This is a genomic window from Arthrobacter sp. TJ-58, assembly GCF_058269295.1.
On the sequence record NZ_JBZCNM010000001.1, the window covers coordinates 1,253,563 to 1,311,233 of the forward strand.

Annotated in this window: 42 protein-coding genes (2 of these 42 only partly in view); 15 read left to right on the forward strand and 27 right to left on the reverse strand. The window is 64.4% G+C overall.

The window, feature by feature from the left end; all coding sequences use genetic code 11:
• A protein-coding gene (locus AC4D2W_RS05840) for a hypothetical protein (RefSeq protein WP_490925931.1) crosses the window boundary here: on the forward strand, positions 1 to 760 show its final stretch. Its footprint begins 965 nt before the window's first position; the window shows 760 of its 1,725 coding nt (coding positions 966-1,725); its start codon lies beyond the left edge, outside the window; its stop codon occupies positions 758 to 760.
• A 117-nt stretch (positions 761 to 877) separates the two neighbouring features.
• Here the strand turns inward: AC4D2W_RS05840 and ftsY are convergent, their stop codons facing one another.
• The gene (gene ftsY / locus AC4D2W_RS05845; protein ID WP_490925932.1) at positions 878 to 2,077 is read right to left on the reverse strand and encodes a signal recognition particle-docking protein FtsY; all 1,200 of its coding nucleotides are present in this window, start codon (positions 2,075 to 2,077) and stop codon (positions 878 to 880) included.
• A 143-nt stretch (positions 2,078 to 2,220) separates the two neighbouring features.
• Here ftsY and AC4D2W_RS05850 point away from each other — a divergent pair, with 143 nt between their 5' ends.
• Both AC4D2W_RS05850 and AC4D2W_RS05855 read left to right on the forward strand, forming a co-directional pair.
• Positions 2,221 to 3,480, forward strand: coding sequence for an MFS transporter (locus AC4D2W_RS05850; RefSeq protein ID WP_490925933.1), 1,260 nt, complete (start codon positions 2,221 to 2,223; stop codon positions 3,478 to 3,480).
• Positions 3,477 to 4,208 carry a glutamine amidotransferase gene (locus tag AC4D2W_RS05855; RefSeq protein WP_490925934.1) on the forward strand — a complete coding sequence of 244 codons (732 nt, stop codon included), beginning with the start codon at positions 3,477 to 3,479 and terminating at the stop codon, positions 4,206 to 4,208. The genes AC4D2W_RS05850 and AC4D2W_RS05855 overlap by 4 nt, the downstream gene beginning before the upstream one ends.
• A gap of 41 nt (positions 4,209 to 4,249) precedes the next feature.
• Here AC4D2W_RS05855 and smc read toward each other — a convergent pair whose 3' ends face one another.
• The gene (gene smc / locus AC4D2W_RS05860) at positions 4,250 to 7,915 is read right to left on the reverse strand and encodes a chromosome segregation protein SMC (protein WP_490925935.1); all 3,666 of its coding nucleotides are present in this window, start codon (positions 7,913 to 7,915) and stop codon (positions 4,250 to 4,252) included.
• Positions 7,916 to 8,131: 216 nt separating this feature from the next.
• Between smc and AC4D2W_RS05865 the strand changes: the two genes are divergently transcribed.
• The 4 genes from AC4D2W_RS05865 to AC4D2W_RS05880 are packed head-to-tail and all read left to right on the forward strand — an operon-like array spanning position 8,132 to position 13,728.
• Positions 8,132 to 9,160 carry a 3-oxoacyl-ACP synthase III gene (locus tag AC4D2W_RS05865; RefSeq protein WP_490926034.1) on the forward strand — a complete coding sequence of 343 codons (1,029 nt, stop codon included), beginning with the start codon at positions 8,132 to 8,134 and terminating at the stop codon, positions 9,158 to 9,160.
• Positions 9,154 to 11,793, forward strand: coding sequence for an alpha/beta fold hydrolase (locus AC4D2W_RS05870; protein ID WP_490925936.1), 2,640 nt, complete (start codon positions 9,154 to 9,156; stop codon positions 11,791 to 11,793). The genes AC4D2W_RS05865 and AC4D2W_RS05870 overlap by 7 nt, the downstream gene beginning before the upstream one ends.
• Entirely contained in the window at positions 11,790 to 12,872 is a 1,083-nt protein-coding gene (locus tag AC4D2W_RS05875) for an NAD-dependent epimerase/dehydratase family protein (protein WP_490925937.1), read from the forward strand. The genes AC4D2W_RS05870 and AC4D2W_RS05875 overlap by 4 nt, the downstream gene beginning before the upstream one ends.
• Before the next feature lie 37 nt (positions 12,873 to 12,909).
• Positions 12,910 to 13,728, forward strand: a complete 819-nt coding sequence (locus tag AC4D2W_RS05880; RefSeq protein ID WP_490925938.1) for a serine hydrolase domain-containing protein — start codon at positions 12,910 to 12,912, stop codon at positions 13,726 to 13,728.
• Positions 13,729 to 14,426: 698 nt separating this feature from the next.
• Here the strand turns inward: AC4D2W_RS05880 and mutM are convergent.
• The 4 genes from mutM to AC4D2W_RS05900 all read right to left on the reverse strand — a co-directional run bounded on the left by mutM (position 14,427) and on the right by AC4D2W_RS05900 (position 16,976).
• Positions 14,427 to 15,425 carry a bifunctional DNA-formamidopyrimidine glycosylase/DNA-(apurinic or apyrimidinic site) lyase gene (gene mutM, locus AC4D2W_RS05885; RefSeq protein WP_490925939.1) on the reverse strand — a complete coding sequence of 333 codons (999 nt, stop codon included), beginning with the start codon at positions 15,423 to 15,425 and terminating at the stop codon, positions 14,427 to 14,429.
• Between the two features lie 4 nt (positions 15,426 to 15,429).
• Complete coding sequence (rnc, locus tag AC4D2W_RS05890; protein WP_490925940.1) at positions 15,430 to 16,131, reverse strand: ribonuclease III; 702 nt, start codon at positions 16,129 to 16,131, stop codon at positions 15,430 to 15,432.
• Between the two features lie 72 nt (positions 16,132 to 16,203).
• Positions 16,204 to 16,407 carry a 50S ribosomal protein L32 gene (rpmF, locus tag AC4D2W_RS05895; RefSeq protein ID WP_055240805.1) on the reverse strand — a complete coding sequence of 68 codons (204 nt, stop codon included), beginning with the start codon at positions 16,405 to 16,407 and terminating at the stop codon, positions 16,204 to 16,206.
• Between the two features lie 2 nt (positions 16,408 to 16,409).
• Positions 16,410 to 16,976: a YceD family protein gene (locus AC4D2W_RS05900; protein ID WP_400927882.1), complete on the reverse strand. Its 567-nt coding sequence runs from the start codon at positions 16,974 to 16,976 to the stop codon at positions 16,410 to 16,412.
• Positions 16,977 to 17,188: 212 nt separating this feature from the next.
• Here AC4D2W_RS05900 and AC4D2W_RS05905 point away from each other — a divergent pair, with 212 nt between their 5' ends.
• Complete coding sequence (locus tag AC4D2W_RS05905; RefSeq protein ID WP_490925942.1) at positions 17,189 to 17,842, forward strand: YdcF family protein; 654 nt, start codon at positions 17,189 to 17,191, stop codon at positions 17,840 to 17,842.
• A gap of 63 nt (positions 17,843 to 17,905) precedes the next feature.
• On the opposite strand, the gene AC4D2W_RS05910 is transcribed toward AC4D2W_RS05905, so the two are convergent.
• Together AC4D2W_RS05910 and coaD are read right to left on the reverse strand one after the other, a co-directional pair.
• On the reverse strand, positions 17,906 to 19,162 hold the full coding sequence (locus tag AC4D2W_RS05910) for a polysaccharide pyruvyl transferase family protein (RefSeq protein ID WP_490925943.1): 1,257 nt from the start codon (positions 19,160 to 19,162) through the stop codon (positions 17,906 to 17,908).
• Between the two features lie 70 nt (positions 19,163 to 19,232).
• Entirely contained in the window at positions 19,233 to 19,712 is a 480-nt protein-coding gene (gene coaD, locus AC4D2W_RS05915) for a pantetheine-phosphate adenylyltransferase (RefSeq protein WP_490925944.1), read from the reverse strand.
• A gap of 40 nt (positions 19,713 to 19,752) precedes the next feature.
• Between coaD and AC4D2W_RS05920 the strand changes: the two genes are divergently transcribed.
• Positions 19,753 to 20,997, forward strand: a complete 1,245-nt coding sequence (locus tag AC4D2W_RS05920) for an aminotransferase class I/II-fold pyridoxal phosphate-dependent enzyme (protein WP_490925945.1) — start codon at positions 19,753 to 19,755, stop codon at positions 20,995 to 20,997.
• The gene (locus tag AC4D2W_RS05925; protein ID WP_490925946.1) at positions 20,997 to 21,800 is read left to right on the forward strand and encodes a spermidine synthase; all 804 of its coding nucleotides are present in this window, start codon (positions 20,997 to 20,999) and stop codon (positions 21,798 to 21,800) included. Before AC4D2W_RS05920 ends, AC4D2W_RS05925 begins: the two co-directional genes overlap by 1 nt.
• On the opposite strand, the gene rsmD is transcribed toward AC4D2W_RS05925, so the two are convergent.
• From rsmD to AC4D2W_RS05940, 3 genes are read right to left on the reverse strand one after another with little or no spacing between them, the layout of a single operon-like run.
• Entirely contained in the window at positions 21,797 to 22,414 is a 618-nt protein-coding gene (gene rsmD / locus AC4D2W_RS05930) for a 16S rRNA (guanine(966)-N(2))-methyltransferase RsmD (RefSeq protein ID WP_490925947.1), read from the reverse strand. The genes AC4D2W_RS05925 and rsmD overlap by 4 nt on opposite strands.
• A gap of 40 nt (positions 22,415 to 22,454) precedes the next feature.
• Positions 22,455 to 24,674, reverse strand: coding sequence for an ATP-dependent DNA helicase RecG (locus AC4D2W_RS05935; protein ID WP_490925948.1), 2,220 nt, complete (start codon positions 24,672 to 24,674; stop codon positions 22,455 to 22,457).
• A complete protein-coding gene (locus AC4D2W_RS05940) occupies positions 24,664 to 25,629 on the reverse strand; it encodes a DAK2 domain-containing protein (RefSeq protein ID WP_490925950.1) in 966 nt (321 codons plus the stop codon). The genes AC4D2W_RS05935 and AC4D2W_RS05940 overlap by 11 nt, the downstream gene beginning before the upstream one ends.
• A 186-nt stretch (positions 25,630 to 25,815) precedes the next feature.
• On the opposite strand from AC4D2W_RS05940, the gene AC4D2W_RS05945 reads away from it, so the two are divergent.
• The 3 genes from AC4D2W_RS05945 to AC4D2W_RS05955 all read left to right on the forward strand — a co-directional run bounded on the left by AC4D2W_RS05945 (position 25,816) and on the right by AC4D2W_RS05955 (position 31,230).
• On the forward strand, positions 25,816 to 26,064 hold the full coding sequence (locus AC4D2W_RS05945) for a hypothetical protein (RefSeq protein WP_490925951.1): 249 nt from the start codon (positions 25,816 to 25,818) through the stop codon (positions 26,062 to 26,064).
• Between the two features lie 122 nt (positions 26,065 to 26,186).
• Positions 26,187 to 27,299 carry a non-hydrolyzing UDP-N-acetylglucosamine 2-epimerase gene (gene wecB / locus AC4D2W_RS05950; RefSeq protein WP_490925952.1) on the forward strand — a complete coding sequence of 371 codons (1,113 nt, stop codon included), beginning with the start codon at positions 26,187 to 26,189 and terminating at the stop codon, positions 27,297 to 27,299.
• 37 nt (positions 27,300 to 27,336) lie between these two features.
• On the forward strand, positions 27,337 to 31,230 hold the full coding sequence (locus tag AC4D2W_RS05955) for a CDP-glycerol glycerophosphotransferase family protein (protein WP_490925953.1): 3,894 nt from the start codon (positions 27,337 to 27,339) through the stop codon (positions 31,228 to 31,230).
• Between the two features lie 159 nt (positions 31,231 to 31,389).
• Here AC4D2W_RS05955 and AC4D2W_RS05960 read toward each other — a convergent pair whose 3' ends face one another.
• Entirely contained in the window at positions 31,390 to 32,364 is a 975-nt protein-coding gene (locus AC4D2W_RS05960; RefSeq protein WP_490925954.1) for a glycosyltransferase family 2 protein, read from the reverse strand.
• 698 nt (positions 32,365 to 33,062) lie between these two features.
• On the opposite strand from AC4D2W_RS05960, the gene AC4D2W_RS05965 reads away from it, so the two are divergent.
• The gene (locus tag AC4D2W_RS05965) at positions 33,063 to 33,773 is read left to right on the forward strand and encodes a phosphocholine cytidylyltransferase family protein (protein ID WP_490925955.1); all 711 of its coding nucleotides are present in this window, start codon (positions 33,063 to 33,065) and stop codon (positions 33,771 to 33,773) included.
• A gap of 941 nt (positions 33,774 to 34,714) precedes the next feature.
• Here AC4D2W_RS05965 and AC4D2W_RS05970 read toward each other — a convergent pair.
• From AC4D2W_RS05970 to AC4D2W_RS06020, 11 genes are all read right to left on the reverse strand, one after another.
• Positions 34,715 to 37,657, reverse strand: coding sequence for a CDP-glycerol glycerophosphotransferase family protein (locus tag AC4D2W_RS05970; RefSeq protein ID WP_490925956.1), 2,943 nt, complete (start codon positions 37,655 to 37,657; stop codon positions 34,715 to 34,717).
• Positions 37,658 to 37,740: 83 nt separating this feature from the next.
• Positions 37,741 to 40,488, reverse strand: coding sequence for a bifunctional glycosyltransferase/CDP-glycerol:glycerophosphate glycerophosphotransferase (locus AC4D2W_RS05975; protein ID WP_490925957.1), 2,748 nt, complete (start codon positions 40,486 to 40,488; stop codon positions 37,741 to 37,743).
• Positions 40,481 to 43,609, reverse strand: a complete 3,129-nt coding sequence (locus AC4D2W_RS05980; RefSeq protein ID WP_490925958.1) for a bifunctional glycosyltransferase/CDP-glycerol:glycerophosphate glycerophosphotransferase — start codon at positions 43,607 to 43,609, stop codon at positions 40,481 to 40,483. The genes AC4D2W_RS05975 and AC4D2W_RS05980 overlap by 8 nt, the downstream gene beginning before the upstream one ends.
• On the reverse strand, positions 43,606 to 44,898 hold the full coding sequence (gene wecC / locus AC4D2W_RS05985; RefSeq protein WP_490925959.1) for a UDP-N-acetyl-D-mannosamine dehydrogenase: 1,293 nt from the start codon (positions 44,896 to 44,898) through the stop codon (positions 43,606 to 43,608). The genes AC4D2W_RS05980 and wecC overlap by 4 nt, the downstream gene beginning before the upstream one ends.
• The gene (locus AC4D2W_RS05990; RefSeq protein WP_490925960.1) at positions 44,879 to 46,786 is read right to left on the reverse strand and encodes a glycosyltransferase family protein; all 1,908 of its coding nucleotides are present in this window, start codon (positions 46,784 to 46,786) and stop codon (positions 44,879 to 44,881) included. Before AC4D2W_RS05990 ends, wecC begins: the two co-directional genes overlap by 20 nt.
• A complete protein-coding gene (locus tag AC4D2W_RS05995) occupies positions 46,787 to 47,686 on the reverse strand; it encodes an ABC transporter ATP-binding protein (protein WP_490925961.1) in 900 nt (299 codons plus the stop codon).
• The gene (locus AC4D2W_RS06000; RefSeq protein WP_490925962.1) at positions 47,673 to 48,560 is read right to left on the reverse strand and encodes an ABC transporter permease; all 888 of its coding nucleotides are present in this window, start codon (positions 48,558 to 48,560) and stop codon (positions 47,673 to 47,675) included. The genes AC4D2W_RS05995 and AC4D2W_RS06000 overlap by 14 nt, the downstream gene beginning before the upstream one ends.
• Complete coding sequence (locus AC4D2W_RS06005; RefSeq protein ID WP_490925963.1) at positions 48,560 to 50,302, reverse strand: glycosyltransferase family 4 protein; 1,743 nt, start codon at positions 50,300 to 50,302, stop codon at positions 48,560 to 48,562. The genes AC4D2W_RS06000 and AC4D2W_RS06005 overlap by 1 nt, the downstream gene beginning before the upstream one ends.
• Entirely contained in the window at positions 50,299 to 51,507 is a 1,209-nt protein-coding gene (locus tag AC4D2W_RS06010; RefSeq protein WP_490925964.1) for a glycosyltransferase family 4 protein, read from the reverse strand. Before AC4D2W_RS06010 ends, AC4D2W_RS06005 begins: the two co-directional genes overlap by 4 nt.
• A gap of 51 nt (positions 51,508 to 51,558) precedes the next feature.
• Positions 51,559 to 52,011, reverse strand: coding sequence for a hypothetical protein (locus tag AC4D2W_RS06015; protein ID WP_490925965.1), 453 nt, complete (start codon positions 52,009 to 52,011; stop codon positions 51,559 to 51,561).
• Positions 52,012 to 52,333: 322 nt separating this feature from the next.
• Entirely contained in the window at positions 52,334 to 53,338 is a 1,005-nt protein-coding gene (locus tag AC4D2W_RS06020) for an LCP family protein (RefSeq protein WP_490925966.1), read from the reverse strand.
• Between the two features lie 96 nt (positions 53,339 to 53,434).
• On the opposite strand from AC4D2W_RS06020, the gene AC4D2W_RS06025 reads away from it, so the two are divergent.
• Positions 53,435 to 53,911 (forward strand): DUF3515 domain-containing protein, encoded by a 477-nt coding sequence (locus AC4D2W_RS06025; RefSeq protein WP_490925967.1) that lies wholly within the window; start codon positions 53,435 to 53,437, stop codon positions 53,909 to 53,911.
• A gap of 15 nt (positions 53,912 to 53,926) precedes the next feature.
• Here AC4D2W_RS06025 and AC4D2W_RS06030 read toward each other — a convergent pair whose 3' ends face one another.
• The 4 genes in view from AC4D2W_RS06030 to murA are tightly spaced (at most 8 nt apart) and all read right to left on the reverse strand, a layout consistent with a single transcriptional unit that may run on beyond the window.
• Positions 53,927 to 55,072 carry a D-alanine--D-alanine ligase family protein gene (locus AC4D2W_RS06030; protein WP_490925968.1) on the reverse strand — a complete coding sequence of 382 codons (1,146 nt, stop codon included), beginning with the start codon at positions 55,070 to 55,072 and terminating at the stop codon, positions 53,927 to 53,929.
• On the reverse strand, positions 55,069 to 56,130 hold the full coding sequence (locus tag AC4D2W_RS06035; RefSeq protein WP_490925969.1) for an NAD(P)H-dependent glycerol-3-phosphate dehydrogenase: 1,062 nt from the start codon (positions 56,128 to 56,130) through the stop codon (positions 55,069 to 55,071). The genes AC4D2W_RS06030 and AC4D2W_RS06035 overlap by 4 nt, the downstream gene beginning before the upstream one ends.
• Positions 56,117 to 56,884: a lysophospholipid acyltransferase family protein gene (locus AC4D2W_RS06040; RefSeq protein WP_490925970.1), complete on the reverse strand. Its 768-nt coding sequence runs from the start codon at positions 56,882 to 56,884 to the stop codon at positions 56,117 to 56,119. The genes AC4D2W_RS06035 and AC4D2W_RS06040 overlap by 14 nt, the downstream gene beginning before the upstream one ends.
• A gap of 8 nt (positions 56,885 to 56,892) precedes the next feature.
• A protein-coding gene (gene murA, locus AC4D2W_RS06045) for a UDP-N-acetylglucosamine 1-carboxyvinyltransferase (RefSeq protein ID WP_490925971.1) crosses the window boundary here: on the reverse strand, positions 56,893 to 57,671 show its 3' portion. Its footprint extends 559 nt past the window's final position; the window shows 779 of its 1,338 coding nt (coding positions 560-1,338); its start codon lies beyond the right edge, outside the window; it ends in the stop codon at positions 56,893 to 56,895.

Here is a 57,671-nt window from a genome sequence, read left to right on the forward strand (position 1 = left end):
CCACTACCCCCTGTCATCCTGCGAGGGGGCAGATCCGCTGGGAAAGCCGGTCCTGGCCAACCTAACCAGCCGGCAATTGCATGACCACTCCAACAACTTCCGGGCCGCCGCCATGAAACCGGCCCTGCAGTCGGGCCTGGAAACATGGATTCCGGAAACCGGTGTCTCTGCCTGCCCGGGGTCAAACGAAACCACCAAGACCTACGCTTCGGCGCTGTGGAGCGCCGACTATGCGCTGAGCGCCGCGCAGATGGGCATTTCCCGGGTTTCCTTCCACAGCTCCCTGATCACGTGCAAGGGCGGCCCGCCCATGTCTGCCATCTGCACCGGCGGCGCGTACCTGCAGCCGGACGGCGCAGTGGATGAGCGCGCCAACTATTACGGCATGTCCATGGTGGCCGAGATGCCGCCGGGTGAGTTCCTCAAACTGGACACCGCCGGCGGCGGGCTCGCCTATCCGTACGCGGTGCGCCACGCGGACGGAAGCGTCAGCGTGGTGGTGGTCAACAACAACAACCCCGAAAAGGATGCTCCGGCCGCGGTAACCCTGGAACTGCCGGGCAAGGCGCTGACCGGGACCATGTCCCAGATGACCGGCACCTCCTACACCGCCGAAGACGGCACGCTGATCGACGGCGCCGCCGCCGAGGGCACCCCGGCCGCCGAACGGCTGACCGTTCCGGGGTTCACGTACGGGTCCAGCACGCAGACGTTCCCCCTGACCGCGGGCACCGTCACGGTCCTGAACTTCACCTTCTAGCCCGGGCCGGGACCCCCGCTTCGCGGACCCCGGTCCCGGTCCCGGCGGGCAAAAAGATCAACAAAAAGGCTCCGCACTTCCTCTCGGAAGTGCGGAGCCTTTTGTGCTGCGGACTGCCTAGCTCAGCAGCGCATCCACAAAGCCCTCGGCTTCGAACGGTGCCAGGTCATCGGCACCCTCGCCCAGGCCGATCAGCTTCACGGGCACGCCCAGCGTGCGCTGGATCGCGACGACGATGCCGCCCTTGGCGGTGCCGTCCAGCTTGGTCAGCACAATGCCGGTGATGTTGACGACCTCGGAGAACACCTTGGCCTGCATCAGGCCGTTCTGGCCCGTGGTGGCGTCCAGGACCAGCAGGACCTCGTCCACCTCGGCCTGCTTTTCGATGACGCGCTTGACCTTGCCGAGTTCGTCCATCAGGCCAACCTTGTTCTGCAGCCGCCCGGCGGTGTCGATCAGGACCACGTCCACCTCGCCGTCGATTCCGGCCTTCACGGCCTCGAAGGCCACGGAGGCGGGGTCGGCGCCGTCGATGTCGGACTTTACGGTGGGCACGCCCACGCGCTGTCCCCAGGTGGCCAGCTGCTCGGCGGCGGCGGCGCGGAAGGTATCGGCAGCACCCAGGAGCACGTCCTTGTCTTCGGCCACCAGGACACGGGCCAGCTTGCCCACCGTGGTGGTCTTGCCGACGCCGTTCACGCCCACCACCATCACGACGGCAGGCTTGTCAGCATGCCGGGCAGTGGCCAGCGAGCGGTCCATGGTCGGATCCACGAGCTTGATGAGCTCCTCGCGGAGCATCTGGTGCACTTCCTCGGGGTTCCGGCTGCCGGAAATCTTGACCCGCTCGCGCAGGGCGTCCACCAGTTCCATGGTCGGTTCGGTCCCGAGGTCCGCCAGGAGCAGCGTTTCCTCAATCTCGTCCCAGACATCTTCATCAATCTTGTCGCTGGCCAGCAGTGCCAGCAGCGCCTTGCCCAGCGCATTGTTGGACTTGGCCAGGCGCGCCCGGAGGCGGGCCAGGCGGCCCTGCACCGGGTCGGGGGTTTCCAGCGCCGGAGCCTCGGGGGCCGGCGCTGTCGCGTCCAGATCCCGGAGGTCGTCGGGCACGACGACGTCGGTCTGCGCCGGGGGCGCGTCCAGGACATCCGTCCCGGCGGCGTGCGCGCCTGATCCGGTTACCGGATCATTGGCGTCTCGGGTGGTGGGATACATGCCCTTGGGGGTTCGTCGGGTCCGGACCAGCAGAGCTGCCACGGAACCGACTACAGCAAGGGCGATGACCACATAGATCACAATCGCAAGAGTCTCATTCACGCTCTTTAGCATGTCACACCGGTGTGTTTCCGGGCACCCGCACAGCCGCCGCCGCATGGCCTGAACGGCCCTCCCGCCGGCCATTTTCGGGCGGCGGCGAGCCGGTCCCGGGAGCGGCCGAGGTCTGAGAGAATCAGAGCATCATGGTTCGAGCACCCCGTCTCGCGATTCCGCGGGAAATCAAAGTCCTTATTGCCGCGGCGTTTGTCATTGCCCTGGGTTTCGGTCTGGTGGCCCCGGTGCTGCCGCAGTTTGCCCAGAGCTTCAACGTGGGCATTGCCGCGTCCTCGGTGATCGTCAGCGCCTTTGCCTTCACCCGGCTGATTTTCGCACCGGCCGGCGGGGCCCTGCTGGAGAAGTTCGGCGAGCGCCCGGTCTACATTGCCGGGCTGCTGATCGTCGCCGCCTCCACCGGAGCGTGTGCCTTCGCGGAAAGTTACTGGCAGCTGCTGGTCTTCCGCGGGCTGGGCGGCATCGGCTCCACCATGTTCACCATCTCGGCCATGGCCCTGATCATCCGGCTGACCAAACCTGCCGTGCGCGGCCGGGTGTCCAGCGCCTACGCCTCCTCATTCCTGCTGGGCAACATTGCCGGGCCCCTCGCGGGCGGACTCATGGCCGGGTTCGGGCTGCGCGTTCCGTTCCTGGTCTACGCGGGCGCGCTGGTGGTGGCCGCCGCCGTCGTCGCCCTCCAGCTCAAGGACGCCCGGCTGGCCAGCGGCGAGCCCAAGCCCGCCGCCCGTCCGGTGCTCACCGTCCGTGAAGCACTGGGCGACTCCGCCTACCGGGCCGCACTGGCCTCAAGCTTCGCCAACGGCTGGTCCTCCTTTGGCGTGCGGAACTCGCTGCTGCCGCTCTTCGCCGCCGCCGCTCTGACCGCCGGACCGGAAATCGCCGGCATCTCGCTGACCGCCTTCGCCCTCGGCACCGCCGTGGTCCTGACATTCTCCGGCCGGCTTGCCGACAGCTGGGGCCGGCGGCCGATGGTGATCACCGGGCTGGCGGTGAACGCCGCCGCCACAGCCGCCATCGGCTTCAGCACCAACGTGCCCATGTTCCTGGTGGTCTCCGCAGTTGCCGGCATGGGAACCGGGCTGCTGAACCCGGCACAGCAGGCCGCCGTCGGAGATGTGGTGGGCAATGACCGCAGCGGCGGGAAGGTGCTCGCCACCTTCCAGATGGCCAGTGACAGCGGTGCCATTGTGGGACCCATCCTGGCCGGGCTGCTCGCGGACTCGCTGGGCTTCAACTGGGCCTTCGGCGTGACCGGAGCCATTGCGGTCATGGCGTGCTTTGCCTGGATCGGTGCCCGCGAAACCTTGCAGCCCCAGGAAAGCGCGGCGCCCCCGGCCGTGACGCCTGACACGCAGGCGGGTCCCAACCGCACTACGATCGAGGAATGAAGCCTTTCCTCCTGCTGGCCTCCCGGGCCGAAGACGATGCCGCCGACGAAGAATATGAGGCGTTCCTCCGCTTTGGAAACCTGGAGCCGGATCAGCTGCACCGTGTCCGGCTGGAGGCCGGTCCCCTGCCCCGCATTGATCTGACGGACTACAGCGGCATTATTGTCAGCGGCAGTCCCTTCAACGCCAGCGATCCGGACAGTTCCAAGTCGGATCTGCAGCTGCGGGTGGAAAGTGAGCTGGGCACGCTGCTGGACGACGTCGTCGAGCAGGACTTCCCGTTCCTGGGCGCCTGCTACGGCGTGGGCACCCTGGGCCGGCACCAGGGCGGAACCGTGGACCGGCAGTTCGGTGAGGCCATCGGCGCCGTGGAGATCAAGCTCACCGGTGAGGGGCGGCAGGATCCGCTGCTCGAGGACGTTCCGGATTCCTTCACCGCGTTTGTGGGCCACCGCGAGGCCGTCTCCGGGCTGCCGCCCAACGCGGTGAGCCTTGCCGGTTCCTCCTCCTGCCCGGTGCAGATGTTCCGGATCAAGGAGAACCTTTATGCCACGCAGTTCCATCCCGAGCTGGACGTTCCGGGCCTGCTGACCCGCATCACGGTGTACCGGCACGCCGGCTACTTCCCGCCGGAGGAAGCCGACGCCGTCAAGGCCTCCGTGCGCGGTGCCGACGTCAGTGTGCCGCCGCTGATCCTGCGCAACTTTGTGCACCGCTACGCCCGGTAGGAGCACCGACAGCCGGACTCATGCCGTTCCCGGCGGCTGAATCAGCCCGCCGCCTCGACCGCCCCGGCCTCTGACTTGTCCAGGCGCTGGCTGATCACGGTGGACACCCCGTCGCCCTGCATCGTCACGCCGTACAGCGCGTCGGCCACTTCCATGGTGCGCTTCTGGTGCGTGATGACGATCAGCTGGCTGGATTCCTTGAGCTCTTCGAAAATGGTGATTAGCCGGCCGAGGTTGGTGTCATCCAGCGCAGCTTCCACCTCGTCCATCACGTAGAACGGCGAGGGGCGGGCCTTGAAGATCGCCACCAGCAGGGCCACCGCGGTCAGCGAGCGCTCACCGCCGGACAGCAGGGACAGCCGCTTGATCCGCTTGCCGGCCGGCCGGGCCTGGATCTCGATGCCGGTGCTGAGCATATCCTCGGGATCGGTCAGGACCAGCCGGCCTTCGCCGCCCGGGAAGAGGGTGGCGAACACGCGCTCGAACTGTTCGGCGGTGTCCCGGTAGGCCGCGGTGAAGACTTCCTCCACCTTCCGGTCCACGTCCTTGATGATGTCCAGCAGATCGCGGCGGGTGGCCTTGAGGTCCTCCAGCTGGGTGCTCAGGAAGGTGTGCCGCTCCTCAAGGGCAGCGAATTCTTCCAGGGCCAGCGGATTGACCCGGCCCAGCGCAGCAAGGTCCCGCTCGGCCTGCTTCAGCCGCTTCTCCTGGACGGCCCGGTCATAGGGAACCCCGGTGGTGAGCGGGTTTCCCTCCTCATCCACCGGAGCGTGCAGGGCCGCCCACTTATCCCCGGAGCTTCCCGCGGCAGGGCCGACGGGCACCGGAACCGGCTGGTCCGGGCCGAACTCAGCCACCAGATGTTCCGGCGTCAGGCCCAGTTCCTCGATCACGCGTGCTTCCAGGGCCTCCACGCGCAGCTGCTGCTGGGCACGGATCAGTTCGTCGCGGTGCACGGAATCGGTCAGCCGGGCGACCTCCGCCGAAGCATCTGCTGCTGCGGTGCGGACGACGGCCAGTTCCTCGTCCCAGGCGGTGCGCACGGCCTCCGCGTGGTCCCGCTCAGCCGCTGCCTCTGCCAGCGAAACATCCAGGAACCCCAGCACGGTTCGGGCGGCTTCCGCCACGGCCGTGGCTTTGGCCGCCTGCAGGGCGCGGCGCCGGGCGCGCACCTCAGCTGCGGCCCGCGCCCGGCGTTCGCTGTCCGCGGCCCGTTCCAGCCCGGCTGCCCTGCCGGCCACGGCTTTGTGCTGTTCCTCGGCGGACCGCAGGGCCAGCCGCGCGTCCGTTTCCGCCCGGCGGGCAGCCGCGGCGGCAAGTGCAAGTGCCTCACGCTGTTCGGTGGACGGTTCCGCTTCCGCCGGGGTGTTGTCCGCCGCGGCGAGCCGTGCTGCGGCAGCGGCCAGGGCTTCCTGTTCCGCGGCGAGGTTGGCTTCGGCCGCGGACACCAGCTGCTTCAGCCGTTCCGACTCGCCAACGGCCGAACGCAGGGCGGACCCCAGGGACCCGAGCCGTCCGGCGACGGCGGCCAGCCGGGCATCAGAGTCATGCAGCGCGGCCAGGGCAGCGTCGGCGCGCTTTTGCGCTGCGTCCCGGCGGTTCGCTGCGCCGGACAGGGCAAACCCCGCCTGCTCGGAGCGGGCGGCAGCGGCCCGGATCCGCGTCTCGGTTTCCTCCACCGCAGCCTGCAGTTCAAGCAGTCCGGGAGCCGACGAGGACCCGCCGCGGCCGGCGAAGACCGAGAGGACTTCACCGCCGGAAGTTACGGCGGTCAGGCCGGGGTGTTCGCGCAGCAGGGACGCCGCCTCGGTCAGGGAAGGCACAATGGCCGCGCCGTCCAGCAGCCGGTCCAGGGTCTGCCGCAGTTCCGCCGGCGCGTGAGCCGCGTCTGCCGCCCAGGTTGCCCCGGCGGGAAGCTCGGGGCGCCCGGACTCCGGGCGTTCGGAAGCGGTGCCTGCGGAAACGGTGCCTGCGGAAACCGCGGAAGTATCCCCGCCCGATGCCAGCACCAGGTCCACCTGCCCGCCGTCGGCCTCTTTGAGGTGCGTCAGGGCGCCAACCGCAGCGGAGAGATCGGCAACCGCCACGGCGGACGCGGCCGATCCCAGGGCCGCCGTAACTGCACGTTCGCAGCCGGGCCGGACGGTAAGCAGTGCCGCCAACGGTGCCAGTACGCCCTCCACCCCGGCAGCCAGCAGCACGGCCGACCCGTCGCGCTGGTCCAGTCCCACCCGCAGGGCATCCCGGCGGGCGGTCAGGGTTTCACGTTCGCGTTCGGCGTCCTGCTTCGTGCGGCGCAGCTCCTCCAGCGCGGAAACAGCGCCGTTCAGCTCGGCCACCGCGTCCTCGTACTCGGCGTCGAGGCCTTCCTCGCCTTCCTCGGCGCCCGCCGCGGAGTTCTCCAGGGCAGTAAATTCCTGCTGGACGATCCGGCGCCGTTCTTCACCGGCGCTGATGGAGGCGCGCAGCCTGCCCAGTTCAGCTTCCGCGGCATCCACCCGGGACCGGGCAGAGCCCACGGCACCGGCAATCCGGGCCAGGCCTTCGCGGCGGTCCGCTGCCGCGCGGAGGACTGCGGCCAGCCGCTGTTCTTCGGCGGCGGCAGCCTTCTCGGCGCCGGCACGGAGTTCCTCGGCACCGGCGAGAGCACCGCGGCGTTCTTCGATGGTTTCCTGCAGCGCGGCTGCCTCGGCCCGGGCCCGCTGGGCGGAGGCCTGCAGCCGTTCCGGATCGGTGCCGGTGTCTTCACGGTGTTCCGAGGATCCCAGCAGGCGCTGCCGTTCCTGTGCCAGCGCTGCCAGGGACAGGAACCGCTCACGCTGGGTGGAGAGCGCGTACCAGGCCTCCCGGGCGGCGTTGACCTGCGGGGTGGCCCGGGCGGCCAGGGTTTCCAGTTCGGCCTGACGGGACCGGGCGGCGGCCAGGGCGGCAGCGGCGGCGTCGCGGCGGCCCAGCAGTTCCTTTTCCTGCGCGGCGTCCCGGGCCAGGGAACCGGTCAGGGTCACCAGGTCATCGGCGAGCAGCCGGGCCCGGGCATCGCGGGCGTCCTGCTGCACGGTGCGGGCACGGCGGGCGACGGCGGCCTGCTTGCCCAGCGGTCCAAGCTGGCTCCGCAGCTCGGAGGTCAGGTCCGTCAGCCGGGCAAGGTTGGCCTGCATCGCGTCGAGCTTCCGGACGGTTTTCTCACGCCTGCGGCGGTGCTTGAGGATGCCGGCGGCCTCTTCGATGAAACCCCGGCGCTCTGCGGCACCGGCGTGCAGAATCCGGTCCAGCTGGCCCTGGCCCACTATGACATGCATCTCGCGGCCGAGTCCGGAATCCGAGAGCAGTTCCTGAATATCGAGCAGCCGGGCGGGGGCGCCGTTGATGGCATATTCGGACCCGCCGGAGCGGAACAGGGTCCGGGAAATGGTGACTTCCGAGTATTCGATCGGCAGGGCGCCGTCGGCGTTGTCAATGGTGAGCGAGACCTGCGCGCGGCCCAGGGCGGGGCGGCCGCTGGTGCCGGCAAAAATGACGTCTTCCATCTTTCCGCCGCGCAGGGTCTTGGCTCCCTGCTCCCCCATCACCCAAGCCAGGGCGTCCACCACGTTGGATTTTCCGGACCCGTTGGGCCCCACTACGGCGGTAACTCCGGGTTCAAACTCGAAGGTGGTGGCTGATGCGAAGGACTTAAATCCACGCATGGTCAGCGTCTTCAAATGCACGGGGGGCCAATCTTTCCTGCTGTCGGGTGATTCCCTCAATCTACTTGGTGCCTGAGACTTAACTGCAGTACTCGCAGAGCGTAATCCCGCACTGTGCGTCCCTTTGGCCTCACGGGGAACGTAGGATTCTCTAAGGAACAAGTGAATCAAGACGTGAAGCCAGGCTTCCCCCAGCCGGCAGGTGTGATCACTTCAGCAGGAGACAAGGCAGGCATTTTGACCGGGAACTTCAACTTCCAGCACAACAACACGGCTCTTCTCAGCGTCACAAGCGTTGAAGCACCGGTGGTTATGACCTCAGCTGAATTTGACGAACGGCTGGCACCGTCCCTCAAACGGCTGCGTCTTTCCAAACGCCTCCTTGAACGGGTGGCCGGTGTCAGCGAACGCCGCTGGTGGGCGCCGGGCACGGAATTCGACGACGCCGCCATCGAGGCGGGCGCCAAGGCGATTGCCGAAGCCGGGGTGGAACCCTCGGAAATCGGACTGCTGATCAATACTTCGGTGACCCGGCGGAACCTTGAGCCCTCAGTGGCGGTGAAGATCCACCATCAGCTTGGGCTGCCCTCCTCCGCCCTGAACTTTGACCTGGCCAATGCTTGCCTGGGCTTCGTTAACGGCATCACCATGGCCGCCAACATGATCGAGTCCGGGCAGATCAAGTACGCCCTGATCGTGGCCGGCGAAGATGCGCAGGGCACGCAGGAAGCCACTTTCCGGCGGCTGAACAGCCCGGACTCAACGCGTCAGGACTACCTGCGCGAGTTCGCGACGCTCACCCTGGGCTCGGGCGCCGCCGCCGCGGTGATCGGCCGGGCAGACGAGCATCCGGGCTCCCACCGCATTGTGGGCGGTGTTTCCCGTGCCGGAACCCAGCACCATGAACTGTGCGTTGGCGGCGTGGACGGCATGTACACCGACACCAAGGGCCTGCTGGACGGCGGCCTGGAACTCGTGGTGGACGCCTGGAACGAGGCCCATGATGACCAGGGATGGAACTGGCGTTCCATGGACCGCTACGTCACCCACCAGGTCTCCAACTCCTACACCAACGCCATCATCAAGGCGGTGGACCTGGTCCGCGAACGGGTGCCTATCACGTTCCCGCGCTGGGGCAATGTGGGACCGGCATCGCTGCCGATGACCCTGGCCCAGGAAGCCCGCACGCTGAACCCGGGTGACCGGGTGCTGTGCATGGGCGTGGGCTCGGGCCTGAACACCACGATGATGGAGATTGCGTGGTAGCGGAGCTTTGGCCCGGCGTTGCGGAATCCTGGTCTTCTTTTGTCCAGGTGCCTTCGACGGCGGCAGTTGACCGTCCCGGAACCGTCCACAAGTGGCATGTGCTGGACAACGGCGCGGACCTCGCGGCCCGCGGCGTCGAGCCGGCCGGCACCCTGCTGTGCGTGCACGGCAACCCCACCTGGTCCTACCTCTGGCGCAGCCTGCTGGCCGCAGGCGCCACGGCGAAAAAGCCGTGGCGGGTCATCGCCGTCGACCAGCTGGACATGGGTTTCTCCGCCCGCACCGGCGTCTTCCGGCGTCTTGAGGACCGGATCACCGACCTCGGGAACCTCACTGATGCGCTGAACCTGACCGGCAAAGTCATCACCGTCGGCCACGACTGGGGCGGCATCATTTCCCTGGGCTGGGCGCTGAAGCACCGCAGCTCTCTCGCCGGCATCATCCTGACCAACACAGCAGTGCACCCGGCCGGGTTCAACGTTCCGCCGGCCCTGCAGCTGGCCCTGCATCCCGCCGTCCACGGCTGGGGCACCCGGACCACCGATGCCTTCATCCGCGTCACCCATTCCCTGGCCTCACCGGCGCTGGCTCCGGAGGTGCGGAAAGCCTTCGCGGCGCCGTACCGCGGCGCTGCCCGCCGTGCCGGCGTCGCGAACTTTGTTGCCGACATTCCCGCCGAGTCCACTCATCCGAGCTGGCGCACCCTGAACCGGGTGGCCGAAGGAATCAAGTCGCTGAACGTTCCCGCGCTTATGCTGTGGGGCCCCAAGGATCCGGTCTTCTCCGACCGCTACCTGCGGGACCTGATGGACCGCCTGCCCGACGCGGACGTGCACCGCTTCGAAGGCGCCAGCCACCTGCTGCCGGAGGACGTGGACATCACCGTCCCCATCTTCAGCTGGCTGGAGAAGGGCCCGGGCACGGAAAACCAGGAGATCCGCGGCCGGGACACCGCCGGACTCGCCGTTTTCCGGCCCATGCTCGCCGAACTGGACGAGCGCGACGACGACTCCACAGCCGCCGTCGTCGACATGGCACCGCTGGGCTCCCCCGCCGGCAGCGCCCCCTCCACCCTGTCCTGGGCCGAGCTTGCCACGCGCGTAAACCGCCTCGCCGCGGGCCTGTCCGCCGCCGGTGTCAAAGCCGGGGACCGCGTGAACCTGCTCGTTCCGCCGGGAATTGAACTCACCTCCCTGATCTACGCCTGCCTGCGTCTGGGCGCAGTTATTGTGGTCGCCGACGCCGGACTGGGCACCAAGGGCATGGGACGTGCGATCAAGGGCGCCGGGCCGGCCTACATTGTCGGCATTGAGCGCGCCCTGATCGGTGCCAAGGTCTTTGGCTGGCCGGGTATCCGGATCAGCGCTGAAACGCTCTCCCCCGTGAAGGCCCGCCTCCTGGGCGTTCAGCACTCGGTGCCCGAGCTGATTACCGCCGGCGAGAACAGCGACGTGCCGCTGCTGCACACCGATCCCGATACGGACGCCGCAGTGCTCTTCACCTCCGGCTCCACCGGGCCGGCCAAGGGCGTCGTCTACACGCACCGCCAGCTCACGGCCATGCGTGACGCACTGAAGAACACCTACAACCTGCAGGCCGGCACCTCGCTGGTCGCCGGGTTTGCGCCGTTTGCCCTCCTGGGTCCGGCGCTGGGCGCCACCTCGGTGACCCCTGACATGGACGTCACCTCGCCGCGTACGCTCACGGCTGCGGCACTGGCCGACGCCGCCGCCGCCGTGGGTGCCACCACGGTGTTTGCGTCCCCGGCAGCCCTGGTCAACGTGCTGGCCACATCCGGGGACCTGGATCCGGACCAGCGCAAGGCCCTGCAGCGGGTGGAACTGCTGCTTTCGGCCGGCGCGCCCATTCCCGAGCCGCTGCTGGCACGTGTTTCCGAACTCACGCCCAACGCGGAACTGCATACCCCGTACGGAATGACCGAGGCACTGCCGGTGACGGACATCAGCCTCGAGGAAATCCGGGCCGCTGGTGCCGGCAACGGTGTCTGCGTCGGTACGCCGGTCTCCGGTGCGCAGGTGGCCATCGCGGCTCTGTCAGCGGACGGATCCGTGGGCGACACTCCGCTCGTGGAACCCGGCCTCACCGGTGAAATCCTGGTTTCCGCGCCGCACGTCAAGGACCGCTATGACCGGCTCTGGATCACCGAGTCCAAGAGCGCGTCGCTGCCGGGCTGGCACCGCACCGGCGACGTCGGGCATCTGGATGAGCAGGGCCGGCTTTGGGTCGAAGGCCGCCTGGGGCATATCCTCACCACGGCCGACGGCGTGGTCACCCCGGTGGCCGCCGAGCAGGCCGCCGAGTCAGTGGCCGCCGTGGGGCGTGCCGCCGTCGTCGGCGTTGGTCCTGCCGGAACCCAGGTTCCGGTGGCCGTGCTGGAACTGGCAGATCCCGTGCGCCGGCCCGGCACTGCCCCGCAGGATCTGGCCGCCGCCGTGCGCACAGCTGTGTCCGCCGGGGCCGGGCTCGAGCTGGCAGCGATGCTGGTGCTTCCCGCCATGCCCACCGACATAAGGCACAATTCCAAGATTGACCGCACCGCCCTGGCCGGCTGGGCTGACACAATCCTGGCCGGCGGAAGCGCCAAGGTGCCCGGCACGGGCGGACGCAAATGAGTTCTGTTTCCGGGTCTGCCGCACCCCTGGCCGCCCGGCGCGTCCTGGTGACCGGCGCCAGCGGACTGCTCGGCGGAGCCGTGGCCCGGCTGCTGGCGGAAAAGGGCCACACGGTCCGGACGCTCCAGCGCACTCCGATGGCCGCTGCTGTTCCTGCCGGAACTCCGGCCGGAACAGCAGCTCCGTCAGGAAACGCGGCTGCCGGGATTGAATCCGTTGCCGGTTCCGTCTCCGACCCCGCGGCCGCAGCCCGCGCCGCGGAGGGGATGGACGCCGTCGTACACCTGGCAGCGAAGGTCTCCTTCACCGGAGAGTGGCAGGACTTCGTGGACACCAACATCACCGGCACACGCACGCTGATTAAGGCGGCCAAGGCTGCCGGTGTCCGGGACTTCGTGTTTGTCTCCTCCCCCTCGGTGGCCCACTTTGGCGAACCCATTGCCGGTGCCGGTGCCGGAACCGCCGATCCGGAGCGCGCACGCGGATTCTATGCCCGGTCCAAGGCCGCGGCCGAGCTGCTCGCCCTGGCGGAGGATTCGCCGTCGTTCCGGGTGGGAGCCATCCGGCCGCACATTGTCTGGGGTCCCGGGGACACGCAGCTGGTGGAGCGGGTTATTGACCGTGCCTGGTCCGGCCGGCTCCCGCTGCTCAACGGCGGTACTGCCCTGATCGACACCACCTACATTGCCAACGCTGCAGCGGCGATTGTCCGCGGCCTCGAACGCATGGACCACGCGCACGGGCAGGCCCTGGTGGTCACCAACGGCCAGCCGCGTCCGGTGGGAGAACTGCTGGCCGGCATCTGCACCGCCGCCGGAGTCACGCCGCCGGCGTGGAGCGTTCCGGGCTGGCTGGCCCGCAGCGCCGGATCCGTGATCGAGCGGGCCTGGCTGGCCGCAGGCACCCGCGGATTGGTCCACGATGAGCCGCCCATGACGCGTTTTTTGGCCGAGCAGCTTTCCACCTCGCACTGGTTTGACCAGCGCCGCACCCGCGAAGTGCTGGACTGGACGCCCGAAGTGACCGTGGAGGACGGCATGCGCCGGCTCGCGGCCCACTACGGCGGCACCGCAGCCTAAGCGGCTATTTCACCCCTCTACACAGCAGGAGATGTTCATGGACAGCGTCAGGGCAATCGACAACTGGCCGGTGGAGAACGCTGCCGCCGCCGTCGTCCTGGCTGACGGCACCGTGGCCGGCACGCACGGCGACGTCGAGCGGCGTTTTCCGCTGGCCTCCGTCACCAAGCTGCTGACCGCCTACGGCATGCTCGTCGCTCTGGATGAAGGGGCCCTGGAACTGGATCAGCCGGCCGGACCAGAGGGTTCCACCGTCCGGCATCTGCTGGCGCATTCGGGCGGGTATGACTTCGCCGAACGCACCGTCCGCTTCACCCCGGGCACCCGCCGGCTCTACTCCAATGCGGGCTTTGAAGTGCTGGGCGAAACTCTGGAGGAGGCCACGGGCATTTCGGTGGCCGATTATCTGTGCGAGGGTGTGTTCGTTCCGCTGGGCATGAATTCCACCGCGTTGGAAGGCTCCCCCGCTGCCGGCGCAATATCCACCGTGGCTGATCTGTCCCGGTTCGCCGCTGAGCTGCAGCAGCCGGTGCTCACCGCTCCCGGGCGTCTGGCCGAAGCAACCACGGTGGTCTTCCCGGGTCTGGCTGGCGTGCTTCCCGGGTTTGGGCGCCAGAAGGAAAACGACTGGGGCCTGGGCTTCGAGATCCGCAATTCGAAGTCCCCGCACTGGACCGGTACCACCAGCTCGCCACGGACGTTCGGGCACTTCGGCCAGTCCGGCACGTTCCTGTGGGTCGACCCCGACGCCGGTGCTGCCGCCGTCGCCCTGACCGACCGCGACTTCGGTCCCTGGGCCGCAGAGGTCTGGCCGCCCTTCACCGACGGTGTGCTGGCGGAGCTTCGCGGCGCCTAACTCGGTTCCTCTGGGCCGGCGGTGGGGGCTCATTCGGGCCCTCCCGGAATCCTTCGTGCACATACCGGGCTCATTCACGCTCTCCCAGAATCCTTCGTGCACATACCGGGCTCATTCACGCTCTCCCAGAATCCTTCGTGCACATACCGGGCTCATTCACGCTCTCCCAGAATCCTTCGTGCACATAACGGGCTCATTCACGCTCTCCCAGAATCCTTCGTACATATAACGGGCTCATTCAGCCGATTTTCGACGATTTAGGCCCCGCATCTGCACGAAGGATTTTTCCACACGCTGTTATCTGCACGAAGGATCCGGTCGGCAGCTTAGGTGTGCGGAGACTTCCGCGTTTCTTCCCGAGTGTAGATAGGGCAGTTGAGAACAGGGAGCAGTCCACAGAGCAATCCACCCGCAGGCACGCCGCCGGAGCTGCACACTCGGTGCGGGCAGGGCCTCAGCCAGGGCATACCGATCCAAACCGGCGCCCCACCGCGTCCGTTGTACAGATAACGGGCGTAACCGGCCCACCACGGCGTCCGTTGTACAGATAACGGGCGTATACGGCCCACCACCGCGTCCGTTGTACAGGTAACGGCCCCAAACAGCGGGGATAAGCACGTTATCTGTACAGCAGACGGCGGGCTCCGGCGCCTGCGCCCCTAAGCACTCACAAGGGCCGCCGCAGCCAAGAAAGCCCCTTACCAGCGCCCGTTCCGCGGCCGGGGCTGACAGACCGGACAGCTGTAAGAAGACCGGTTCATGAACGAATCCCGCCGGATCAGGGTATTCAGCCCCAACGCGGCGCACCGGGGACAGGGCTCGCCCTCGCGTCCGTAGGCGTTCAGGGACCGCGAGAAGTAACCGGATGCGCCGTTGACGTTCACGTACAGGGAATCGAAGCTGGTTCCGCCGGCGGCCAGGGCACGGGTCATGACGTCGCGGGCGGACTCGATCAGGCGCAGGGCATCGGCTCGGCGCATGGTGTCTGTGGGCCGGGCAAAGTGCAGCTTCGCGGCCCAGAGGGACTCGTCCGCGTAGATGTTCCCGACGCCGGAGACCAGCCCCTGATCCAGCAGGGCCCGCTTGATGCCGGTGCGGCGTTTACGCAGCCGGGCGTAAAACTCGTCGAAGGAGAACGCCGGATCCAGCGGATCCCGGGCAATGTGGGCTGCCTCTTCGGGGATCAGCGGCAGCTTGGTTTCGGACAGTCCGCCGGGCGCACCGTCGGGGGTCGGCAGCAGATCTGTGAGGAAGACTCCCCCGAAGATCCGCTGATCCACGAAGCGCAGCTCGGCAGGCATCGGGGTTCCGTCGGCAGACACGGCGGGGCTGAGGCGAAAGCGGACCTTAAGGTGCTTCTCATCCGGCAGGTGCGGGTCTTCCATGAGCAGCTGCCCGCTCATGCCCAGGTGCGCCATCAGCGCCAGCCGGGGTACGCCGTCGTCGTGCGGGTCCGCGGAGGGAGGGGAAACCGGACGGGAGCCGGGGTCCTCAAGCAGCGGCATCCACAGGAATTTGCCGCGTCGCACCACATCGGTGACCACGGCGCCTTCGAGGTTGCCGCGCAGATCTTCGGGGCCGGCCGCATGGCGGCGCACGGAGCGCGGGTCGAGGATGTCGACGCCGGTGATGGTCCGGCCGCGGACCCATGAGGCCAGTCCGCGGCGGACCACTTCCACTTCGGGCAGTTCGGGCACGGAGCTAGGCTCCGGCGGCCGTGGAGCCCGAGGGGCAGATTATCTTCCAGGTGGCGGCGGCAGCTTCCTGCTCGGCTTCCTTCTTGGAATGGCCCACGCCGCTGCCGTAGGGCTTCTCACCGATGTGGAGCACGGCAACGAAGCTGCGGGAGTGGTCGGGACCGGATCCGGTGACCTTGTATTCAATGTCGCCGAGCTTCCGGCTGGCTGCGATCTCCTGGATGGAGGTCTTCCAGTCGGTGCCGGCACCCAGGGCGTCGGCGTCGCGCAGCAGCGGGCCGATCAGGCGCATCACCATGGCACGGGCGGTTTCAATCCCGTGGCAGAGGTAGACGGCGCCGATCACGGCTTCGGTGGTGTCCGCCAGAATGGAGGACTTGTCCCGGCCGTTGGTCAGCTTTTCGCCCTGGCCCAGCAGGATGTACTGGCCCAGTTCGAGTTCACGGGCAACGCCGGCCAGGGCGCGCGTGCTGACGACGGCGGAGCGGCGCTTGGCCAGCTCACCCTCGGACAGGTCCGGGTTGTCCCGGTACAGCGCGTCGGTCACGGAGAAGCCCAGGATCGAGTCGCCCAGGAACTCCAGGCGCTCGTTCGTGGGGATGCCGCCCTGCTCGTAGGCGTAGGAACGGTGTGTGAGTGCAAGACGAAGCGTCCCGGCGTCGATATCGACACCGAGACGCTTCAAAAGCTCTTCAGTATTCTTCACTTTTTGGTTTTGACCCGAAAAGCAGTATTCAACTCCCGGCCCGGCTGCCCGTGCCGGAAAGAGAACACTGTTTTAGACGTCCGCTACCTTGCGGCCCTTGTATTCAAGGAACAGCGCGGTACCAGCTGAGTCGGTCACGACCTTGGCCTGGTGAGGCAGGCTGTAGGTAACGCGGCCGTTCTCAACGGTCTTTACCAGGTTGGGGGCAGTTGCCTTCCACTGGGACCGGCGTGCACGCGTATTCGAGCGGGACATTTTCCGCTTGGGAACAGCCACGACTAACTCTCTTCTCTCTCGTCTGACTCTGTACTTGTTGCTGCAGAATTCTCTGCAGCGCTGCCAGCCAGCCCGGAGAGGGCTGCCCAGCGAGGATCCACTGTTTGGTGGTGGTGACCCGGATCCTCCTCAAGGCGCGCTCCGCATTCGGAGCAAAGGCCTTCGCAGTCCTCCCGGCACACCGGCTGGAACGGCAGGGTGGTGACCACTGCGTCCCGCAAAACCGGCTCAAGATCGATGACATCTCGCTCGATCCGGTGTTGCTCTTCTTCCTCTTCTGTTCCGAAAGACTCAGCGTCCTCGTAGTAGAAGAGTTCCTGCACATCGACTTCTTCGTCGTACGCGATGGGCTTCAGGCACCGTCCGCATTCTCCCTGAACAGGAGCGATGACGGTTCCGGATACTAAAATCCCCTCGTGCACGGCTTCGAACCTCAGGTCCAGATCAAGATCTGATCCTTCCGGCACGCCGATAAGCGCAACACCGAAGTCCTTCGGTGCCGGAACATGTTCGTGCATAGTCCGCATAACACCCGGGCTGCGCCCGAGATCCTTGACACTAATGGCCAAGGGCGACGAACCCGGATAAATCCGCGACTGAACGCTAATGAGAACTCCTGTAGAACATAGACCGACATATCATCTTAGCCTGATACGGCCGATTCTCTCAAACTGCGCCGTTCCGCTGCCGGTTAGGGCAAGGTGCGGGCTGCTCGTTCCAGTTTACAGCCCATGCGGCCGCCGGTTTACCGGCCGGGGTCCAGCTCGCATAGGCTGACGCCATGCTTCCCCTCCTCCGCGCCCTGCCGCACCGCCTGGTGCTGCGGCTCCAGCGCGGGGTTCCGCGGAGTGTTGATGCGGCGGTTACCGCCGTGGTTTCCTCCGCGCTTATCTGGCTTTTCGCCTCCCTCAACCTCTTTTATTACCCGACGGAGGGCGACCTTGCGCACGCCGGTGACGGAGGAAGGGCCGACGCCGTGGTGGTCCTCGCAGGAGCTGCGACGGAACGCTTTCCGGTGGGACGCCAACTGGCTCTTGAGGGCCTGGCACCGGAACTGGTGCTCTCCAGCACCGAGACCCCCGGCAACCGAATCACCGATTTGTACTGTGACTACACCGCCGGCGACACCGTCTCCGAGGACCCCGGCAGCGCCGCTGTCACCTGCTTCTTCCCGGAGCCCATGACCACACGCGGCGAAGCCCGCGCCATAGCCCGCCTGGCCGCGGACAACGGCTGGGACGATTTGATTGTCGTCACCTCCCGCTACCACCTGCTGCGTGCGGCAACGAACCTTTCCCAGTGCTCGACGGCGAAAATCACCATGGTGGCCACGGATCCGGACCTTTCGGCCAAGCAGTGGCTGGGCAGGTTCGTGGAGGAAACCGGCGGCCTCGCAGCCGCGGTGCTCCGCCCAACCTGCGCCAACAGAATCTGACCCCCCCTGCGGCAATGATTCTGGCCGCCCATGCGGACGGCGCGACGGCGGCTGCTGCCGCGGCTATGCCCGCCGGGGCAGCGGAAAGGCCTCCAGCAGCGCCTCCAGTGAAATCCGCAGCCGGGGCAGGGTTGCAGTGCGCGCCAGCAGAATCGGATCCAGCTCCCCGGCCTGAGCCGCGGTGACGTCCACGCGGGAGACCTCGGATTCCCGGATGGTGCTGAAAAAGTCCCGGAATTTGAAGGTGTCTCCCGCAATGACGGCGTCGCTGATGCGCACCCAGGTCCACGGCACCCCGTAGGCCTGGGCAACGATGATCCCGTGCAGCGAGCTGGAGATGCAGGCCCTGGCTCCGGCGATCTCCCGGACCACCTGTTCCATCCCCTGCCGTGCGTCCACCGTGTGGACCCGCGCATCGTGGACCCGCGCATCCCGGACCCGCGGATCCGGGTCTCGCGCATCCGGGTCCTGGTCAACAGCCCCGCGGCCGCCGGCGCGAAGGATTCCCCGATGATCAAGATGCGGCACCACTGCCACTTTGCCCTGGGACGGCTGCCCGTCCGGCACCGGCAGGAAACGCGGAAGCAGCAGCGCAGGATCACCGAATATTTCCGGGACTGTCCACCCCAGCTGCGAGCGCAGTTCAGCGGCCGTGAGCTTGCCCCGGACGGCATGGATCCGGATTCCGCGCAGTGTTGCCAGACGTTCCACCGCCGCCGCATCCAGCGCCCGCATCAGGCCCGCGCCCCATACCTGCGTGCCGTCCTGCTCAAGCCAGCCTGCCGTGGAACCCACTGCCGCCAGCGGAGGAACGTCAAGGCTCCGGCGCCAGCCGTTGACCGGCTTCAGTCCGCTGATCCGACGCACCAGCCAGGGCCCGACGGCGTCTCCAAAGTTGCTGCGTTCGTCCCACCACAGCAGGTTCACGTGACCCTCCGGCACCTTCCGGTTCCCCGCAGCCACCCCGGCCGACGGCGTCAGCAGTCCCGGCAGCCGCCGCCGGACGTCCGCGAGCGCCGCCCGCTGCTCCCCGGGAGACGCCCCCTGCGGCAGGCAGGGAAAAAGGTGCCGCTCAGTGCCCGATGTCTTCGCGGCCTCTGCGGATTCCGCGGCCCCGTCATCACGGACCAGCCGGGCTGCGCCAACCAGTGCACTGCGCAGCAGGGCGGCCCCCGGAAAGGTGTCCGGTGCCGGCGTTTCAACCCCGCCGCCGCTTCCCCCGGCTGCCCTGACGGACACCGCCGTCCGAAAGCCGCGGTCGCCGTCGTTCACTTCCACAAGCTCCAGCACAAACCGCAGGCCCGCCAGCTCGAGGACCACGGGCTCCGGGGCCCGTTCCGCCGGGGGCCACCCCTGGGAAGGGAAGGGCCTAACCTGGCCGGACATGCCGCTAGGCGCCCTGTTCCTGGACCAGCCGCCGGTAGGAGGCGCGGGGCACCAGCTCCTTCACGTCACCGCCCAGGGAGGAAACTTCCTTGATCAGGGTGGAGGACAGATGCGCGTAGCGGTTTTCAGCCGGCAGGAACACGGTTTCGACGCCGGTGAGGTGACGGTTCATGACGGCCATCGGCAGCTCGTACTGGTAGTCCTGCACCGACCGCAGGCCCTTCACAATGGCGTCCACGCCCTGCTGGCGGCAGAAGTCGGCCAGCAGCCCCTCGCCCATCGGCACCACCGAGACACCGCGCAGCCCGCCGAGGGTTTCCCGTGCCATGGCAAGGCGTTCGGTCCCGGAAAACCGGTACTTCTTGGAGTAATTCGTGGACACCGCTACAAGGACTTCATCGAACAGGCTGGCGGCCCGTGCGATCACCTCTACGTGTCCGTTATGGATGGGGTCATAGGATCCGGGGCATACAGCGCGTCGCATAGATCGAATCTACCCGGTTCCAGCAGTAATACTGGAAGGCATGAGTTCTCCCCGCCCCGCCCCGCTTCTCCGCTCCGATGCAGCGCCGGGAATCCCTCCCTGGCAGCGCACCGCAGCCGGCGCCAACCTGCTTGGCCCGGACGGCGCCCTGGGGGTGACCATTTTCGAGGAGATCACGCTCCTGTCCGGCAAGCACAACGCCATCAACCTGGGCCAGGGATTCCCTGACGAGGACGGACCGTCGGTCATCAGCAACGCGGCACGCGAAGCGATCAGCGCCGGAGCCAACCAGTACGCGCCCGGGCAGGGCCTGCCGGTGCTGCGCAACGCCGTCGCCGCCCATCAGGAACGTTTCTACGGCCTGTCCCTGGACCCGGACACCCAGATCATCATCAGCACCGGTGCCACCGAGGCCATCGCTGCTGCGCTGCTCGCGCTCACCGGCCCCGGCGACGAGGTCCTGACCTTCGAGCCGTTCTATGACTCCTACGGCGCCATGATCGGGCTCAGCGGAGCCACGCACACTACGGCGCCGCTGCGAGCTCCGGATTTCCAGCCGGACCTGGCCACCCTTGAAGACTCCTTTTCGGAGCGCACCCGCGTGGTGCTGGTGAACAATCCGCACAACCCCACCGGCGCCGTCTTTCCCGCTGAAACCCTGCAGCGGATCGTGGAGCTCGCCGCCAAGTACAACGCCGTGATTGTTACCGACGAGGTGTACGAGCACCTCACCTTCGGACCGCGGCATGTTCCGGTGGCCACCCTTCCGGGTGCCGCCGCGCGCACGCTGACCATCTCCTCCGCAGGAAAGACCTTCTCCTTCACCGGCTGGAAGATCGGCTGGCTCTCCGGCCCCGCGGAGCTGGTGGCCGCCGTCCGCGCCGTCAAATCCTTCCTCAGCTACAGCTCCGGCACCCCGTTCCAGAGCGCCATTGCCCTGGGGCTGGGCCTGGAGGACGAGTTCTTCACCGGCATCGCCTCCACGCTGCAGGCCAAGCGGGACGTCCTCAGCGAGGGGCTGCGCGCCGCCGGACTGACCGTCTTCGAACCGCAGGGAACGTACTTCGTCAACGCCGACGTCGCGCCCCTGGGCATCACTGACGCCACGGCGCTGGCGCGCCGGCTGCCGGAGCTGGTGGGGGTGGGCGCGATTCCGGTGGCGGTGTTCTGCCACGACGACGGCGCCCGCCGGACCGGCTCGCTGCTGCGCTTTGCCTTCTGCAAGAAAACCGAGGTGCTGCAGGAAGCAGCCAACCGCATTTCCAAGCTGGGACAGGTGCTCTGATGGCCGCGCAGGACAAAACCCCGTCACGGCTGCTGCGCAACATCGGCGCGCACGCCACCATCACCGACGACGGATTCACTCCCGGAGCCCGGGTACTGAGCATCGGCGGTGCCGAGCAGTCGCATGTCAATCTGGCCCACCCCGAGGAAATCTTCTACGAGTACCTGCGCCGGATCGGCAACGTGCTGGATCTGGCCGCCCCCGCCGGGCAGCCGCTGCGGACCCTTCATCTGGGCGCCGGTGCGCTGACCCTCACCCGCTATCTGCAGGCCACCCGGCCGGGGTCCAGGCAGGCGGCCGTGGAGCTGGAGCGGGAGCTGCTGGACTTTGTGCTGGCGCATCTGCCGCTGCCGGAGGGCACCGTGCTGGAAACCGTCATCGGCGACGCCCGCGACGCGCTGTCCCGCTGGGAACCGGGGTCCTTTGACGCCATTGTGCTGGATGTCTTCGCCGGGGCGGACGCACCGGAGCACCTGACCACGCCGGAATTCTATGCGGAGGCGGCAGCGCTGCTCTCCCCCGCCGGGGTTTTGCTGGTGAATGTGGGAGATGATCCCGGGCTCGCCTTTGCCCGCCGGCAGGTCCGCGCCGTACAGGAGGGCATGTCCTCAATCCCCGGGGCGGGGCTGGCCGCGCTGGCCGAGAAATCCATGTTCACCGGACGTTTCCCGGGCAACATTGTGCTGGCTGCCACGGCCTTCCCCTGGCCCGAGGAATGGACAGCGCAGCTGCTTGCCGCAGGTCCGCATCCGGCCGACGTCCTGACCGGTGAGCGGCTGGACGTCTTCGCGTCGGGTTCCTAGGAGGCGCCGTCTGCCTGCGCGTCGTCGTCGGCATTGTCGTCGTCGGCCTGTGCCGGCTCGGCAAACCACAGCGTGGTTTCCCCGTACTTGCGTTCGCTGAAGCGTTCCATTCCAGCCGGCCACGCGGGTTCGGGTGAGCGCGTGGAGCGTTCCAGAACGACGACGGCGCCCTCGGCCAGGTGCGGCGGCAGCGCCCGGAGCACGGAGTTCAGGTCATCCTCGTCCAGATCATAGGGCGGATCCATAAACACCACGTCCCAGGTGACGTCCGCGGGCACGCGCAGCAGGTAGGTGTCGGCCTTGGCTCGGTGGACGCTGACTACGGTGCGGCCGGCGGCGTCATTGATCAGCTTGGCGTTCTGCTTGCAGGTGCCGGCGGCTTTGTCCGCCAGTTCCACCAGGTCCACCGAAACGGCTCCGCGGCTGGCGCTTTCCACGCCCAGGGCGCCGGATCCGGCAAAAAGGTCCAGCACGCGGGCCCCTGCCAGCACGTCGTAGGACTCCAGCCGGGAGAAAAGGGCTTCCTTCACCCGGTCCGTGGTGGGGCGGGTTCCTGTTCCGGGAACACTGGTCAGGGAGGTTCCGCCGGCGGTTCCGGCAATGATGCGGCTCATGCCTTCACTTTATCGGGCTTTGGATCAATGCCCGGACAGCTCAGCCGCGGTCCAGGAACGCTTCCTTTTCAGGGTTCAGGTAATCCTCGATCGCCTCGTTCAGGGCCGGATACCGGCTCAGCTCCGGGTCCTCCTGCACCAGGGCCGTGGCGGCGGCGCGCGCCTTCTCGATCAGCGGCTCGTCCTGAATGGCCCGCAGCATCTTCAGCGTGGAGCGTCCGCCGGACTGCGAGGCGCCCAGGATGTCCCCTTCGCGGCGCAGCTCGAGGTCCCGCCGGGAGAGCTCAAAGCCGTCCGTGGTTGCCGCTACGGCTTCCAGGCGTTCCCGGCTGGGATGCCCGGGGTCCAGCTTCGTGACCAGCAGGCAGGTGCCGGGCAGACCGCCGCGGCCCACCCGGCCGCGCAGCTGGTGCAGCTGGGAAATTCCGAAGCGGTCCGCATCCATGATCACCATGAGCGTGGCGTTGTGCACGTCCACGCCCACCTCAATGACCGTGGTGGACACCAGCAGGTCGATGTCTCCGCGGGTGAACGCGGCCATGGTCTCGGTCTTCTCCACCGGATCCAGCCGCCCGTGCAGCACCCCGATCCGCACTCCTGCGAGCGCGGGCACTTCGGAGAGCTGCTGGTGCATTTCGGTCACGGAGGCCAGGTTCGGTTTTCCGGTCTTTCCCTCCGGAGGCGGCCCGTAGTCGAGCAGGGTCAGGTCGGCGCCCGGTTCCTCGTCCTTGTCCCCGATCTTGGGGCAGACCACGTACACCTGCCGGCCGGCGTCGATCTCCTCGCGGGCACGCTCCCAGATCCGCCGGCCCCAGGCGGGCTTTTCCGCCAGCGGCGCCATGAAGGTGGAGATGGGTGCGCGTCCGGCGGGCAGCTCGGTCAGCGTGGACACGTTGAGGTCTCCGAACACGGTCATGGCCACGGTGCGCGGAATGGGGGTTGCGGTCATGACCAGCAGGTGCGGAGTGCTGCGGCCCTTGGTGCGCAGCACGTCCCGCTGTTCAACTCCGAACCGGTGCTGTTCGTCCACGACGACGAGACCCAGGTCCGCGAACTGCACATGTTCCGAAAGCAGTGCGTGGGTTCCGATGACGATGCCGGCGGCACCGCTTGCGGCATCCAGCAGGGCGGCACGGCGGCCGCCGGTGTCCATGGAGCCGGTCAGCAGCGTAACCCGGGTGGCGTCGTCGTCGCTCCCCAGCCGGCCGCCCTGTCCCAGCGGGCCCAGCGTCTTGGTGATCGATTCATAGTGCTGGGCGGCGAGGACCTCGGTGGGAGCCAGCAGCGCGGCCTGCCCGCCGGCGTCGATCACCTGGAGCATTGCCCGCAGGGCCACCAGGGTTTTCCCCGAACCCACCTCACCCTGCAGCAACCGGTTCATGGGATGCGGCTGCGCCAGGTCATCGGCCAGCTCGCGGCCGACGTCGAACTGGCCGTTGGTGAGCGTGAACGGCAGGGCGGCATCGAATTTATCCAGCAGCCCGCCGGGCCGGGGCGGGCGGGCCGTGGCGTCTTCCTGCGCGGCGGCGCTGCGCCGGCGGGCCAGCGCCGTCTGCAGGACCAGTGCCTCCTGGTAGCGGAACCGGTGGCGGGCCTTGTACGCCTCGCCGATTTCGGCCGGGCGGTGGATTTTCTCGTATGCCTCCACCAGTCCGATGAGGTGTTCCGCGTCCCGGACCGGTTCGGGGATGGGATCGCTGAGCCGCTCGGTCTCCATGGTGTCCAGCAGCAGGTCCACGGCTTTCTTGATGTCCCAGCTGTTGAGCTTTGCGGTGGCGGGATAGACGGGGATGGGGCGCTTGGCCATTTCCTCGTCATCGGCCTCGTCATTGAGCACCACGTAGTTGGGGTTGGTCAGCGTCAGCTGCTTCTTGTAGACGCCCACCTTGCCCGAAAACATGGCCCGGGTGCCTACCGTGAGTTCCTTCTGCGCGTTCCAGCCGTTGAAGAACGTCAGGTGCAGCTGGCCCAGCGCCCCGGAGGCATCATCGGTGACCACCACTTCCAGCAGCGTGCCCTTGCGGGTCTGCATCCGCCGGGCATTGGCGCTCTGGACCCGGGCAATGAGGGTGACGTCCTCATCAAAGGGGATTTCCGCGATGGGCGTCAGCTCTCCGCGTTCGAGGTAGCGGCGCGGGAAGTGGTGCAGCAGGTCGCCCACGGTTTTCAGGCCCAGCTGCTTCTCAAGCTTGGTGGCGGACGGCTTGCCGATCCGCCGTTCGAGCGGGAAATCCAGTTCCGGGGGAACGTTAGACTTCATGGGCCTCGTGGATCCCGCTGTCCTCGATGACTTCCTTGGTTTCGTGACCGTCTGCGGAAAGCTCCGTGATGGTCAAATTGGTGGGCTCGCCAACGGTGCGCAGCAGATCAATGGTGCTGCCGGCGTCGGGAGTGTGCACGTGCACCCGCCAGCGGTAGCCTTCACCCACCGCGTCCACGGCACTCATGATCACCGAGTCACCGAGCTCGTCCAGCTGCAGGCGCAGCGTGGCCGCATCCAGCGGGCTGAGGTTGATGGTGCACATCACCTCCACGCCTTCCATGCGGGGCATTTCACCGTGGATGTGCGGGGCCTGCACGTCGTAGCCGTGCAGGCCGTCCAGCAGCTCTTCCTGCAGTTCCTCACCGAGGGCCGCTGCGCGCAGGGCGTCCAGCACCAGCAGGAAGCCCACTCCCCCGGCATCCACCACCTTGGCCTGGGTCAGGGCGTCCAGCTGCATTTCGGTGTGCACGACGGCGGCGAGGGCCGCGTCCATGACGCCGCGCAGCGCGGCTGCCAGGCCTGCGTTGCTGTCATCGCCCATCTTGGCGGCCTCAGCGTCCATGGCGGCCCCGGCCGCTTCTTCCAGGACCGAGAGCATGGTTCCGGGAACGGGATCGCTCAGGACGGACCAGGAGCGCAGCTGGGCCCGGTGCAGCGCGGATGCGAGAAGGGGCGCCGAGAGGCGGGTGCTGCCCTGCAGCGGCTCAGCCATGGCCGTGAGGAACACGGAAAGCAGAGTGCCCGAATTGCCCTTGGCGTCTTCCATGGCCGCCCGGCCGGCAATTCCCAGCAATTCCCCGATGTCTGTGGTGTCGACGTCGGCCACGGCACGGGAGGCGGCGCAAAGCGTGAGGTAGAGGTTGGTGCCGGTATCTCCGTCTGCCACCGGGAAGATGTTGATCGCATTGAGCCGGTCACTGTGATTGCCCAGAGAGACTTCCGCTTTGCTCAACCATCGCTTCAGCGCCTGTGCGTTCGCGGTGATTTTGGTTTGCAAAGTGATCCCTTTTCCATGCTGGCGCTCCTGCTCCGGACAGGAGGCGTCATTGCCGTCGTGCCGGTTTGGTCAGTAGGAAGCCTACCGCAGGAGCCTCCACAGCACCGATAACAATTTGCACAAATGTGGCAGGGTTGAAGCATGGCCACCAAGCGGTACGCGGACATTCCCGCGGCGAGACACCTGAGGGATCCGTCTCCCGAACCGGAACGAAACGCCCGCCGTATCGCCGAAACTGATGCGGCGCTGCGGCCGCTCTCAACCGGGCGAATGATCCGCCCCGGGGCGGAAAAGGCCTACCGGAAGCAGCGCGCGGTCGCCATGCTGCTGACCACGGTGGTGGGATTATCGGTTCCCACGCTGATAACTGTGCTGATTCTCTTCGGGTGAGCCCCGCGGAGCGGGCCTACTTACTGGAATTACCCTAAAAATTAACTTCCTATTTCCAAAAAGTTCGCTTCGGCTAGACTGATCCGAGATATCGGGCTGTTGTCAAGCTAAGCGGGGAATTCATGCCAGTCGTCATGCCTATTTATGGCACTAGGCCAGAAGCCATCAAAATGGCACCGATTGTGGCTGCCCTGAAGGAATCCGACGCCCTTGACTGCTTCGTGACGGTGACCGGCCAGCACCGCTCCATGCTGGACCAGGTCAACAACCTGTTTGGCATTGAGCCGGACTATGACCTGAACATCTTTGAGCCGGGCCAGTCCCTCAACGGCATCCTGGCCCGAACCATTGACGGGCTGGACAAACTCTTCAACGTCAACCGCCCCGATGCCGTGATTGTCCAGGGTGACACCACAACGTCCACTGCGGCGGCCATGGCCGCGTTTTACCACGGCATACCCGTTGTGCACGTGGAGGCCGGCCTTCGCAGCGGCAATCCTTTCTCGCCTTTCCCGGAGGAAGGCAACCGCAAAATCACCTCGCAGATTGCCTCTTTGCATCTGGCACCCACGGAGAGCAGCCGGCAGAACCTTCTCGCGGAGAACATCAATCCGGCCAACATCGTGGTGACGGGAAACACCGTCATTGATGCACTTCTGGCCACCGTGGAAAAGAATGTCCCCTTTGCCGATCCCGAGCTGGAAAATCTTGCGGCTTCACGCCGAAAGGTCTTACTGGTCACCACCCACCGCCGGGAAAACCAGGGCGAAGGAATGCAGGGTATCGGACGGGCTTTGGCCCGCATCGCCCGGGCAGAGCCGGACCTGACGCTAGTCCTGCCGATCCACAGCAATCCCGTGGTCCGCCGCGCAGTGCTTCCGCACTTGGAGGGTCTGGAAAACGTCCTGATCACCGAACCGCTGGAGTACGGCGAATTCACCCGGCTGCTTTCCCTGGCACATATCGTCCTCACCGATTCCGGCGGGATTCAGGAGGAGGCTCCCAGCCTGGGAGTGCCCGTGCTGGTGATGCGCGAAAACACCGAACGTCCCGAGGCAGTCGCCGCCGGCGTTGTGAAGCTCATCGGCGTCGACGAGGACCGCATTGTCCGCGAAGTGGGCCTCCTGCTGCATGACCGGGAGCATTACAGCTCCATGTCCGGGGCCATGAATCCTTACGGCGACGGGACCGCCGCGGAACGAAGTGTTGCTTCGATTCAGAGAATCTTCGTCTGAATGCAAGCAGCGAGGCGACTGGCCCCGACTCATAAGCGTGAATACTAAACAAACTAAAACCCTAACCGTCAAACCGGTTGGGCAAAGGGGAATAATGATTGGTTGGCAAGCTCCGTTTAGGGCTGCAAGGGAACTCGAGAAACGCCAGCACTGGGTGGCGGCGGTGCGCATTTATAAGTCCCTGCTGACAGCTGGGGAGGAAAACAATGCTCGAGTGAACTTTCAGCTGGGCAATGCATTGTTCAGGCTAAACAACTTGGGGGAAGCTCAGCAGTTCCTCGCTCGAGCAGTGGACCTCGATCCAGAAATAGCGGTCTGGCATTACCGTTTGGCCTTCGTGCTGGAGCGGCAGGGCCGCCATGAGCTTTCAATCGAGCACTATCAGGCAGCCATCAGGTTGGATCCCCAAAGTCCAGCCTGGCACTACAGACTTTTCAGATGTTATTCGGCCCTCGGCGACCAAGAACACGCCATGGCCCATATTCGTCATGCATTGAACGGTGACCCAACGAACCCGCGCTATCACGATCTCGTTGCAGCTGATTTGCGAACCAAGGGCCCGCGCTGGCAGGAAGCACAGGCACTCGAACGCGGGTTGCCGCACCACAAAGAAGACCATGCATGGCACGTGCGAATGGCAGCTAGCTATGCCGCTTTGAGTAGACATCATGCATCAGCCACCAGTTACCGAGCTGCCAACCGTCTCAAGCCCGGCGACGCTAAGTACCTGTTTCTTGAAGGTGAACAGTGGGAACGCGCTGGAGAGACCCAGCACGCTCGCACTGCTTTTAATGCAGCGATCGCCCTGAATCCGGGCACAGACGAGGCCCAGTTTGGTGTGGGCGCTTACTATCAAGGCAAAGGCGATTGGGATCGGGCGTCCAAAGCCTACGAACAGCGCAAACAGACGCATCCCCTGGATGCGGAGCTCTATTTTCGTGCCGGATTGGCACACGATCGGTGCTTCCGTTGGAGTGACGCGGCTGAGAACTATATTTCCGCAGTTGCACTCGACGAGGATCAGCCATACTGGCATTACAAACTAGGTTTTTCATATGAGCGCATGCAGACGTGGAGCCAAGCACTTAGCGCCTATGAATATGCTGCGTCCAGTAAGCCTGGGAACCGCTACTGGTGGTACCGAGCCGGTTACGCATGTGTTCAAATGGGCGATTTTGAGAAAGCATGTGAATACCTCCTGAAGTCGTCGCCGAGCGGATTCCAGACTGTCGCGAGAAATCCGAATAAAAAAGCCAGCCTAAGTCCGTACGAGTCACAAATTGAGCTGCGCAGATTGCAGATCCGTGATTTTGCTAAAAGCTCGGAATTCCACCGGGCAACCGGTGACTCATTCGCGGCAGCACGGGATTGGGAGGCCGCAGCAGACAGTTATGAAAACGCTGTCTTTGCCTCTAACGACCATGATCCGCGGCTCTACTACCTGTGGGGACATGCTCTTGTGCAGCTCCGGCAATTTGAAACTGCTGCCAATACCCTCCTCCAATCCCGCATCTTCATTACACCTGACGGAATCGACGTTCCAAAATATCTCAAAAACAAGTCTCAGAAGCACTCAATGCAATATCTTGAGTTTTATGAGGCGGTTGACATACGGCCCCGTACTATCTTATGGGAAAGTAATCACGGAGCATCAGTCAGTTGCCACCCTCTTGCCATATTCCGCCATCTGGTCGATCTTCCTGAATTTCGGGATTACCGCCATGTGTGGGCCGTTAACGACCCGTCAGTTGTACCGGAAGACGTTCGGCGTCGGAACAACGTATTCTTTGCCACTCCTCATTCCGATCTTTATTTGAGGGTACTCGCGACCGCTTCACACTTGGTCAACAACGTATCCTTCCCTCCATACTTCATGCGGAGAGAGGGCCAGCGGTATTTGAACACATGGCATGGCACACCATACAAAACGCTGGGCAAAGACATGCGGGGCGACGCGATGGAGCACAGCAACCTCGCCCGCAACTTTCTACACAGCACGCATATCATGTCACCCAACGATCACACGTCATGGGCAATTATTGAACGGCACGACATCTCAGGCCTGTTCAAAGGAAAAATTCGTGTAACAGGCTCGCCACGGCTGGACAGAATGATTAGTTCAGGAGATAGTCTCAGAAGCGAAATACGGCGCCGGCTGGATATCGGCGACGAACGACCCATTGTCCTCTATGCTCCCACCTGGAGAGGCTCCACGACGGACCGTGTACTGGACAGTGACGCCATTCAAGCCGATCTGCAGGAAATGACCGGCACCGGCCACCATTTGATATTCCGAGCACACCGCCTAACTGAAAAACTCCTCGCTGGCCTCGACCTGCGCGTAACGATAGTTCCGGCGGACATCGATACGAGCGACCTTCTAGCTGCCGTTGATGTTCTGGTCACTGACTACTCGAGTATTGCTTTCGACTTCATGCCAACCAAACGGCCCATCGTCTATTACACGTATGACTTCGAAGAGTACAGCGAGCAACGCGGGCTGTACTTGGATACAACGGAGATGCCCGGTGACTTCTGCAGCAACCGAAGTGAACTCGGCTCAATCCTGAGCACTGCAGTGTCGGGGACCTCGGCGGCCCGTGATGTCGAATATGAAGTCGCAGCTGAGAGGTTTGCTCCGCTAGAAGATGGCCTCGCTGCCGCAAGGGTTACTGACTTCTTCTTCCATGAAGCAGACGACGAAGATACATCCAACGAGAAGCCGGTCACCCTTTTTCACCACAGTTTGATTCCTAACGGCATTGCCACATCATTCCGCAACCTGGCCCGAAGCATACCCGACAGTGATATGCGAAAAGTCTTGGTAGTCGAGCCTCATGTACTCAATAACGATCAAGGCAGGTTGTCCCAGCTGGACCTTCTGCCTACAGATGTTCAGCTTATCGGCCGCGTGGGACAGCAGTCACTACGCGCTGAGGAGCGCTGGTTGCGGGATAAATTTACGCAGCAGCATTGTCTGAACTCACCGGAGCAGTGGAAAATATATATGGGCGCGATGACCCGCGAGTTTTACCGCATATTTGGTCCCGCTCATTTCGAGGCACTCGTCGAGTTCGACGGGTATTCTCCGTTCTGGACGTCATTGATGGCTGCGGGCGGGGACGAGCACACTACTAGGTCTGTTTATCTGCACAATGACATGCTCAATGAATGGAAAATGAAATTCGCCAACCTTGAGGCCGTCTTCCGCCTCTACCCGCACTTCGATAGCTTGGTATCGGTATCAGAATCGCTAGGAAAGAAGAACGCGCTGGGCATTGGATCTGAATTCAATATCAAGACGGATTCGTTCACCTACAGTAACAACCAGATTGATGTGAAGACCGTCCTCGAAAAATCAGGTGCACCATTGGATGCAGACATTCAGGAGTGGTTTTCACACGCTGAGCAAAATATTCTAGCTATTGGACGCTTATCCCCCGAAAAGGACCATGCAAAACTGATTAGCGCGTTTATCACATATCACGCATCTGATTCTGACAGCAATCTTGTGATAATCGGTGATGGCCCGCTAAGGAATGATCTTGAGCAACAGATTAAGAGCGCAGGGGCTGAGGAATTCATCATGTTGGCTGGCCAGCGCTTGAATCCTTATCCTGCACTTTCCCAAGCGTCCGCGTTCGTACTTAGCTCCCTGCATGAGGGGCAGCCAATGGTGCTGTTCGAAGCGATGATTTTGGGCCGCCCCATTATCTGCACTGATATGCCCGGCCCAAGAGATGTTCTGCAGAATCGCTATGGCCTCATCGTCGATAACTCTGAGGAGGGTTTACTTTTCGGACTCAACGCCCTAAAAGAGGGTTCAGTCCCAAGAGGCTTATTCGACGCCAGAACATACGTTGATGAAGCAAGATCTCAATTCATGGACACCGCATTCGGCCGAACACTGCCGGCGGCTGTGAATGTCTGAATAATTTAGTGTGTGAAGCCGCACCTATTCGGCGGCTTCACACACTCCCGGAGCGACGCTCGGCGGTGGTCAGACCAGACTCAGTACGGGAACCCCAGGAGTTTCATAGTCCCGAAGACATATAGCCAGGCTCAAGAATTCCCTGCACCAGATCGAGACCTAAGATAAACTGCTTTCACGGGCCGGCGATTGCACCCGCAGCGATTCCAAGTGCTGTTCCCAGTTGGTACGCTCGGCCCAAAGACCATCAATCGTCTGTTCGTACATCTTTACCAGCTGGACCATAACAGATCCATTCTGTATCAAATGAGCATAACGGATCGGAAAAGTAGGACTAAACAGCTTTTCGCCACCGCGACGATCGACAAGCTTGTTACCATACAGGTTTTTTATGAGAAGTTCCTCGGTAATGTCAGCATTTTCCTTGAGGATCAAACGATATTGCGTACGCCAATGGCCACCGATAGCCTGCTTTGCCTCATTCGCCCCAGGTTGCCGCAACTGTAATGCAAGCCATCCGAGCAGGCTTTTGCTGAGGTACTGGTTTATGGACCTGATCGGAAAATGCAGCATTCGGGCAAAATCTTCCGGTTGCTCCTCAGAGACGACCGCATTACCCCTTGCCGCATCACGCACATAATGATTCCCGTTTCCTATATTGAATTGCCCACAACCAGTGTCATCATGAAAGATCATAGACTTCGGGGTTAGTTGCACGGTATCGAGCGTCGTCATTGATTCAAAGATTGAGCGCGGTACACCGGGAGTGGGGTCCCCCGTGTAAAGATAATTTATTCGAGGGATGTAAAACGCGCGTGCAGGACCAAATGAGCTATGCACAGATTCCATCACTTGTTTGTCGAGTTCCAGAAACTCATCTGCATCGAGAAAGAAAGCAAAGTCGAATTTGTCCTTCTCCGCATATTTTCGGTACATGGTTGTCATTTTCACGTTTTGCAGAAGTGCTTGCTCAGCATCAACCGTCACGGTGAGGGGAAGACCCTCAGCTACAAGAGCTTGAAGAATGCTGCTCGTTCCATCCGTAGAAAGGTTGTCGGCAATGTACAAATGGTCCACCATGCTTAGCGTGTGCCGCACAAAGGACTCAATAATGTCCTCCTCATTTTTGACCATTGTGAAACATACCGAACGCATTGACAGCCTCCACCCAGATAGGAATTCTTTGCAGATATCTCTTCGCGCCGCGATATTTAAGCAGGTCTACGATGACCCGACCGAATACTCACAGCATCTCTTTACCGCCTCGTAATTGGCAGCCAAGCAATACGACCCTCTTCCGCGGGCCATAACTTGAGACAACCACCTCTTACTCCTCGGACAATACTTGAATTGGTCGTTGGTTCCAAGACCCCCGCGCTTCCCAATTGGCGTGTTTTTCTGGCTTACTCTCCACAGGCGCGTCCTTCAAAAACAAAACCGGCTCGCACCATTGTTTGGCCGCAGCGCACAGGGAAGGTGCTCGTTCTGAACTTCCGCTGCCCAAATCGTGATGGCACAGCTGCTCAAATTCCCCATGACGGGGTACCCAGGCGGGCAACATTCTCGGAGCTCAGATGTTTCTATGGCAACTCGGCGGACTAGCTCTTCGACTCATGGAACTTCCATGCACTCTCCCAAAAAGGAACATTCTGCCGTCGTGCCAGCCTGCTCCTACCAAAAATTTTGTCGTGTTCGGTTCTCCTTTTGTTCATTCCCGGGTAATGTACGTATTGGGGAATACGTTGGTAACTTGTCTGCTAGATGGGGTAGCCAGACTGCGTTTTTAGCAGAGCGTTTTCCTAGGAAGCTCTACTGACGGATAGGACACCATAATGACCGTGCAAGCCGTAATTCTCGCTGCAGGGATGGGTACCAGGCTTGCCCGGCCGCATCCCAAGTCGCTGACTCAACTAGACGATGGTCGGACCATCATGACTCAGCAGGTTGACAACCTTGTTGCTACCTTCGGTGAAGAACTTCGCCTGACGATCGTTGTTGGCTACAAGCTCGAACAGATCATGGAGCATGTTCCTGATGCTTCATTTGTCTACAACGAGGCATTCGACCAGACGAATACCTCGAGAAGCCTCCTGAAGGCGCTACGGAACTCTGCCCAAGGTGGTGTTCTTTGGATGAATGGAGACGTCGTCTTCGATCCGAGGATATTCGACAAGCTAGAAGAGCTAATCCGTTCGGACGTCTCTTTTGTTGCAGTTGACACCTCCGCTGTCTCCGATGAAGAAATAAAATACACAGTCGATGACCAAGGATTTATTGACGAACTCTCCAAAACCGTACGAAGCGGCCTCGGTGAAGCCGTCGGAATAAATTTTGTTTCATCTGCAGACAAGGAGAAGCTAATCTGTCGGCTGTCCGAAGTAGATGACCAGGACTATTTCGAGCGGGGCATGGTCCTCACCATCCAGCAGGACGCAGTGCAGTATCTTCCCGTAGATATCGGTAACTATTATGCGGTGGAAGTGGATTTTGCTGAAGACCTAGTTCGCGCGAATGCTGAACTGTCATCGGTTTCAAGTTTCTAGAGGGCATCAGCCCTTTGCGTGCCGCTGACCGATTACTTAACAACCGCTTAGCAGTTGGTCTCCCAACATCAGCCATATCGAAGACCCTGCAAAACCTGCTTCTCGCCCGCTTTGTCCCCTGTGTCACACATTAGACTTACCTTTCTTCGCCTCGACTGAGGATGAATTGGCATGTTAGTATCAGCAAAATGTCAGGCTTCTGAAATGCTGGGGTGGAGATGTCGGTAACAGTCAAGGGCGCGGAAATAAGGGATTATTCTGACGCTAACGGTAATGCCATTGTCGGAGTTCCTGCTGCTAGGCCGAATGCAAGCATCGAGTTTAAGGGCAAGAACTGTCGCGTAGATTTCGGAGACCGAGTTGTTCTACAGGGGAACATAGTATTCCATGCGGATAATTCTTCGGTACGAATGGACAAATGGGCTTGGTTTGACGGCCGCATAACACTTGGGCGCGGATGCGCAGTGACCATGGGTGAGAAATTCTACAGCGGTTGGGGCTGCCAGATGACTGCAGCGGAAGGAGCAAACATCACCTTTGGGGACGACGTCCTCATAGCCAATGCGAGCCGGATCCGCGCCGATGACTCGCACCCCATATACGACGGCGTGACAGGTGAACGCATCAACCATTCCCGCTCAATCTTGGTCGAAGACCATGTTTGGATTGGGCAGGAAGTTTTCGTTATGCCCGGGGCCCTCATTAGGACGGGCAGTGTCGTCGGAGCCCGCAGCGTCGTGACTAAGGCCAGACCAGTCCCGCCGCACTGCATCGCGGTGGGTTCTCCCGCTGTAGTAGTGCGAGAGAACATTAATTGGGTCCGGAAACACCTGCAGTATCACGAGATTCCAGAGTCAGTTCCACCAATATTTGCAGATCCCGAAGTGCTGAGTAGTTCAGTCACGGATTGATAATATCCTTCGGGACCACCTTGAAAGCTTTCAGGATGACCCCTGCGATGACGGTGGTTCAGAGTCCAGCGGCGCTTCGGAAGTGGAACTCTTCTGTCGTAGAGTAGCTTCGACCACTCGGATAGCTGCGAATCCGTTATCGGTCGATGCGTAGCGATGGGCGAATTCCTTGTAGCGGAGAGAACGTTGTTCATCTGCCGCTTCCTCAAGCAGGATCGCTTCCACCAGTTCCTCGCTGCTGCGGGCTACTGGCCCGGGAGCCTGAGCCTCAAAATCAAAGTAGAAACCCCGTTCGGTATCCCGGTAACGCTCCAGATCCGGAGTCAGGAAGTACATGGGTTTGCCGGTTACACAGAAATCAAACATTGCCGACGAATAGTCGGTGACCAAAAGGTCCGCAGCCAAATAGAGGTCGTTGACCTCCGGATAGGCAGTGACGTCCTGGTAAAGGCGCTGGCCCGTAGTCTGCCGGCGGCCCGCGATCTTGTGATGCCCCCGGTAGAGCAGCACATAGTCAGGGCTCAACCGTGTCGCCGCAAGTTGAAAATCCAGGTACGGATTTGCGGCGGATGCGCCGTCCCTCCACGTGGGCATGTAGAGAAGCGCCTTTTGGCCCGCGGCGATTCCCAGCCGGTGTCGGGCCTCCTCCCGGCGCAGGGGTGCTGATTCATCGGCCAGAGCATCGTTGCGCGGATACCCGAGAACGGCGGGACGGCCGCGGTAGCCGAAAGCAGCCGCCAGAGTGTCTGCGGCGAAGTCATTCTGTGCGAGGAGCATGTCCCATGCGGATGATTCACGGCGGATCAGGGCGCGGTAGGAGGCGGTGCTTCCGGACACAGGCGTGTCCATGCCGATGCGCTTGAGCGGTGTTCCGTGCCAGGTCTGGAGATAGAACTGCCCCGGGCGCTTGCGGAAGTAGTGGGGAAAGTTGTTGTTGTTGACCAGATAGCCGGCCGTGGCCAGCAGGCGGAACCATTCCCGGCTTTCCCGCAGCACGGGTGTGCAGTCCGGCGGGACCGGTACGGAGTAGTCCGCGACGGTCCAGTACCGGCGCAGGTCAGGCCTCCGTGTACCCAGGACATCACTAATGGCACGGCCGCTGTCCGAGCAGGACTTGCCGTCGAAGGTCTCGAAAAGCACGGCCTGCTGGTCCACCGCTTCCCGGTAACCGGAATACTCGGAGACCAGATTGCTGCGGCTTAGTGCCGTGCGTTCAACGAGTGTTCGCGGGGCCGAAACCCGAAGCACCAAATCCTCATCGTTGCCTTCCCCCACCAGTTCCAGCGATGCCGATCCCCGCTGGGCCGCGAGCGGCAGCTGGGTAAGCAACTGTCCCAGCGCCTGCACTCTGACGGTTCGGGCGGGTCCGGGGCCATCGGACAGTACGGAGAGCACCCGGTAGTGGCCGGCTTCCAGCGCGCGGCCTTGCTGTCCCCACTTGTTCTGGACGAGGGGAAGCTCAGTCCGGAAACGATGAGTGTCGTCCAGCCACATAGTGGACAGCGCATGCACTTCATTGCGGGCCGTTCTGAGCAGCATTTGGGGAAGACCAGGGTCCGGTTGTCCCACCGGGCGCATCGTCCGCCCCTGCAGGACCAGCGCACTCCCGTCCAAGCTTATCTCTGCACTGTCCAACGTCACACGCGCCGGGCGAACCACCATCTGCAGGTAACCGAACCCGCTGCACTCTGCCCGCAGCGCAGCCGAGGGGTTCGAGGATACAGCCAGCTCTTGGCCGGAACCGGCCCAGCCCACCGGTTCGGTCCGCCCGTTGGGCAGCACTGCGGTGACGGTCCAGCGTTTGTCTTTTCCGGCCCCGGAAAATCCCGGGACAGCGGCCATATCAACGGTAAAGGTCCCGTCCGGCTGCACCGGCTCAAACTCTGTGGGCTGCTCCCCCGGCACATCAAGCAACAGTCCTTCCGGCGTCGTGCCGCCGGCACCGCCGAAGCCCACCGTGACCACGCTTCCGGCCACCTCTACGGAGGCGGTCCGGCAGGAGTATCGAACCGTTCTCAGCCTCAGGCCATCGGTGCGGTCCATCAGCCCGACGACGCGGGTGCGCTCGTCGGCCAGCGGACCCACCGGAAGCCGCCGCGGAACCGTGTCGGCATCCCTGCTGCGGATCGTGTCCGTCACGGCAATTCCACCAAAACGCAGTGTCACTTGGAGCGCCCACTGTGCGGCGGCTCCGGTTTCCGGTTTCAGGTCCACCAATAGGCGCGGATCCACGGTTGCGGTGAAGGCTGCCCCCGCGTAGGACATCCAGCGGTCAGCTGCGGCGAGGTCAATCCGTGGATCCTGTCCCCTGAACACGGCGAGCGCCGCCACGGTGCTTGAGTCGCCGCGCCGCAGCCCGACTTCCAAACTGCAGTCAGCAGGGTCGATACCGGGGAGATATGCCCATCCGCCGAGGTGAAGGGTCCCTTCCGGGGTCCATGCGAAACGGGTCAGTCGGGCCGCCAGGGGCAGGTCCGCCTCAGCCAGACCGAGCAGGTCAGGGTCAACAGGTTCGCTGAGCACCTGCAGGTACGACGGCGCGGCCGTAAGATCGCTGATGCCCTGCACCGGGTGCCCCGGAGACAGGGGATAGTTGCGGCCATTGTCCTGGAGATCTGTAAGGACGTTCAGAACATCGCCGCGGCGGCCGTGTGCCGTCAGCCAAAGCAGCACCCGCTGATGGACACCCTGAAATGTCTGCAGGGCCTGCTTGCCTCTCGGATTCTCCAGCACGGCCTGCGCAAACTCCTGCAGCACCTCAAACCGGTCCGGTCCGCTGTGCTGCACGTATTCCACGTGTGCTGCCACATCGGTGAGGCGCTGTGCGTACCAGCGCAGCGCCTCAGTCTCCGGAGCTTGTGAATGCACGACGGCGGCAGCGGCGGTCACCTCACGCAGCCACCCGTGCAGCTCGGCCAGACCGGCTTCGGGAGCAGGCGACGGTGCCGTGGGCGGGGCGGCCCATTCTGGCACTGCCGTTTGCACCGGGGCCGCTGCGGCTTGGTCAGACCGTCGCTGCAGCTGTTTTACACCCCGTTTGAGCCATCCCGCAGCCTTCATTCGGCGGCTCTGCCGGAAAGTTCGTCCAGGGGTCGCTGCCGGTCCCATGGACGTCCCAGGTTCTCCACCGCCGCGGTGATCCGCGCACATGACCGCGAATCCCAGAAGGGGAAGGTGTCCCGCACCCGTGCCTCGTACATCTCCTCGCGCACCAGTCCCCCGCTGATGATCCGCTGCAGCTCCCTGATCGCTCCGTCCACATCGGAGGTCACCGGGCCAAAGCCGTGCCGGGCATAATCGAAATACCCCTTGCGGTACACGTGCTTGCCGCGGAAGATCTCGTCGCCGTCAAACTGCAGGTAAATAAGGTTGCTCCCCCCATACGCGGCGTCAAAGGCAATGGATGAATGATCGGTGATCAGGGTGTGGGCTTTGGTGAGTTCAGCCTGGACGCTCACGTCCCGGTACCGCGCCGCCCGCACAAATTCGGGCAGGTCCAGATACGGCACCACGAATTCGAACTCGGGATGGGGCATGAAGACCACGTCCACACCCTGGTTGACGCTCAATTCCTTCAGTTCGGCGGACCGGAGCAATGTCATCCAGGTTCCGCCAAAGTCCGTCGCTTCAAAGGCCCGGGCTGCCTCAGCCGGCGTGGCACAGACCTCGATGACCTTCTTCACGTACTGCCGCCAGGTGGGGGCAATCAGGACCTGACGGCGTTCCTGAACAGGTGAGGCCAGGGCTGCTGCGCGCAGGGCGTCGTAGCGGGGCAGCCCCACGAGTTTGGCCTGGTGGTTCGACAGACGGTACACACTGTTGTTGCCCGCAATCGATTCGTGCTCGCCGCGGGTGGTCGTGACCATTGCCGCGATGTCCTTGCCGTTGATCCACCGCGACATATCGTCTTTGATGACGCCGTGCTGGAGGTAGACAAATTTGGCGTCGCCGCTGCCATAGCGTTTCCGGTTTACCGGGTATTCAACGTTCCAGTTGGCGTGGGAGGAGAGTTTATAGGCGGCGTTCAGCACCAGGAGCACCGATTCGTCCGAGCCGTAGGGAACCAGCTTGAAACCGTCACCGCGCAGCCGGTGCCAGTCTTCGCAGTCCTGTTCGATGACAAAGAACGCGTTGATGTCCGGCCGGTGCTTCATGAGGTACCGGTAGAGGTGCTCCGCATTGTCGTCGGCCCGGTCAATCCGGTCCATCAGCAGCCAGGCATCCTTGTACCGCGAGCGCACCGGTTCGGAGGCAGCCGAAGCGATCAGCGCCTGGTCCGCAGCTTTCCGCTTCCTGGCTTCGGCGGCTTTGCGCTGCCGGCGCAGCACCCGCAGTACTGCCGCTGCCAGGGTGCGGGGGCGGGACTGTCCGGACAGGATCTGCCGGGCCGTCAGCCCCGTTCGGGCCCGCGCCAGGCTCCGGGAAACCCGGGTTCCGGCGGCTCTCCGAGCCAGGCGCCCCTGAGCGGGTCCGGCGGCCAGTTCAAGATAGCGAGCCGGCAGGGGCCTGCGCCCTGGCTGCAGGGGCACCCTCCTGTCGGTGGTGGGAACTGCCGCAACCCCGTCCAGTACGATCTCGGTGCTGTCCCCCGCAGGAAGAACAAGGATGCGCTCGCGGATCAAGATTCTTCCCAGTACCCGGTGTTCCATGACCTTGGCGGCCACCGGCGTCCGGGAAACACCGTCCACTACGTACCCTTCCTGCGGGAGGTCCCCCTGGAAAAGGTAGTGATACGTGGTGACCTGCTGCACCGGATCGGTTTTGCCCTGCACTACTAGCGGATCGGCGTACTGGATGCCCTTGTAATGGGTACGGAGAATGTTGTGGAACAGCCATCCCTGGCTGACCACGCTGAACGTATTGACGACGTCCTCGTCGATCAGGGAGATGATGCGTTCCAGCAGTTCGTGCATGCTGGCCTGCTGCTCGGGTGTGGCGGAGCCGGTGTCGCTGTGCATGCGTTTGTCATCAATGTAGAACCACACCAGGTCGTAGAGGACCATGTACTGCGCCCAGTGGGGAACCCTTCCGGCGCTGGAGCGGATGGCCTCGAGCATTCCCAGCCAGCCGTACTGCGGCAGGTCGCTGTACGCGCGGGGATCTCCCCACGTCCCCTGCACCAGGGACGCTGCACCGGCGCGCTGGCGGCGGTAGTAATAGGTGGCTGAGGCAATGATGCCGACCACTGGCTTTTCCGCCACGGCAAGATAGCGCCCAATGAGGTTGGCGTCCTCGAACTTGGGACGGATCCGCTCGTCAAAACGAAGGCGGTGCCTCTCCAGGACATCCCTGCGCAGAAAGGTGGTGGGCCCGTGCATGTGGAAATACTCCGGGTTCGCATCAAGGTCAACCAGCAGGTCACCCTGACGGAACTTCCGGTTCAGCGGATGCCCCTGGGAGGTCCGCAGGGAAGCGTCATTGAACTGCACAAGGCGGCCCGTGAGCATTTGCGCCGATTGCTGGGTATCGCGGTTTAGGAACGCCGCAATCCGCTCAAAATAGCGCGGATGGAAGGCATCATCGGGATCGCAGAACGTCACCCAGTCGTTCCGCACCAGGTCCAGCCCCACGTTGCGGGCCGAGGCTGGCCCGCCGTTGTCCTTGCGGACCAGCCTCACGTTTGACCGGCCGCGAGCCCATTCGGACACCACCCGCGCAGATTCGTCGGTCGATCCGTCATCGATAACGACGATGTCCAGGTCCGCCACCGGGTAGGTCTGGGCGTCCAGGGATTTGAGGAAAGTGGGAACATAGTCGGCCACGTTGTACAGCGCCACTATGAGGGAAAACTGGCCCTTAGCCACGTAGGCCTCCTGTTGGATTGACGAGCGGGACGGGAACTGCCAGCAGTGCAGCGGCAGCTGCCTCGGCCGCTGCGCCCCGGTCCGCGGACGCATACCGGTCCGCGACATTGCCGGACCCGGATCTTCCCGGGTCCAAAGCGCTCAGGACGCCCGTAAGTTCGGTTGTATCGGAGACCGTCGGCAGCAGAGAGAAGACATCCGCCGGGTCCGGATAAAACCCCCGGGACTGCCGGTATTCTGCCAGATCGGGAACCAGCAAAACAATTGGTTTGCCGAGCACGGAAAAGTCGAAAATCGCTGACGAATAATCTGTGACCAATACGTCCGCGGCGAGATACAGATCATTCACCTCGGGGTAATCGGTCACGTCAACGGCCTCGGGGTGGGCTTCCAGGCGCCGCTGGCCGGCCACGTTGTGGTGGCCGCGGATCAGGAAGGTCCATCCCGGGCCCAGCCTTCGGCCGGCTTCGGCCACGTCCAGGAACCCGGTCCAGTCCGACAGGCCGGCACCGTCCCGGGCGCTGTCGCGCCAGGTGGGAGCGTAGAGCAGCACCTTCTGACCTGCCGGGATGCCGAGCAGGCCGCGTACCCGGTTCCGGGTTCCCCCGGCATCCGCATCCAGCAGCGAATCGTTGCGGGGGTATCCAATGGTGAGCACGTCCCCCGTGTAGCCCAGGGCCGCCGGAAGAACCTTGGCGGCAAAGTCATTCTGCGCCAGCAGCAGGTCCCACCACTGCGCTTCCCGGGCCATCAGATCCCGGTAGGACAGAGAGAGCACCCGCTGTGGCACGTCCAAGCCAATCTTCTTCAGCGGCGTTCCGTGCCAGGTCTGCAGATAGAACTGACCGGGTGACTTACGGAAGTACCAGGGGAAGTTGTTGTTGTTGACCAGCCGCCGGGTGGACGCCAGCTTCCGGTACCACTGTGCCGAGCCCTGCAGCAGCGGCACCGCGTACTCCGGCACCTCCACGGAACGATCCGCGACCGACCAATAAAGGGGTTCGTTAAAACCACTGGCGGCAAGGTAATCAGAAATGGCCCGCGGACTGTCCGAGCAGCTCTTTCCGCCAAAACTCTCGAAGAGGACTCCGGGCGTAAGGCCGGGTGCCGGATCCCCGCCGAAAACTTCACGGCGCAGCCGGTACTGGTGGAAGGTTCCGGTCTCATCATCCGCCAGGGGTGCGGCGATGCTCACGGCCATGGCGCCCGACGCCGTCCGGACACCGCGTACGCGCACGGCGCTCAGCAGGCTCGACCGGAAGGATGAAGCGGTTCCGCCGGCAACGGGCACTGCCGGATCCGAGGATTCCGGCTGTCCTCCGCCGGCCTGCCAGCGCAGTGTGTAGGCGCCCGACGGCGGTGCCGGCAGTTCTCTGCCCCACCGCGGCGCGGCCATCGAAAAGCTCAGCAGCAGCCCGCCGTCGGGCAGGGCGGTGACCTCTGCGGCCGGTATCCGGAAGCGGGCGGTGACCAGGGCGTAACCCGCCGTTGCGGGGGCGCCGGCCAGGACCAGTTCCACCGTGTCAGTGTCCGGTGCCGTGTGCAGGGCCGTCACCTCGGGTCCGGAAATGGGGATCTCCCGGGCCGTTTGGGCTGCGGCTGGCAGGGGCACTGTCCGTTCCACGCAGTGTCCGTCGACTTCAGCGCGGAGGATCAGCTCCGGCGGCACGGGTGTGTCCAGCCGCAGGCTGAACGCCGAGTCCGCATAGCTGCAGTTCCGGTCATCGGAAAGAACGTCCAGGTCCGGATCCGTCCGGTGCTGAATCGGCAGTGCCTGAAAACCGCCCGGTCCGGTGACTCCCGCCGAAATCCGAACTACGGTGCGGCGCTGGTCCACGTTGCGCAGGTAGGCGTGCCCCCGGACGCAGGCACCGCCGTCGTCCTCCAATACCGGGGGTTCCAGCGCCGCCACGAGTTCAAGGGCCTCCGGATGAACTTCCAGGAGGTCGCGGTCCACGGCGGAATCGAGAACCCGAAGCAGCGGCGGCTCAGCAAAGATCCGTCCCCGGTCAAAGACGAGGGGGCTCGCGGTGCCGTTGTTGATCCGGTCCGCCACGGCGCGGCGGATGTCCTCGCGCCGGCCTTCGGCGCTCAGATGCAGCAGCACGCGCGCCTGCGGGTCGAGATCCGGCAGGAACGGCGCACCGGCAGTGCAGAACTTTTGAACGCCGTCCCGGAGCAGCTGCCAGAACTCCTCGCTGACGTCCGGGACCTGTTCGAGGTAGGGGATCAGGTCCGAGCCGAGCAGCCGCCGGTACCAGTGGGCCGCAACCGGCGCCGGAGCCTCGGCTTCTATCAGGGAGGTGACGTCACCCGCCACGGTCAGGCGGTCGCGGAGGTCTTCGAGCAGATACTTGGCCTGCGTGATGGAGGAGCCGTCTTCGCGGATCCGCCACCAGTAGACCACGTCCGCCAGGACATCGAAGGAGGCGGCCCGCAGATAGGCCCGGGCGGTGGTTTCCTGGTCCTCGTACCGGATGTCCTCCGGCATGGCGCCCACGTGCTTGTCCCAGAACTGCCGGCGGAAAACCTTGTTCCAGAGAAAGACGTCGTCGATGATCTCCGGAACATCCGTAACACTCACCCGGGACCGCGCCCGGGCATGGAGCTGCTCGGCCAGACGGACCGGGGTCTTCCTGCCGCCGCGGATCCTGCCGTAGGAACCCACGCAGAAATCCGACCCGGTTGCGGCCAGCGAGGCCATCATCAGTTCGTAGGCGTCTGCGGGAACGACGTCGTCGGCGTCGGCAAAGGTGAGGAACTGCCCGCGGGCAGCGGCGATGCCGGTGTTCCGTGCCCGCCCGTTGCCCCCGTGCGGCAGTTTGATCAGGCGGATCCGCCGGTCATACCTGGCATAGCGGGCAGCCAGCGCTGCCGACTCGTCCGTTGATCCGTCGTCGAGGACGATAATTTCCAGGCGGGCATAGCGTTGGTTCACCAGGCTGGTGAGGCAGCGGTCCAGATACGGTGCCACGTTGTACATCGGCACCACCACGCTCAGCAGCCCGTGGTCGGAGCGGCCGGAGCGCGGCCCCCTCCCCGAGGCACGCCGGATCCGTGCCTTCAGCGCCGGATGCAGGTCTGCGGCGGCACCGCTGAACCGCTGGGCAAGATTTTTCATGCCGTGGTGCGCCAGAATCCCCTGGTGTCAATGACGGCCTTCCCGGCCAGCTGTTCGGGCCGGATCTCCCGGAAGGCGTCATGATCCACCAGGAGGACGACGGCGTCAGCGGCGGCTACGGCGTCGTCGGTGAGCACCGAGGTGACGTTCGGCAGCGGTTCCAGCTCCTCCGGAAGTTTCGCTCCGAGCAGGGACCGGCCGGCGAGGATCCGGTAGCCGGGGTTTTCCAGCGCCAGCCGGCGGACGATTTCCACCGCGGGAGATTCACGGGTGTCATCGATGTTTGCTTTGAAGGCCAGGCCGAGGGCGGCGATGACGGGTGCTTCCATGCCTTCCACGGCTGCCATTACCTCGGCGACCACGTGTCCGGGCTTGGCATCATTGACCTCGCGGGCGGTGCGGATCAGCCGCGAGTTCTCCGGATCCGCGGACACAATGAACCAGGGATCCACCGCGATGCAGTGGCCGCCCACACCGGGGCCGGGCTGGAGGATGTTCACGCGCGGATGGTGGTTGGCCAGCTCAATCAGGTTCCACACGTCGATGCCGAGATTGTCGCTGATGACGGAGAGCTCGTTGGCGAACGCGATGTTCACGTCGCGGTAGGCATTCTCCACCAGCTTGGCCATCTCGGCGGTGGCCGCGTCGGTCAGGTGGATGCTGCCCTGGCAGAACGTGCTGTACAGGCCCGCCGCGGCGGTTGCCGCTTCCGGCGTCAGTCCGCCGATGATGCGGTCATTGGTTACCAGTTCAATCATGATCCGTCCGGGCAGCACCCGTTCCGGGCAATGGGCAAACAGCACGGCATCCTTGCCGCCGTTGGCTTCCGCCGCCAGATCCGGACGCAGTTCCAGAATGACATCAGCCATCCGGCGGGTGGTGCCGGGAGGTGACGTGGACTCCAGGATCACCAGATTGCCGGGCCGGATCCGGGCGGCAATGCTCCGGGCTGCCTGCGCCACATAAACGAGGTCCGCGGTCTTGTCCTCCCGGAACGGCGTCGGCACGGCCACAATGTAGGCGTCCGCTTCCGGCATGGTTTCCTGCGCCGTGAGGAGGCCCTGGCTCACTGCACCGGCTACGTGGATGCCCAGGTCGGGTTCGATGAACGGCACCCGTCCCTGATTGACGGCCTCCACGGTGAGCGGATTGACATCCACTCCGATCACATCCAGACCCTTGGCCGCAAGGATGGCTGCGGTGGGCAGCCCAATGTAGCCGAGGCCGACGACGGCGACGGTGGAGATTTCGGTGGCAGCCTCGCCGGCCTTATATGTCTGTGTGCTCATGTGGTCTCCCATAGAATCTCAGATCGCCGGATGCCAACAGGGTGGCGTCGTCGACCTGCCAGGTGTGCCCGGTTGCTTCCCGGACCTGAAAGTAGTTGAAACGGTCTGCTGAGTAGATGCGCCTGCCGGCGGCGGCTGCCTGCCGGAGGAAGCCGGTGTCCTCGCCCAGGCCCAGTGCGGGGAAGGGCAGCTCCAGGACCAGGCTGCGGCGGGCCACGATGGTGGGTCCCATGACAAAATCCGTGTACCGGTGCTCCCGGGCGCCGAAGCGCAGCACCGTTGCGTTGGAACTGCGCAGGTGCATGTAGTGGGCCTGCTTGCCGACAATATCCGCCTTGGAATACTCCAGGGCGTGCAGCTGGTCGCTGAGATAGTGCGGGCCGTAATGGTCGTCGTCGTCCATCTTGGCCACCACCTCCCCCGTGGCGGCGGCGGCGCACCGGTTCAGGCACTCGCCCAAGGGTACTGTGCGGTCAGCGGTCAGCAGCGTCACTTTGGCCAGCCCGTGCTTTACCTGCAGCGCCTTGATCTGCTCCGGAACCGGTTCGAAACCGTGGGTCAGGAGGACCAGTTCCAGGTCCACGCCCTGCTGGCGGCCCAGTGTGCTGAACAGGCTTTCCAGCTGGTGCGGGCGCATGGTGGGCACCAGCGCCGAGACCGAGGGGCGGGACAGCGGGCGGGCGCGGGCGGGAAGGGCCGCCTGCAGAACTGCTTCGGCCCGGTGCGCGTAGGTGTGCCGGTCCCAGATGCGGCGCTGGGCCAGGTGCACGGTCCGGTCGTTGTACTCCGGATTTGAGGCCAGAGCCCGGCTCAGCGCGGCCGCTTCCTCCCGGGTGGCTGCCACCGGAACTTCCGCGGGAGTGAAGAACTGCTCCACTGCTGTGCTGGGCGTGCTGATGACAGGGGTGCCGGCCGCACTTATTTCAAAGATCCGCCGGGCACACATGCTGGGCGAATCCACCACCGAATTGACGTTCAGGAACACTTTGTAGGCCTTATAGGCCGAGAGCATCTGCGGATAGCTCAGGGATCCCACCACGCGGGCGCTCAGCGGGGCCGGGAACTGGTAATTGGGGTCCCCGCCAAGCTTCCGGGAGAAGATTTCCAACCCCGTGGGAAGCTTTGCCGAGGCGTCCATCGCCCCGCCCAGGAGCAGGTCCATCTGTGCCCGGCGCTCCGGGTATTTGTGGGCAAAGTACATGCCGGCAAACGCAATGTCCCGGGAATGCCTGCCGTGCCGGGGACGGACCGGGTTGTGAATGGCCGGCTGGGCGGCGAAGGGAAGCACCCCGATGTTGTCGTGGCCGAGGTCCTGCCGGTAGAACGGCACCCGGAGCACATCGGAGGTGAACACGTGGTCAAAGAGCGCTGCCGCTGGCAGGAAGTCCTCGTAGTGCGGCGGATCTTCCTTGTTCCAGAAAACGGTGGGGATACCCTGCTGCCGGCTCCACTGCAGCAGCTGCACCAACTCGGGGGCAGGGCCCGCCGGCCCGGCGAGTTTTCCGCGCCACAGCCGGTTGTTGCCGGCCCAGGCGGATTCGATGAACACCAGCTCCACTCCGGCATCCGTCATTTGCTGCCGCCAGGAAGCGGGGTCGAGGGCAACGGTGTTCCACTCATGGGCGAAGGCCATGGCGGAGAATTCGTCGAGGATGACGCCCACCGTCAGGTCGCTCCTGCGCGGAGCCGGAGCCGGCAGGGAAACAGCCGGAATGGACAGCCGCCGGGCGGAACCGCGGCCGATCCATCCCGCTTCCACCCCGCGGGCGTTGGCCGGATCAGCGAAGCTGCGCTCTGCGCGGCTCCGGATTCTCCAGTCGCGGACCTGGGCGGGACCGCCGGCCCTGAGGTGCCAGAGCCCGGTGCGGACCTCGGCGAGCAGTCCCATTTACCGGATCTCCGTGCTGCGGCGTCCGGTGCCGCGGCCCACCACGCGGGTAACCGTCAGCGAATTGATGGCGGCCCTCCGCATTTTCCCGGCCGTAATGTTGTTGCCCTGTGAGAGCTGCTTCGTGAAATCCCGGTAGGCCTGGACAACTGCCCGGGGCTCGCCGTCCATGATGAGATCCCCTTTGTCCATCCAGACGACGCGGGTGCACATTTCCAGAATGGTTTCCAGGCTGTGGCTCACCAGGAACACGCAGCCGGCGTTCCCGCGGAGCTCGTCCATCCGCTTTTTGCTGCGGTCGGCAAACTGGGCGTCGCCGGTGTTGAGAGCTTCATCGATGAGGAGGATCTCCGGATCGATGCTGGCGGCAATGGCGAAGCGCAGGCGGGAGGCCATTCCGGAGGAATAGGAGCGCATCGGCAGGTGAATGGCTTTCTCCAGGCCGGACAGCTCAACAATTTCGTCGTAGCGCTCGGCAATCTCCGCCCGGTTCAGGCCCATGGCCAGGCAGCCCAGGACCACGTTGTGGTCTCCCGGCAGTTCCGGCACCAGGGCAGCGTTGACCCCCAGCATGACGGGGGTGCTTACCGCGTAGACGGCACCCGTGGTGGGTTTGATCTGTCCGCTGATGAGCTTCATCAGGGTGCTCTTGCCCGATCCGTTGCGGCCAACAATGCCAATGGATTCACCGTGCACTGCCACCAGCGACATGGGGTTCAGCGCGTCGACAGTGACGAGGTTGGGCTTGGCCGTCAGCCTGCGGAACATCTTTGCACCGGTGTTTCTGCTGTCCGCGTAGGCCGGTGCCTCGCTTGAGGGCACCCGGTAACGCATGCTCACCTCATCGATGACGATGCAGGGATCCTCCAGCAGATAGTCCAGGTCCTCAGCCGCGTCCATAGGTTTCCTCCGCCCGCCAGAAATAAAGGGCCCCAATGGCCAGCGCGCCAAACGCCCAGCAGCTGAGGATGGCCCAGGACTGCCAGTTGGGCACCGTGTTGTAGAGCAGAACGTCGCGGACGATGTCCAGGACGTTGAACAGAGGATTCAGCTTGATGATTTCCAGGAACACCGGCTGGTCAATAAACCGGTCATAGGAATAAAAAATGGCTGACGCATACATCCAGGCCCGGAGGGCGAAACTCAGGAGGTGCACCACGTCATTAACCTTGGAGATGACGCGGGCCAGAATCAGCCCGACGCCCAGGTTGAAGATGGTTTGCAGTGCAATGGCCGGGATGATCAGCAGGCCTAGCCAGGAGATTTTCTCCGTGGGCGGCATCAGCAGCACCAGGAGAACCATGACGATGAACCCGGGGATGTTGGCCAGCAGTTCCCGCAGGTTGACCGAGATGGGCAGGGTCGCCCTGGGGAAACTGAACGCCTGGACCACGGCCCGGTTCTGCTGGATGGACCGCGCACCGTTGGTGATGGCGCGCGAGCTGTACTGAAAAAGGAAGATGCCGATGACCAGGTAGCCGACAAAGTTTTCTATCCCCGCACCGGTGCCCAGCATCAGCCCGAAGATCAGGAAATAGGTCAGGCCGTTGAGCACCGGATTCAGGATCAGCCAGATGCTGCCGAGCCGGTCCCGGCGGTTGCCGCTTTGAACCCGGGATTTGGCGTCATAAAAGATGAACTCGCGGTAATTCCAGACCTGGACCAGATAGTCCACAAATCCGGGCCGCGCCCCGACTCGCTGGAGTCCGCGCACGTCCACGGAAAGCGGCTGGACCCGGGCTGCCGTTGACGCGTCAGTTTGTGCCGAACTCATCAGGCAGCACCCAGATTCTCGTAGTGTTCCAGGCAGAGGCCGGCGTTGGCCTGCCAGGTGCGGGTGGCGAGGACTTCGGTGCGGCCATTGTGTCCCAGCCGGTTCCGCAGGTCCCCGTCCAGGAGCAGGCTCTCCAGCGACTGCGCCAGGGCTGCCGGGTTTTCCGGTTGCACCAATAATCCGTTGTCGCCGTCGTTCACCAGTTCTGCCAGGGCAGGCAGGCTGCTGGCCACCACAGGGGTGCGGCAGGCCATGGCCTCCACCGGTTTCAGCGGGGTAACCGCTCGTGTCACGTTCAAGTCCTTCCGAGGCACCACAAAAACATCGAGTGCCTGATGGTACAAATGCGCCTGCTCGCGGGAAACACGTCCGGGAAACAGAACGCGCCCGTCAATCCTGAGCTCCGCGGCCAGGGCTTTAAGTCCCGGTGCAGCCGTGCCGTCTCCGGCAATGAGGCACATCAGCTGCGGATGCCGGGGTGCAAGCAGAGCAAACGCCCTCAGCAGGTCGTCCAAACCTTCATAGTCAACCAGACTGCTGACCGTTCCGATAATTGCTGAATCCGCGGGCAATCCCAGCTCCATGCGGGCCTGCCGCGGCGTCAGCGGTTCCAGCAGGTAGTACTCCCCCACGGCGTTGGGCAGGAGCAGGAGCTTGGCGGGATCCACTCCGGCTGCCTCAATTTCCGCGGCCATCACCGTTCCCAGGGTGGGCACCAGCGAGGCACGGTTCATCACCCGGCCCTCACAGGCTTTGAACTCGAGGTAGCGCTGGGTGCTGCGGGCGGCGTCGGACCGGGTGGAGGCCCAGGTGTCCGCCAGCTGTCCGCGGACCTCGTACACCCAGGGAATCCCCAGTGCCTCGGCCACGGCGGCGGTCACGAGTCCGTTGGTGAAGTGCGTGGTGGTGTGCAGCACGGCTGGCCGCAGCACGCGCGCCAGTGCCAGCAGGTCCTCGGCTTGGCGCTGCAGGCGGCGGTCCATGCCAAAGGGCATGCGGGCCGGGAGGAGCCGGTGGTAGGTCACGCCGTCAACGACGTCGGAGTCGCGGGCACGGAGTTTGCCCACCTGCACGGGGTAGCCCAGCCGGGTCACGGCATGGACGTTCCAGCCCAGGTCCAGCTGGGCTTTCAGGATGGAGTGCGTGCGCTGGGCGTAGCCGCTTTGGGTGTGGGGCAGGGAATTCGTAAGGACGTGGAGCACGGTGCGGGGCTGCGGGCGGTACCCCTGCACCGGCGGCAGGGCCGGCTGCCAGCCGGCAAAAACACGTGCCTCGGCCGCAAGCCGCCGTTGCTGCGCTCTTTCGCGGGCGGACCCGCCGTCCAGGGCGTTCACCGCGCCCTGCATGTCACCGTTGTACCAGTTCAGCCGGGCCGCGGTTCCTCTGCGTCCCGGAGCGTCGGGCCGCACTTCCTTCAGAAGTTCGGCTGCCAGGTCCGGCAGTCCGGCTGCGGTGGCCAGGTCTGCCAGGTGCAGCCGGCGTCCGTCACGGGCGGGGTTCTGCACGCCGTCCCACAGGTTTTTTTCGAGCCGGGAGATGTCACCGCGCAGCAGTGCCTCCAGTGAGGCCAGGGTTCCGCGGCCGGGAACATGCGCTGCGGCGTCCAGCAGCCGCTGCAGCATGCGCGGCGGCAGGCGGCGGGAAACTTGCAGCGCCAGCACCACGGGGTCATCGCCCAAATGCTCGACGGCGGTTCCTCCCGCCAGGCGGAGGTTGCGCAGGAGGATTCCCAAACGGTTCACGGAGTGGAGACCCCGTCTACCAGCGTGGTCAGCAGCTCCGCATAGGACTCGGCCAGGGCATCCACATTGGCGTTGTCGTGCACCCAGTCACGTCCGGCGGTACCGGTCAGCAGCCTGGATCTGTCCTGCACCAGTTCCCGCCACAGGTCAGCCACCTTTTCGGGGTGCGCCGAGACTACGTCCCCGGCTCCGGATTCCTCAATGATCTTGCGGGCTTCGCCGAGCACAATCGCGGTCACATGCCGGCCGACGGCGAGGACTTCATAGGTTTTGGAAGGAATGGTGGTTTCGAAGGACTTCCAGTCGTCCCGCAGGGAGACAACGCAGGTGTCCGCGCGGCGGTAGTGTTCCATCACCTCGGCGCCCACAGCCGGATCGTGGAACACCACCGGCGCATCCAGTTCTTTCGCCAGCGCGATGAGTTCCCGCCGCTGCACTCCGTGCCCCACGAGGCTCAACCGCACGCAGTCCCGGGCCAGGGCGGCAGCACGGATCACAACGTCCAGGCGCTGGCTCTCGCCGTGGTTGCCCAGGTACAGCACGTTCAGGAAATCCGACTTCTCCGGCGGCGGCAGGAGCAGTTCACGCACTGACACGTCCACGCCGTTGCTGACGGTCGCTACGTTGCCCAGTCCGCGGTCCCGAAGTGTCTGCGCAAAACCGTACGTCACGGTGACAACGAGGTCCGCGCGGTTTTGGATGGCTGTGATGGCGCGTTCGGCCAGACCCTTGGCGCCGCCGGGGACCAGGCGTGCGTCCCGGGCGATGTCCGGCCAGGCATCCCGCATGTCCACGACCAGGGGCCTGCGCAGCAGGCGTGCGGCCACGTAGCCGGAGCCCAGGATCGGCAGGCTGGGGACGGTGACAATGACGGCATCCGGTCTGGGGCCCATGAGCGCCGCGGGCACGGTGCAGGCTGCCGACATCAGATGGTCCGCCAGCCGTCCCAGCCGGGTGGTGCGGTGCCAGAGGTAGGGAACCCGGCGGATCCGCTCACCGTATACGCCTGTGTCGCGGCGGAAGGCGCGGCCGGCTTCTGTACGCGGCAGGGTGCGCCGTCCGTGCGGGGCATGCGCAACGGGAGCGACGACGTCGACGTCCCAGCCCAGTTTCCGGAAGGTGCGGATGATCTGGGTCCAGCGCCGCTGGGGCGGGCTGTGTTCGGGTGAATACGAGTGCGTTAGTAGCAGAACCCGCACAATCATTCCCCCAATGCACTACGGACTTACGCCGAGACTATAATTTATCTGCCTAGTCTACTCTCGTCTTGTTGAACGATTTAATGTTTCCGCCGCGCCTGATCCGCGCATTTTTGAATAGTAAACAGCGCCGCCGGTCAAAAGCAGCAAAATAACCAAACTCCGAATCATCCAGTCCGAACCGGCTTCATCTTTTGCCGCCGCCGATTCCGCAGCCACCGGGGTTTTGTCCGATCCTGCTCCCGCTGCCGGCGCGCTGGCCTTTGTCCGGGTGGGTGAAGGGCTGGGCGTGGAGGTGCGGGTTGCAGAGGCCGACGGCGTGGGGGAAGGAGTTGCCGACGGCGTGGGGGAAGGCGTGGTTTCTGCCCCCAGCTGCACCACACCGGTCATCGGATCCCACCGATAGTCCGTGTACAGCATGCTCCCGGGTTCAATGAGATATCCGGTTCCGCTTTCAATCAGCCAGCCCGTCTCCGGATGCACCAGATAGCCGGTGGCGGCGTCGATCACGTATCCGGTTGCGGGATCAATGGCAGGGGCCGCCGGGGCGGGCTCCGGCGCGGGTTCCGGCTCCGGAACAGGGACCGGGTCCGGCACGGGGGCCGGAGCGGGCGTGGAGGGAGGCGGAGCAGGCACCGGATTCACGGGAGGCTCCGGGGCGGGGGCCACGGGCGGAGGGATGGTGGGTGCCGGCGGAACGCTGGGCCCTGGGGTGGGCACACCCGGCGGCGGGGTTTGAACCGCCAGCGCCGGTCCCGCTGCCACGGATGAGAAAAGCACGGCAACCGCCGCGGCGGTTCCGGCCCGTCGCCGCCAGAGCCCTGCATTCACGCTATATGCCCCCACTATTAGCTGCCAGATATTCTGCCATTGTGTCAGTGTCCAGTGCCTGTGCAATCTCGGCAATGGACGCTTCGTCCTTGATCACAATAGACTGTCCGTCGCTTGAAGTTCCGGTGCCCACCGTGGGCAGGGTAAACATTTCAATATTTCCGCCGCGAACTGAGCGCAGAGAAAAGGCAAGCCGGCCCGCAGCGGCGGCGTCGAGGTCCTCGTCAACGCTGAGGTAGGGGGAAATTTCCGACACCGCACGGCTGACCCGGACCGGGTTCAGGAGTGTTTCCTTTGACAGGGCCGAGGAGATCAATCCCCGGACAAATGTCTGCTGGTTGCGGACCCGCTGATAGTCCCCCTCGGCGAAGGCTTTTCGTTCACGCACATAGTTCAGGGCGGAGTCTCCGTCCAGGGAGACAACTCCAGCCGGGAAATGGTCGTCGGCAATGCTGGAAGAGAACTCCAGCGGGTTATCCACCTCCACCCCGCCCAGCGCATCGGTGAGCCCCTTGAATCCTTCAAAGTCCACAATGGCCACGTGGTCAACCGGGGCGTCAAACATGGTTTGCACGGTATCCACCACCAGCGGGACCCCGCCCAGGGCCATGGCCGCATTGATTTTGTGCTCGCCGTAGCCGGGTATGTCCGTCCAGGTGTCCCGCATGATGGACATGACGTAGGCGGCACTTCCGTCGCTGGGAACGTGAAGCAGCATCATGGTGTCGGACCTGGCGGCCTCGGACCCGGGGTCGCGCTCATCGGTGCCGATCAGCAGGATGTTCTGCGAGTTCCCCGCCCGCGGGTCCTTGAGGGGACTGTTGGCGGGGAGGGCGTTTTCAATGGTGGTGGTGCCGTTGTCAAAGCTGCGGGCCAGGCTCCAGAGATAGCCGCCGGCTATCAGCGCCGCGGTGATCAGGAGCACCAGCAAAACCATCACGGTGTTGCGCAACGGATGCCGCCGGCGGGCTGCCGGCTGCTCATGGCCATGAACGTACTGCGTCATAAAAACTCCCTGAGTCTAACGAGCTATGAGCCTGGCGGCCCGGGGGCTAAACCCCGGATTCCTTTTGGAGGACCCGGGGAAGATAACCTTTAAGGCATGTTCTCCTCCCGCGCTGCCCTGACGGCGGCCGTCCTTGCCCTCGCCGCCGGCCTGACCGCCTGCTCTCCGGTTGCCGACATTGAAGCGGCTCCGGACGCCGGCAACCCGGACTGCGCCGAGGTGATGGTGGCTTTGCCCGCGGAACTCGCCGGCCAGGAACAGCGCAAAACGGACAGCCAGGCCAGCTCGGCCTGGGGAAATCCGTCCAAGATCATTCTGCGCTGCGGAGTTCCGGTTCCAGGGCCAACCACCGACGAGTGTGCCACGGTTAACGGCGTCGACTGGATCCTGCGCGAAGACGATGCCACGTGGACCGCCACCACCTACGGCCGGGAACCGGCGGTTGAAGTCATTTTCGATCCGGAGGAAGTGTCTTCTTCAACACTTCTGGTGCAGCTGGAGAATTCGGTGGCCCGGATCGAACCCACCCGCAGCTGCGTGAGCAGCAGCGATCTCGAGCTGCCGGCGCAGTAGCACCGGCAGCCGGCGTCAGCGCAGACCGGTTTTGCGGGCCAGCGCCAGGGAAATCAGTTCATCGATCAGTTCCGTATACGGCAGGCCGGACTTGGCCCACATCTGCGGATACATGCTGATGGGCGTAAAGCCGGGCATGGTGTTGATCTCATTGATGATCAGCTCGCCGTCCGGCGTGTAGAAGAAGTCCACGCGGGACAGCCCTTCCCCGCCAACTGCCTCGAAGGCGGCAGCGGCCAGGTTCTGGACCTGCTCCGAAATGTCTTCGGGAAGGTCCGCCGGGCAGCTGAGCTGGGCGGCGGTTCCGTCCACGTACTTCGCCTCAAAGTCATACCACTCGTGCCCGCCGTCCTGGACGGCCACCTCGCCGGGAGAGCTGGTGCGGGGGTCCTCGGTGCCGCGGCCCTGAAGCACTGCCACCTCGATTTCGCGGCCGACAATTCCGGCTTCGACCACGACCTTGGGGTCATGCAGGCGGGCTGCTTCAATCGCGGCCCGCAGCCCGGCAGGATCCGCCACCCGGGTGATGCCCATGGAGGAACCGCCCCGTGCCGGTTTAACGAACAGCGGGAACGCCAGCTTGGCGGACCGGTCCAGGCAGGCCTGGGCGTCTTTTTCCCACTGTCGGTCCGTGATGACCTCGTACGGGCCCACCTTCAACCCTGCGGATTCAAACACCACTTTCATGTAGTGCTTGTCCATGCCCACGGCGGATGCCAGGACGCCGGCGCCCACGTAGCGGATATCCGCCATTTCCAGCATCCCCTGCAGCGTCCCGTCTTCGCCGAACGGACCGTGGAGCACGGGGAAGACGACGTCGATGCGGCCCATGCTGCGCGGCAGCGACCCCTCGGAGTGGGCCACCAGCTCGGAGCCGTTGCTGTCCGCGGACAGGACAATGCTCTCAGCGCCGGGGGCAACCTCAGGGAGGGATTCGGAGCGCAGGGACCACGATGCGGGGTCGGCCGAGACAAGCGACCACTGCCCGTTGCGCGCAATGCCCACGGGAACGACGTCGTACTTGGTGCGGTCGATGGCTTCCAGCACGCCGGCGGCCGTTACGCAGCTCACCGCGTGCTCGCTGGACCGTCCGCCGAAGAGGACTGCCACGCGGGGGCGTCCGCCGGCGGCGGCATCGGGAATTACGGGGTTAGTACTCACGGAACCTGCACACCTTCGGATTTCAGTTCGCGGGACAGCAGGCGCGGTCCCAGTTCATCAACGGTGATTTCGCCCTGCAGGACGGCAACCACGTTTTCGGTGATGGGCATGTTGACGCCCAGCTGGGTGGCACGGTCCAGCACGGCCTGCGCCGACTTGATGCCTTCGGCGGTCTGCTTCATGGAGGCGTTGACTTCCTCCAGCGTCAGGCCCTGCGCCAGCAGCCGGCCGGCGGTGTGGTTGCGGGACAGCGGGGAGGAGCAGGTGGCAATGAGGTCGCCCATCCCGGCCAGGCCGGCCATGGTTTCGGCGTTGCCGCCCAGGGCCAGGGCCAGGCGCGTGGTCTCGGCCAGGCCGCGGGTCATGACCGAGGCCTTGGTGTTGTCCCCCATGCCCTTGCCCTCGCAGATGCCAACGGCCAGGGCAATGACGTTCTTGACGATGCCGCCGATTTCGGTGCCCACCACGTCCGTGTTGGTGTACGGGCGGAAGTAGGGTGCCGTGCAGGCCCGGGCAATCCAGGCAGCAGTTTCCAGGTCGGAGCAGGCCACCACCGATGCGGTGGGCTGCCGGTTGGCAATCTCCATGGCCAGGTTGGGGCCGGAGATAACAGCCACGCGGTCCTGGGGCCAGTGCAGTTCCTCTTCAATGACCTGGCTCATCCGCGAGTCCGTGCCGACTTCGAGGCCCTTCATCAGGGAAACGACGACGGCGCCCTCCGGAATCAGGTGCCGGATACTGCGCAGCTGGGCGCGAAGGGTCTGCGCCGGAACGGCGAGCACCACCAGTTCGGCACCGGCGAGCACCTCAGCGGGGTCCGCGGACGCGGTCAGGCCCGCGGGCAGGACAGTGTCTTTCAGATACTGGCTGTTGCGGTGCTGGCCGTTGATTTCTTCGGCGATTTCCGGGCGGCGCGCCCAGATGCGGACGCTCGTGCCGAGTGCGTCCCTTCCGCGGGCGGCGCCGGCATCAGCGACGATCTTCGCGAAGGTGGTCCCCCAGCTGCCGGCGCCCAGGACGGCCACCGCCCCTGGATAGGTGTTGTTACGCCAGCTCATTCTTGTCCGTTCCGTTCTGATCAAAATCCCTGCCGGTGGGTTTCTGGCCCTTGAGGGCCGGATCCCAGCGCACGGGCGGCGGAGTTTCGTTCCGCAGTTCGCCCACCAGGGCGGTAAGGCTGTCCATGATGCGTTCGGTGGCGGTGTCCAGCACGGACTTGGTCATCGGCTGGCCGCGGAGGTCCGAGAGGTCCACGGGCGTGCCGACGCGCAGCCGCACCGTCTTGCGGGGAAACAGGTGGATGCGCTTGCTGTAGCGGGGCAGCACCGCTTCGGCTCCCCAGTGGGCCACGGGCACCACGGGAGCTCCGGTCTGCAGGGCAAGCCTTGCCGCTCCGGTGCGTCCGCGCATGGGCCACAGGTCGGGGTCGCGGGTCAGCGTTCCCTCGGGGTAGATAATCAGCGCACCGCCGGCGTCGATCACTGTTCGGGCGCTCTTCAGCGACGCCGAGGCGCCCGCGGTGACGCGCTGCACCGGAACCTGGTCGGTGGCGCGCAGTGCGGCACCCAGGACCGGAACCTTGAAGAGCGAGGCCTTGGCCAGGTAGCGGGGCATGATCTTCTGGTTGTAGAAGAAGTGCCCCACTACCACCGGGTCGATCTCCGTCACGTGATTGGGGCAGGCAATGAACCCGGTGTCCCTGGGAAGGTTTTCCAGTCCCTCCCACTGCTTGCGCAGCAGGAGGTTCATTACCGGCCGCATGGTGCCCGCCAGGAAGGCGAATGCCGCCCGTGATTTGACCGACTCAGCCATGGTTGCGCTTACCTGCCGCTTGCCTGAAGGACCTCGACGTCGAAATCGGCGCCGAGGGCTTCGAGCTTCTCGAGGAAGTGCTCGTATCCCCGGTTGATCAGTTCGATTCCCGTGACTCGCGAGGTTCCCTCCGCGGCCAGTGCCGCAATGAGGTGGCTGAAGCCGCCGCGAAGATCCGGAATGTCGATCTCGGCGCCCTTAAGGCTGACGGGGCCGGAGATGACTGCCGAGTGCAGGAAGTTGCGCTGGCCGAACCGGCAGGGCACGCTTCCGAGGCATTCGCGGTGAACCTGGATGTTCGCACCCATGCGGATCAGTGCATCAGTGAAACCGAAGCGGTTCTCGTACACGGTTTCGTGGACGATGGACACGCCCTGCGCCTGGGTCAGTGCAACCACCAGCGGCTGCTGCCAGTCGGTCATGAAGCCCGGGTGGACGTCGGTTTCCAGCACGAGGGGGTTCAGTGCCCCGCCCGGGTGGTAGAAGCGGATGCCGCCGTCGTCGACGTCGAAGGCGCCGCCGATCTTGCGGTAGGTGTTCAGGAACGCCGTCAGGTCCTGCTGGGAGGCGCCTTCAACGTAGATGTCGCCCTTGGTCACCAGTGCGGCGGAGGCCCAGGAGGCAGCTTCGTTGCGGTCAGGCAGTGCACGGTGGTTGTATCCGGTCAGCTCGGAGACGCCCTCAATGCGGATAACCCGGTCAGTCTGGACCGTGATGATCGCGCCCATTTTCTGCAGCACGGCAATGAGGTCCAGGATTTCGGGTTCCACGGCGGCACCGCGCAGCT

Coding starts and splice junctions, on each gene's coding strand:
- AC4D2W_RS05850 (WP_490925933.1), top strand. CDS start 2,221: ATGGTTCGAGCACCCCGTCTCGCGATTCCGCGGGAAATCAAAGTCCTT.
- AC4D2W_RS05855 (WP_490925934.1), top strand. CDS start 3,477: ATGAAGCCTTTCCTCCTGCTGGCCTCCCGGGCCGAAGACGATGCCGCC.
- AC4D2W_RS05875 (WP_490925937.1), top strand. CDS start 11,790: ATGAGTTCTGTTTCCGGGTCTGCCGCACCCCTGGCCGCCCGGCGCGTC.
- AC4D2W_RS05880 (WP_490925938.1), top strand. CDS start 12,910: ATGGACAGCGTCAGGGCAATCGACAACTGGCCGGTGGAGAACGCTGCC.
- AC4D2W_RS05905 (WP_490925942.1), top strand. CDS start 17,189: ATGCTTCCCCTCCTCCGCGCCCTGCCGCACCGCCTGGTGCTGCGGCTC.
- coaD (WP_490925944.1), bottom strand. CDS start 19,712: ATGCGACGCGCTGTATGCCCCGGATCCTATGACCCCATCCATAACGGA.
- AC4D2W_RS05920 (WP_490925945.1), top strand. CDS start 19,753: ATGAGTTCTCCCCGCCCCGCCCCGCTTCTCCGCTCCGATGCAGCGCCG.
- AC4D2W_RS05925 (WP_490925946.1), top strand. CDS start 20,997: ATGGCCGCGCAGGACAAAACCCCGTCACGGCTGCTGCGCAACATCGGC.
- rsmD (WP_490925947.1), bottom strand. CDS start 22,414: ATGAGCCGCATCATTGCCGGAACCGCCGGCGGAACCTCCCTGACCAGT.
- AC4D2W_RS05935 (WP_490925948.1), bottom strand. CDS start 24,674: ATGAAGTCTAACGTTCCCCCGGAACTGGATTTCCCGCTCGAACGGCGG.
- AC4D2W_RS05945 (WP_490925951.1), top strand. CDS start 25,816: ATGGCCACCAAGCGGTACGCGGACATTCCCGCGGCGAGACACCTGAGG.
- wecB (WP_490925952.1), top strand. CDS start 26,187: ATGCCAGTCGTCATGCCTATTTATGGCACTAGGCCAGAAGCCATCAAA.
- AC4D2W_RS05960 (WP_490925954.1), bottom strand. CDS start 32,364: ATGGTCAAAAATGAGGAGGACATTATTGAGTCCTTTGTGCGGCACACG.
- AC4D2W_RS05965 (WP_490925955.1), top strand. CDS start 33,063: ATGACCGTGCAAGCCGTAATTCTCGCTGCAGGGATGGGTACCAGGCTT.
- AC4D2W_RS05980 (WP_490925958.1), bottom strand. CDS start 43,609: ATGAAAAATCTTGCCCAGCGGTTCAGCGGTGCCGCCGCAGACCTGCAT.
- wecC (WP_490925959.1), bottom strand. CDS start 44,898: ATGAGCACACAGACATATAAGGCCGGCGAGGCTGCCACCGAAATCTCC.
- AC4D2W_RS05990 (WP_490925960.1), bottom strand. CDS start 46,786: ATGGGACTGCTCGCCGAGGTCCGCACCGGGCTCTGGCACCTCAGGGCC.
- AC4D2W_RS05995 (WP_490925961.1), bottom strand. CDS start 47,686: ATGGACGCGGCTGAGGACCTGGACTATCTGCTGGAGGATCCCTGCATC.
- AC4D2W_RS06000 (WP_490925962.1), bottom strand. CDS start 48,560: ATGAGTTCGGCACAAACTGACGCGTCAACGGCAGCCCGGGTCCAGCCG.
- AC4D2W_RS06010 (WP_490925964.1), bottom strand. CDS start 51,507: ATGATTGTGCGGGTTCTGCTACTAACGCACTCGTATTCACCCGAACAC.
- AC4D2W_RS06020 (WP_490925966.1), bottom strand. CDS start 53,338: ATGACGCAGTACGTTCATGGCCATGAGCAGCCGGCAGCCCGCCGGCGG.
- AC4D2W_RS06025 (WP_490925967.1), top strand. CDS start 53,435: ATGTTCTCCTCCCGCGCTGCCCTGACGGCGGCCGTCCTTGCCCTCGCC.
- AC4D2W_RS06035 (WP_490925969.1), bottom strand. CDS start 56,130: ATGAGCTGGCGTAACAACACCTATCCAGGGGCGGTGGCCGTCCTGGGC.
- AC4D2W_RS06040 (WP_490925970.1), bottom strand. CDS start 56,884: ATGGCTGAGTCGGTCAAATCACGGGCGGCATTCGCCTTCCTGGCGGGC.